Source organism: Pseudomonas sp. R37(2017), assembly GCF_002113375.1.
Taxonomy (GTDB): domain Bacteria; phylum Pseudomonadota; class Gammaproteobacteria; order Pseudomonadales; family Pseudomonadaceae; genus Aquipseudomonas.
This window is the reverse complement of sequence record NZ_NEHO01000006.1, coordinates 172,223-229,893: the sequence shown is the minus strand read 5'-3', so window position 1 is coordinate 229,893 and position 57,671 is coordinate 172,223. Positions and strand designations below refer to the sequence as shown.

The following is a 57,671-nucleotide window of genomic DNA, read 5'->3' as shown; positions in this document are numbered from 1 at the left end:
TGCGGGGGTTGATGCAGGGACTTTGGTTGCTGACCCCGAGCCTGCTGATCGTGACACTGCTGGTCATACGGCAGACATTTCCCGAGGAAGTGGCTCGCCTCACCTCTTTGTTCATCATCCTCGGGTTGCTGCAAGCGGTCGCCCTGGCAGCGTTCAAGCAATCCCGCTGGCGCGCGCAGGCACTGGCTGCCTGCGCGGTTCTGGCCCTTTGGTCGTTCTATATCCTGCAATTCGAACCCGTCCAGCGACAGCTCTACGACACCCGAACCTTCAGCCGCGAGGCTTTTGAGCTCGTGCAAAAAGACCCGGCTCCGCTGGTCATGCACGGGATGGGCAAAGACGCCAAGGCCATCAAGTTCATGGTCAACATCCCGCAGGACCTGCATCCGGTTTTCACCGACACCCCACCGGAACTCGAAACCCTCAGAGGCCCGGCGTGGCTGATGATGGACCTGAACGCCTACAAGGCACTACACGGCACGGCTGTTGGTGCATTGCCGCCAGTGCTGAGCGGGCGGTTCGACAACAATGATTTCGTGCTGCTGCACCTCAAGTAAATCCCGTAGCAACGACCGAGTGTCCAACTGCTAGAGTAGCGCTCACGGTCAGGCCGATGCCGGCCTGATCGAATAAGGACATTCACTCCGTGACCATCACCACCTATTCCCCCATCATCCGCCGCCTGCTGGCCTGCTCGCTGACCATCGTCGTCAGCCGTGCCATCACCAGCCCTTTGCTCACCCTGTTCGTCAGCGACAAGCTTGGCCTCAACCAGCAGGACGTTGGCCTGCTGCTGGGCATTGCGGTGTTCGTCGCCACCCTGCTCTCGCTGTATGGCGGCTACATCATTGATCGCTTCGAAAAACGCCGGCTGCTGATCCTCGCCATGCTCTCCAGTGCCATCGGTCTGGTGCTGCTGACATTCGCCGACAACCTCTACCTGACCACGATGACCCTGATCGTCACTGAAACCGCGTCGGCGCTGTTCCTGATTGGCTCCAAAGCGATACTCAGTGAAAACCTGCCCATGGGTCAGCGTGCCAAAGCGTTTTCCTTGAGCTATACCCTGACCAACATTGGCTACGCTGTCGGGCCGATGCTTGGCGTGCTGATTGCCGGTGCTTTTGCCAGTGCGCCATTCCTGGTAGCCGCAACCATCGCTTTTTTCAGCATTTTCCTGATGACCGGGATCGCGACGGATCCGGCGCGTGGGTCTGTCGGCGGTCAGGCACAGAGCTTTCTGAAAACCCTGATCACCCTGAAAAACGACCGCACCCTGATCATGTTCACCGCCGGTTGCCTGCTGAGTACCGTGGTGCACGGTCGCTTCACGTTTTACCTGTCGCAGTATTTGCTGGTGACCAGTGACTCCAAACACACCATGGATGTCATGGCCGCCCTGCTGGCCTGCAATGCCCTCAGCGTGATCCTTCTGCAATATCAGGTCGGACGCTTTCTCAAACGCGAGCAGCTGCGTCAATGGATAGTGGCCGGCACAGGTCTGTTCATCCTTGGCCTGATCGGCTTCAGCCTGGCCGATAGCCTGGTGAGCTGGTGCGTGGCGATGTTTGTGTTCACCCTCGGTGAAATCATCATTTACCCGGCCGAGTTCCTGTTCGTCGACACCCTGGCCCCCGAAGAACTGCGCGGCAGTTACTACGGCGCACAGAACCTTGCCGCGCTGGGTGGCGCCCTGAGCCCGGTAATCAGCGGCTTTTTGCTGATGCACACACCCGCCCCGACGATGTTTTATGCCTTGAGTGCCCTCGCTGGATTGGGTGGGTTACTGTGCTTCATGAGTGGCCGTCGACCGGGTTTAAAGCAACATTAATGCACTAAATGCTCATTAATATGAATTTGTCAGCGCATTGATTGACCGGCACACTGTGTGCGTTCCTGCCCCAACAGTTGGAACACCTTCAAGGGCTTTCTGGGTTTACCAGCCAAGCCCTTTTTTTTGACTCGTTTTTTCTGTGCTGGAGTTTTGTTCAGAATGCTTGCTCGCTGGTTGCCCGCCGCCATCAATACCCGCCCCACCGAATGGAGCCGCGCCGCCATCGGCATGGCCCTGGGCACGCTGCTCAGCGTATGGCTCTGTAGCCAGGTGTTTGGCATTGAGGTGGCCCAGCACCTGATCGGTCCGCTGGGGGCATCGGCAGTGCTGTTGTTTGCCGTGTCTTCGGGCGCGCTCGCCCAACCCTGGTCGATTGTCGGCGGTTACTTGTGCGCCGGAGTGATCGCCTTGCTGGTGGCCCATGTGCTGGGCCGAACCCTCGGTAGCGCATGCCTGGCGGCGGGCATGGCGTTGATCCTGATGTGCTGGTTGCGGTGCCTGCATCCACCGGCCGGTGCGTTGGCCCTGACCCTGGTGCTGGCGGATCCGGCGACCATTGCCATGGACTGGAGGGCCATTGAACCGGTGATGCTCAGCGCGGCGACGATGCTGCTCTGCGCCCTGGCCTACAACAACCTGACCCGCGTTCGTTACCCCAAGAGTACCAGCGAGCCGGTGGCCAGGATTCCTGCCGATCACCCGCCGGTGGACAGTCAGGCCATCACCGCCGACGACCTGAAACTGGCGCTGGCTGACATGGAGGCGTTCTACGACGTCACGCCCGAGGACCTCGAACAGTTGATCCAGGCCAGCCAATTGCACGCCAAACGCCGCAGCGTCGGCGAAGTGTTCGCTCCACGCCTGTAAATCACTGTTTTGGTGGATCTTTTGCCGTGGCCGGGCGGTTCTGGCATTCTGCGCCTCCATTTTCCGACCCGGCCCGCCTCCTGGCACGCAAACCACCATGACCGCCTCCGAAAAATCCCTCGCGCCACACAACAATGACCTGATCTACGGCCTCAACGACCGCCCGCACCTGACCGCCACCGTCTTCGCCGCCCTGCAACATGTGCTGGCGAGTTTTGTCGGCATCATCACCCCGACGCTGATCATGGGCAGCGCGCTGGGCCTGCAAAGCGAAATTCCTTACCTGATCAGCATGGCGCTGTTCGTCTCCGGCCTGGGGACTTTCGTGCAAGCGCGGCGTTTTGGCCCTGTGGGCTCAGGCCTGTTGTGCCTGCAAGGCACCAGTTTTTCGTTCATCAGCGTGATTCTAAGCGCCGGTTTCATGGTCAAGGCGCGAGGTGGCGGCACCGATGAAATTCTCTCGACCATCTTCGGCGTGTGTTTTTTCGCCGCGTTCATCGAAGTGGTGTTGAGCCAGTTCATTGGCAAACTGCGCATGTTGATCACCCCGGTGGTGACCGGAACGATCATCACGCTGATGGGTTTGTCGCTGATCAAGGTGGCGATGACCGACATCGCCGGGGGCTTCGGCGCCCAGGACCTGGGGGCTGCCAGTCACGTGGCCCTGGCGGCGCTGGTACTGGGGACCATCGTGGTGTTGAACCGGGTCGACGTGCCGTTTCTGCGCCTGGGGGCGATTGTCATCGGCCTGACCCTGGGCTACATGGTGGCATGGCTCACGGGCCAGGTGGATTTCGGCAGCCTGCCCGAGGTGCCGCTGGTCAGCGTACCGGTGCCGTTCAAATACGGGTTCTCCTTCGATTGGGTGGCCTTCATTCCGGTGGCGGTGATCTTCCTCGTTTCGCCGCTGGAAGCCGCCGGTGACCTCACGGCCAACTCGATGATCTCCCGGCAACCGGTCAAAGGCCCGGTGTACATCCGCCGGATCAAGTCCGGCCTGCTCGCCGATGGCCTCAACTCCGCCATGGCCGCGGTGTTCAACAGCATGCCGATGGTGACCTTCGCCCAGAACAACGGGGTGATCCAACTCACGGGCGTGGCCAGTCGCTACGTGGCGTACTTCATTGCCGGCTTGCTGGTGGTGCTCGGACTGTTCCCGATGATCGGCGCGGTACTGCAACTGATGCCGAAGCCGGTGCTCGGTGGCGCGGAGCTGGTAATGTTCGGCACCGTCGCCGTGGCCGGGATCAAGATTCTCGCCGAGGCCGGCCTGCATCGGCGCAACATGCTGATCGTGGCAATTTCACTCGGCATGGGCCTGGGCGTGGCCGCCGTGCCGGAAGTCTTGCGTGAGCTGCCCAAGGCACTGCATAACATTTTCGAATCGCCCATTACCGTCGGCGCGCTGTGCGCTATCGTTCTTAATATCTTCCTGCCCGAGGAGTTCATCGAGCTGGAAGAGGACGAATTCGATCCGGAGGCCTCCGTGCTTCAGGTGATGCAGAACCCCGATGTGACCGCCAGGGATGAGCCCGCAAAGGCTGCGGTGGTCGCACCGTCAAACCGCTAGACGGGCTCAAGGGCTGAGTCGCTGGCGGTTCAGCCCTTTTTCAGATGAGAGCACGTCCATGCGCAGCATCCACGCGGTCCTGATTTCCCTCCTGCTCTGCTTGAGCGCCTGTTCCTCGCTGCCCAATCGAGACCCGTTGAAAATCAACGTCGTGGGTATAGAGCCCCTGCGAGGCGAAGGCATGGAAGTGCGCTTTTCCGTGAGCATCCGCGTGCAGAACCCCAATGACACCGACCTCACCTATAGCGGCGTCGCTTTGGATCTGGATATCAACGGCCAGCCATTCGCCTCCGGCGTCACCAACGAGAGGGGCTCGATCGGGCGCTTCTCCGACGTCGTCGTGAGCGTGCCGGTCAGCGTTTCGGCGTTTTCGGTGGTCCGCCAGACCTATGGCATCAGCCAGATGAGAACGCTCAACAACATGCCATATGTCCTGCGCGGCAAGCTCTCGGGTGGGATATTCAACACCATGCGTTTCGTCGACAGTGGCACGCTCAATCTGCCGGGACCGATCACTGGCAGCCGCTGAACGACTGCGAAGAATGGGCTGTAGCGCCGCTGAACCTACTCGGTGTCATCGAGAATCAGGCTACGGTAATGCCCCGGATTCGACCCCGACCACTTGCGAAACGCCTTGTAGAACGAACTGACGTCGGCAAACCCCAGCCGCGTGGCGATTTCACTGAAGCTGATCGCGGGTTCGGCCAACCAGACGATCGCCAGTTCCTTGCGCACGCCGTCCTTGAGACCTTGATAGGTTTGCCCTTCTTCGGCCAGTCGCCGGCGCAAGGTTGAAGCCGACATGCACAGGCGTTGCGCCAGGGCTTCGGTTTCCGGCCAGTGTTCGGCCGGCAGGTGGCGCAGATCGTGTTTGATGCGAACGGCCAGGCTCTCGGGATCGCGGTATTTCACCAGAATGTTCGCCGGCGCATGGGCCAGGAATCGCTTGAGCTCCTCGGGGCTGCGCTTGATCGGCAAATCGAGGTAATCGGCGGAGAAAATCATCCGCGTGCGCGGGCGGTCGAAACGCAGGTTCTCGGAAAACATCACCTGATAGTCATCGCAGAAATCCGGCTGCGCACAACGCAGTTCAATCGCCAGGATCGGAATCCGCCGTCCTGCCAGCCAGCAGGCAACGCCGTGGACGATCATCCAGTAGGTGAAATAGGTGAAAGCCCGGCGCGGATCGTTGTCGTCCTCCAACAGGACGATTTCCGCCAGGCTTTGCTGACGCACCAATTGCGCCGGCAGGTGTTCGAGGATCAACGACAGAAAGCCCAGGCCGCTGGCCACACCCGCCGCCACGTTGGGCTGGAGCATGGCGCTGCGACACAGGAACGCGAAGCTGCCGGATTTGAGTTTACGTGGGTCCATGCCAAAGAACTCATCATCCCCACGCCGAGCCAACAACCGCCACAGGCGCGCATAAGCCGTGGCGGGAACACGGGCGTCGGTGCTGCCCAATAGCATCGGGTCGATACCGACCTTGCTCAACACCTCATTCGTGGCGATTCCTGGCGCGCAGCTTTGCAACAGTGCTTCGCGCACCAGTTGAATGGAGATGGTGTCTTTTTCCGACATGGATCGCGGCAAGCCCTGTTCTTGTTCGAGTGGGGGGGATATTAGCTGAAACCGCCCGCCTGACGCTGATTCCTGTAGGAGCGAGCACGCTCGCGATGGTCGTTAACGATAACGCGGGCTTACTGGTTGAACGCGGCGCTCTCGAGTCCATCGCGAGCATGCCGCAAGCGGGCACCCGCTCCGACAGGGAGCTGGCTTCAGAGGATGCGGTAAAGCAATCGCTCGATTCGCACACCACTCACGCGCTTGAGGAACTTGGCCACGCCCAACGGGTATTCGGCAAGGGTTTCCAGGTTCTGGAAGTGCTCGATACGACGGGTGTGCTGGAAGATCTCTGCAAGCTCATGGCGACGCGGCTCCAGCAGTTCGCCATGGGGATCATCGATCAACAAGGCGTTTTCAAGATCGAGTCGAAACGCCCGCGGGTTGAGGTTGTTGCCGGTCAGCAAGGTATAGCGCCGGTCGATCCACATGCCCTTGAGGTGATAGGTATTGTCGCCGTCACGCCACAAATGCAGGTTCAACTGGCCGCTGTCGATGTTGTGCTGATGGCGCTTGGCGAACCGGCGCAAGCTGATTTCGTACAGGTATGGCAACGCCGAAATAACCCGGAACGGTTCGCTCGGTGGAATGTAGAAGTCGTTGGCCGTCTTGTCACCGACCACAATGTCGATCTTCACCCCACGGGCCAGTGCGCGGTTGATCTCGCGGATGATCGCCAGCGGCAAGTTGAAGTACGGTGTGCAAATGGTCAGTTGCTGCTGGGCGCTGGCGATCAGTTCGCAAATCACCCGGTTCAGCGGATTGTTCTTGCCGACGCCGAGCAACGGGCTGACTGACAACCCCGCCCTGTCGGTGGAGCCCAGTGTGGTGTCGTACGCCGCGTGCTTGAGGCGGCTGCGCAGGTCGCCGATGTCATTGCGCAGGCTGCGGGTGGTCGGCAGGTTCGGCAGGTCGAGGCGATGCACTGCCTTGGAAGCCACCAGGCCGTGCTGCACCAGGTGCTGCATCGAATCGGCCAGTTCGCCATTGTGCAGCAGGTGATAGCGGTCGTAGCGGTACTTGTCGAACTTGTGCAGATAGACGTTGTTCAGGCTCGCGCCGCTGTAGATCACGCAGTCATCGATCACAAAGCCTTTGAGGTGCAACACGCCAAACAGTTCGCGGGTCTGTACCGGTACGCCATAGATCGGCACGACACTTTCGTGGGTACGGGTCATTTCCTGATACCAGGCCGAGTTGCCCGGTTGCTTGCCGGCACCGATCAGGCCGCGCTGGGCGCGCAACCAATCGACGACGACCACCACGTCCAGTTCCGGACGCGCCAGCTTGGCCGCGTGCAAGGCATCGAGGATTTCCTGGCCGGCTTCATCCTGTTGCAGGTACAGCGCAACGATGTAGATGCGCCGGGTCGCGCTGGCGATTTTCTCCAGCAGGCAACGACGGAATTCGGCAGCGCCAGAGAGGATGCTGAAGGCATCGGCCTTCAGCGGGAAACTGCGCAGTTTGGGCAGCAGGGAGCGTTTGAAAAGCGACGGCATAGGGCTCGCAATGGGTCGAATCCGAAGAACCCGAGAGCTTACACCATCGAATGCTTTGGGTCTTGTTACTGTCTGTAATGTCCCCTTCGCGAGCAGGCTCGCTCCCACATAGAACTGCATTCCCCTGTGGGAGCGAGCCTGCTCGCGAAGACCATTTGTCAAACACCACAAAAACCGATTGACCATGGAGAACGATCATTCTACTGTGAAAAGCATGAACGAAATTACTAACAGTGAAACACGCGACATCATTCTGGATGTCACCGAAAAGTTGATCTACAAAAGTGGCATAGCCGCCACTGGCATGGATCTTCTGGTGAAGACCGCCGGCGTCTCCAGAAAAAGCGTCTACCGCTACTTCGCCAACAAGGACGAACTGGTCGTGGCCGCCCTGCAACGCCGCGACCAGCGCTGGATGCACTGGTACAAGGGCGCAGTCGACCAGGCACAAACCCCGGCCGAACGCCTGCTCAACCTGTTTACCGTGCTCAAGTCGTGGTTCGCCAGCGAAGGCTTTCGCGGCTGCGCCTTCATCAATACCAGTGGCGAAACCGGCGACCCGCAAGACCCGGTGCGCCTGGTCGCCAAAGACCATAAACAGAAACTGCTCGACTACCTGTGCGAGCTGTGTACCGAACATGGCGCCGAGGATCCGCAGATGCTGGCCAGACAGCTGCTGATCCTGATCGATGGTGCCATTACCGTGGCGCTTGTAATGGGTGATCACAGTGCCGCCGATAATGCGCAATGCATGGCGCGAAAGTTATTGGACCTGTAGCAACTTAATCAAGCTCGACTGTTGTTTGACTTTAACTTGATACGGAGACTTGAAATGTCTAATCCCGAAGTTCGTCCACCATTGCCTCCCTTCACCCGTGAATCGGCCATTGAAAAAATTCGCCTGGCTGAAGACGGCTGGAACTCCCGCGACCCCGAGCGCGTGTCCCTGGCCTACACCCTGGACACCCAATGGCGCAATCGCGCCGAGTTCGCCCACAACCGCGAAGAAGCCAAGGCTTTCCTGACCCGCAAATGGGCCAAGGAGCTGGATTATCGACTGATCAAGGAACTCTGGGCCTTTACCGACAACCGCATCGCCGTGCGGTATGCCTATGAATGGCACGACGACTCGGGCAACTGGTTCCGCTCCTACGGCAACGAAAACTGGGAGTTCAACGAGGACGGCCTGATGGCCCGCCGCTTCGCCAGCATCAACGACATGCCGATCAAGGAAAGCGAGCGCAAGTACCGCTGGCCGCTGGGGCGTCGTCCCGACGATCATCCGGGGTTGTCGGATCTTGGCCTGTAATCTGACCTGACGCTGATCCCTGTGGGAGCGAGCTTGCTCGCTCCCACAATGGTTTTGTGGTGTTCAGGCCGGTAATATGTCGCCCCTTCCCCGCAGCCTCTTTCTACACCCGCCGAATAAGCCGATCCCATGCCTTTCGAACTCAGCGTTGACCTCTCCACCCTGGCCATCCTGGCCCTTGTCGCTTTTGTTGCCGGTTTCATCGACGCCATCGCCGGTGGCGGTGGACTGTTGACCACGCCGGCCCTGCTGACTGCCGGCCTGCCACCGCACCTGGTGCTGGGCACCAACAAGCTCAGTTCGACCTTCGGTTCGGCCGTCGCCAGCTTCACCTTCTACCGACGCAAGCTGTTCCATCCCGCGCAATGGGTGCACGCCATCGTCGGCACCCTGGTTGGCGCGCTGACCGGCGCCGTTGTCGCCCACTATCTGCCGGCGGAATGGCTGAACAAAATGCTGCCGGTGATCGTCTTCGCCTGTGGCGTTTACCTGTTGTTTGGCGGCACACCCAAAGCGCCGCTGGACATCGAGGCACCGATCAAGAAAACGTGGCAGTCGACCCAAGGCTTCAGCCTCGGTTTTTATGACGGCGTGGCCGGTCCCGGTACGGGCGCATTCTGGACCGTGAGCAGCCTGCTGCTGTACCCCATCGACCTGGTCAAGGCCAGCGGTGTGGCGCGCAGCATGAACTTCGTCAGCAACGTGGCGGCGCTGTCGATCTTCATCTTTTCCGGTCAGGTGGACTGGATCATCGGCCTGTGCATGGGCTCGTCGTTGATGGTCGGCGCATTCTTCGGCGCCCGCACCGCCATCAGCGGCGGCGCGAAATTCATTCGTCCGGTGTTCATCACCGTGGTGTTGGGCCTGACCGTGCGTCTAGCCTGGCAGCACTGGTTCAGCGTGGCCTAAGCGCCGCGCCACGTAGACGTCGATGAGGTAACGGGCAATCGAGCGGGACGCCGGCAACGGCGGCAGCTCGTGCACGTTGAACCACTGGGCGTCCTCGATCTCGTCTTCCTGACAGACGATCTCGCCTCCAGCATATTCGGCATGAAAGCCGAGCATCATCGAGTGCGGGAACGGCCAGCACTGACTGCCCATGTACTGGATGTTCCGGACCTCGATGCTCACCTCTTCGCGCACCTCGCGGATCAGGCAGTCCTCGGCCGATTCGCCCGGTTCGGCAAACCCGGCCAGGGTGCTGTAGACCCCAGGCACAAAACGCGGCGAACGCCCCAGCAGAATCTCGTCGCCGCGGGTGACCAGCACGATCATGCTCGGGGAAATGCGCGGGTAATAACGCAAGTCGCACGGCTCGCAGTACATCGCCCGCTCACGCACCACCTGGTGGGTCGCCTGCCCGCAATTGCCGCAAAAGCGGTGCTCGCGGGCCCAGGTGCCGATCTGCGCGGCGTAACCGAGCACCTTGTAGACCGTGTGATCGCCCTCCAGCATGAACGCCCGCAGGCCTTTCCAGTTGCAGCCCGGCACCTCGCTTTGGCTGCGCAGCTCCAGCAGGTAGACCGGTTCGCCATCGAGATGACCGATGCCATGCTCGGCGAGAATCGGCAGGTCCTGGCGCTTGAGCCATTCCCGCGCAAACAGCGCGCCATTGTCATCGAACAGAAAGCCCTCGGGGCTGCGTGCAACGGCCCAGCCGCCGGGTTGATCGGTGTCCAGTACTGCAGTGGTCCAGCGAGGAATCATGGGTAATCAATCCAGAAATTCGGGTTTCTGTTTGCTCATATGGGCAGCCATGGCCACGCGCAAATCGGTGGATTGCAGCATGGCGGCGTTCCAGGTGGCGATGTATTCGAGGCCGTCATCAATGCGATGGTCACGCATGTAGCTGATCATCTCTTTGGTACCGGTGACGGCAATCGGCGACTTGCCGGCGATTTCCCGGGCAATGCCCATGACGCCGTCAATCAGGCTGGCGTTATCGCTGTAGACGCGATTGACCAGGCCCATGCCCCGCGCTTCGTCGGCGCCGAAGGTGCGACCAGTGTAAGCCAGTTCACGCAGCATGCCGTCACCAATGATCCGCGGCAAGCGTTGCAACGTGCCGACGTCGGCGGCCATGCCGATGTCGATTTCCTTGATCGAAAACTGTGCGTCCTCGGCGGCATAACGCATGTCGCACGCGGCAATCAGGTCGATGGCGCCACCCAGGCAGTATCCCTGAATGGCCGCCAGCACCGGTTTGCGGCAGTTATCGACGGCATTGAACGACGCTTGCAGGGTGAGGATCTTGCGCCGCAACAGGCGCGCATTGCGCCCCACGTCCTTGCCCAGTTCATTGGCCACGCCGGCCAGCATCATCAGGTCGATGCCCGAGGAGAAATGCTTGCCGGCCCCGCTCAGGACCACCACGCGCACTTCATCGGTCTCGTCGATCCACTGGAAAATCTCGACGATCTCGCTCCAGAACGCGGCGTTCATCGAGTTGATCTTCTCCGGGCGGTTGATCTGCACATGGGCGATTTTATCGACCAGTTCGACGTTGAACGCGCTGTACCGAGACATGCCAGTGATCCTTTTGCGGGCAATAAATGAGGCCCGAACTATAACAAGGCATCAAGGCGGGCAGTAAGGCAGTGGTTCAGCCAAATCCGGGACTGTCCAGGCATGCACCGCAATAGTGCATCAGCGCCAGAACACGTCGCACATTTATGTGACTGCCCCGTGACTTTTTGAGGCCGAAACGCAAAAAAACCTGCACTTCGTCGGGGCGTTCGCACCCCGATCAGGCACGTCCGTACCGCTACAAACCGATTGTCGAACAATTTTGCCATCCGGCCTTTACCGCTCTAAGTTCTGGCCTAGACTCATTTTCTCGAAGCGAAACCGGTCAGTCACAAAGTGGAAAAACAGTCGAAACTTTTTCCAATCCCGATCGGTCCTCTGAGAAGAAGGTGCGTTACGACTGGTGCAATCTTTGCAACGGCTCATTCACCCATTCTGCTTCAGCGCATTGGGCAGCGCTTGCTCACTGATGCGTAGCGCGATTGCGCGCGGCCACATGTATTGGCCATGGAACACCGTTTGCCAGACCTGAGAATTAGATCAACAACACGGGAGATTCATATGATCAGTACGGCTTTGGAAATACAGGGAGAGCGTGCTCATCAGCTCGGCGAATCGAGCGCCGTAACTGCCGCCAACACCCACCCCGTCAACGTTCCAGGCACCAGGATGCAGACCCCGGCAGCCAACCGGAATCCAAACCGCAAGAAAGTCTTGTTCGTCACTTCGGAATTGGCCGACCTGGTGAAAACCGGTGGCCTGGGCGACGTTTCCGCGGCGCTGCCACGGGCCATGGCTCATCTGCACGATGTGCGGGTGTTGATCCCGGGTTACCCGCAGGTGCTGCACAGCGAAAATCCAATCCATATCATCGGCGAACTCGGCGGCCATGCCGCGCTGCCACCGTGCAAGATCGGGCGCATGGACATGCCCGATGGCCTGGTCATTTATGTGTTGATCTGCCCCGAACTCTACGAGCGTGAAGGTTCGCCCTACGGCGCCAACAACGGCCGCGACTGGCCGGACAACCACATCCGTTTCGCCCGCCTGGGCCTGGCGGCTGCCGATATAGCCGCCAATCTTGCGCAAATCCACTGGTGCCCGGACCTGGTGCATGCCCACGACTGGCCAGCCGGCCTGGCCCCGGCCTATATGCACTGGCGCGGGCAGCGCACGCCGACGCTGTTCACCATTCACAACCTGGCTTATCAAGGCGTGACCAGCCTGGGCTCGTGCCCCGAACTGGGCATCCCCCATCACGCGCTGCAACAGGAAGGCATGGAATTCTACGGCAAGATGTCGTTCCTCAAGGCCGGCATGGCCTATTCGAGCCACATCACCACGGTCAGCGCGACCTACGCCCAGGAAATCACCACCCCGGACTTTGGCTGCGGTCTCGACGGTTTTCTTGCCGCCAAGACTCAGCAAGGCCTGCTCAGCGGGATCCCCAACGGTATCGATGAAAGCTGGGATGCGGCGACCGACCCGCACCTGTTCTGCCCGTTCGACATCGGCGACTGGGATGGCAAGGCGGTCAACGCCGCCCATGTCCGCGAGCTGTTTGGCCTGGAGGATTCCGAGGGCCCGCTGTTTGCGGTCGTTTCGCGACTGGTTTATCAGAAAGGCCTGGACCTCACCGAGGCGGTCTCCGAGTTCATCGTCAAATCCGGTGGCCAGATCGCGATCATTGGCCGTGGCGAGCCGGAAGAAGAACAGTCGATGCGCGAACTGGCCCTGCGCTTCCCCGGGCAGATCGGCGCGCGCATTGGCTTCAACGAAACCGACGCCCGGCGCATGTTCGCCGGCAGCGATTTCCTGCTGATGCCTTCGCGTTACGAGCCATGCGGCCTGAGCCAGATGTACGCCCAGCGCTTCGGTTCGTTGCCGGTGGCACGCAACACCGGTGGCCTGGCCGACACCATCGAAAACGGCGTGACCGGCTTCCTCTTCGATGAATCCACGGTGCAGAGCTATCAAGAGGCCCTGAGCCGCGCGTTCAAGGTGTTCGCCTACCCCGACCTGCTGCACGCCATGCGCTGCCGGGCCATGGCAGCACCGTTCAACTGGTGCAAGGCGGTCGAACCCTACGCCGAACTCTACGAACAGCTTGTGGCGAGAGCGTTGGGGAAATCGAACAAACAGTAAGAGGCTTTCAAGATGCCGTTACGGACCCTTGAGACCTGGCCCCACGGCGCAATCATGCTGGACGCAGAGCACACGCGATTCGCGTTGTGGGCGCCAGATGCGTTTTACGTCAGTGTCGAACTGGAAAATGGACAGTCCTTGCCCTTACTGCCCCAGGCCGACGGCTGGTTCGTGATCAGCACCCGATGCCCGGCAGGTACGCGTTACCGCTACAGCATCGACGGCGAACTGGAAGTCCCCGACCCGGCATCCCGCGCCCAGGCAGGCGATATTGACCGGCACAGCGTGGTGGTCGATCCGCTGGCCTATGCGTGGCAACACAGTACCTGGCTGGGACGGCCATGGAACGAGGCGGTGATCTACGAGTTGCATGTCGGTGCGCTCGGCGGCTTCAGTGCCGTCGAGCGGCATCTGGCGCGGCTGGTCGAATTGGGCGTCAGTGCGATCGAGCTGATGCCCATCGCGCAGTTTCCCGGTGAGCGCAATTGGGGTTACGACGGCGCCCTGCCCTACGCGCCCCAGGCTTCATATGGCTCCCCCGAGCAGCTCAAGCACTTGATCGATACCGCCCACGGCCATGGGCTGGCGGTGATTCTCGACGTGGTCTACAACCACTTCGGTCCGCACGGCAATTACCTGCATCGTTATGCCAAAGGTTTTTTTCGCAAAGACAAACACACGCCATGGGGCGCGGCCATCGATTTCCGACGTCGCGAAGTACGGGACTTTTTCATCGAAAACGCCTTGATGTGGCTGCTGGAGTACCGTTTCGACGGTTTGCGCCTGGACGCGGTACACGCCATCGAAGACCCGGATTTCCTCCAGGAACTGGCCCGGCGGGTACGCCAGCAGACGGGACCGGCGCGTCACGTCTGGCTGATGGTAGAGAACGAACACAACCGCGCCAGCCTGCTCGAACACGATTACGACGCGCAATGGAATGACGACGGCCACAACGCCCTGCATGTATTGCTCACCGGTGAAACCGAGGCCTATTACGCCGACTACGCGCAAAACCCTACCGAACAGCTTGCACGCTGCCTGAGCCAGGGTTTCGTCTTCCAGGGCCATATCAACCGCCATGGCGTGGCGCGTGGCGAACCCAGCGGGCATCTGCCGCCCACAGCCTTCATCCTGTTTTTGCAGAACCATGACCAGATCGGCAACCGGGCCTTCGGCGAGCGCCTGCACCAACTTGCCCACCCGCAAGCATTGCGGGCCGCCACGGTGTTGCTGCTGTTGTCGCCGATGATCCCGCTGCTGTTCATGGGCGACGAGTTTGCCGCCCCGCAGCCCTTCCTGTTTTTCACCAGCCATCACAGTGAATTGGCCAAACAGGTTCGTGACGGCCGGCGCAACGAGTTCGCGGCGTTCAGCGCCTTTGCCGACCCGGACCGGCGCGATCGCATTCCGGACCCGAACGATCCGCAGACGTTTGCAGCGTCCCGCCCTGTCCTGCCGCCGACCGGCCACTGCGAGTTGCATGACCTGTATTGGCGACTGTTGCAGATCCGTCACCGACGCCTCATCCCGCACCTGCCCGGCGCCCAGGCATTGGGCGCCGACGTGCTGGGCGCAGGCGCGATCAGTGCGGCCTGGCGCCTGGGCGACGGCAGTCAACTGCGCATTGACTTGAACCTCAGCGCCAGTCCCGTAGCCCACGCCTCACAGTCCGCTGCCACGTTGTTGTTCGAATATCCGCCACAGAGTGCCGGGCTGCTGGAACAAGGCACCCTCGCCCCCTATTGCGCGCTCGTCAGCCTCACCGCCGCAGCCCTTTTGCAACCCCATGTGGAGAGCGTCCATGAGTGATGCGCAACTGGAAATCCTGGCCAGCCGTGCCGGTCTCGCGGTCGACTGGATCGACGCCAACGGCCGTGCGCAAAAAGTTGCGCCTTCGGTGTTGCGCAACGTGCTGACCAGCCTTGGCCACCCGGCCGGCAGTGCCCAGGAAATCGATGCCAGCCTGTTGGAATTGCAGGCGGCGCAACAGACCTCGCACCTGCCACCATTGATGACCGTCGATGTGGGTGCAGGCCTGGACCTGGTGCGCTATTTCGAGCCCCAAACCCCTTGCGAAATCCACCTCGAGGACGGTTCGCGGCTCGCCCTGAAACTGGACGCCAACTCAGTGCTGCCAGGACTGGTGCCAGTCGGCTATCAACAGGTCAGCATCGAAGGGCAAACGTTCACCCTGGCGGTGGCCCCGCCTCGTTGCTACAGCGTGGCCGACGCCGTGGACAACCCGATCCCGCGTGCCTGGGGCCTGAGCGTGCAGCTCTATGGATTGCGCCGCCCCGGCGATGGCGGATTTGGTGACACCCAGGCGCTGGAGGACCTCGCCCGGGTCGCCGGTGAGCGTGGCGCCGAGGCGCTGGCGATCAGCCCGTTGCATGCGATGTTTTCCAGTGACACCCAACGCTACAGCCCGTATTCGCCGTCCAGCCGTTTGTTTCTCAACTGCCTTTATTGCGCCCCCGGCACCATTCTCGGCGAACGCGCATTGCGAACCGCCATTGACGCCACCGGCCTGGCCATTGAACTCAAGGCACTGGAAGAGCGCCCGTTGATCGACTGGCCGGCCGCCGCCGAAGCCAAGTACCGGTTACTGCAGTCGCTGTACGAAGGCTTCGTCCAGGGTGAACATCCGCTGCACGAAGATTTCAGCAGTTTTCGTCACGCCGCTGGCGAAGCGCTGGAAAATCACTGTCGCTTCGAAGCCATCCAGGAAGCTCGCGCCGCCCGCGGCGAAGACCTCGATTGGCGGCAGTGGCCCGAACCCTGGCGCGACCCGCGCAGTGCCGAACTGGCGGCATTCGCCGAAGAAAACGCCGGGCGCATCGGTTTCTTTGCCTTCTGTCAGTGGCTGATCACACGCTGCCTGGAGCGCGCGCAAACCACTGCCCGTGCCAGCGGCATGAGCATCGGCCTGATCGCCGATCTGGCCGTTGGCGCCGATGGCGGTGGCAGCCAGGCCTGGAGTCGCCAGGACGAACTGCTCGCCTCCCTCACCGTCGGTGCGCCGCCGGACATTCTCAACCGCAGCGGTCAGGGCTGGGGGATTTCCGCGTTTTCCCCCGAAGGCCTGGTGCGCAATGGTTTCCGTGCCTTCATCGAAATGCTGCGGGCCAATTTCGCCCATTGCGGTGGCTTGCGCATCGATCACGTCATGGGTTTGCAGCGTTTGTGGGTGATCCCCAACGGCTCGCCGCCGACCGATGGCGCCTATCTGTATTACCCAGTGGACGATCTGCTGCGCCTGTTGACCCTGGAATCCCATCGTCACCAGGCCATCGTCCTCGGCGAAGACCTCGGCACCGTGCCGGACGGCCTGCGGGAAAAACTCATCGCCCGCTCGATGCTAGGCATGCGGGTATTGCTGTTCGAACAGGACAACACGTACTTCAAGCCGATCCTCGACTGGCCCGACAACGCCCTGGCGACCACCAGCACCCATGACCTGCCCACCCTCAACGGCTGGTGGCATGGTCGTGATATCGACTGGAACGCCCGGCTCGGCATGGTCGATGCCAGCGGTGAAATCGAATGGCGCCAACACCGTGAACGTGAGCGCGAAGGCCTGCGCCGGGCGTTGAGTCAGGACCCGCAGAACTTTCGCGAAGAGTCCCACGAAACCGACCAGGTACTCGACGCCAGCGTGCGTTTTCTCGGTCATACCCGGGCACCCCTGGTGCTGTTGCCGCTGGAAGATGCCCTTGGCGTGGAGCAACAGGCCAACCTGCCCGGCACCCTTGACACCCACCCCAACTGGTCGCGGCGCTTGCCCGGTTACAGCGAAGTCCTGCTCGATGGCGCGGATGCCGCACGACGCCTGGAGCTGCTCGCCTGCGCGCGACTCCAGGCGGCCGAGCGTGATCGATGACCCAGGTGCCGACCCGACCACTGCGCGCCACCTTGCGCCTGCAATTTCACAAAGGCTTCACGCTCGAAGATGCCGTGCCGCTGGTGCCGTATTTCGCCCGCCTCGGCATCAGCCATATCTATGCCTCGCCGCTGCTTCGTGCTCGCGCCGGGTCGATGCATGGCTACGACGTGGTGGACCCGACCCGGGTCAACCCGGAACTGGGCGGCGAGGTTGCGCTGCGCGGCCTGGTCAGCGCGTTGCGTGCGCAGAACATGGGCTTGATCCTCGACATCGTCTCCAACCACATGGCGGTCGGCGGCAGTGACAATCCCTGGTGGCTGGATTTGCTGGAGTGGGGACGCCTGAGCCCCTACGGTGAGTTTTTCGATATCCAGTGGCACTCACCCGACCCGTTGATGGAGGGCCAGTTACTCCTGCCGTTTCTCGGCAGTGACTACGGCGTCGCGTTGCAGGACGGCACCCTGCCCCTGCGCTTCGATGCCTGGCACGGCAGCTTTCATGTCGAGCACTACGAACACCGCTTCCCCATTTGCCCCCGGGATTACAGCGAATTGCTCAAGGTCGATGCGCCTCTGCAGACGCAACAGGCCGAACAGCTCAAGTCCCTGGCCGATCGTTTCAGCACCCTGAGCTACCAGACCGATGCCCACGGCCTGGCCATGCCACTGAAGGCAGAACTACGCGACCTCATCAACGACCCGGCCATTGCCCAAGCGATTGAGCGGCACCTGAAAAACTACGACTCACTGACCGACGAAGGCTTCCAGCGCCTGCACAACCTGCTGGAACGCCAGAGCTATCGCCTGGCCAGTTGGCGCACTGCCGCCGATGACATCAACTGGCGGCGCTTCTTCGATATCAATGAGCTCGGTGGACTGCGCGTCGAGCGTCCCGCGGTGTTCGAAGCCACCCACGGGAAAATCTTTCAACTGGTGGCTGAAGGGCTGATCGACGGGTTGCGCATCGACCATATCGACGGGCTTGCCGACCCGCGGGGCTACTGTCGAAAACTGCGACGCCGGGTCGACAGTCTGTCCAGGGGGCGCCACCTGCCCATCTATGTCGAAAAGATCCTTGGCGAAAACGAAACCCTCCATCGCGATTGGTCGGTGGATGGCACCACCGGCTACGAGTTCATGAACCAGTTGTCACTGCTGCAACACGATCCCCGGGGTGCGCAGGCACTGGCCGAACGCTGGCAACGTCACAGTGAACGCACCGCCGACTTCACCCTCGAGGCGCAACTGGCGCGCCAGCAGATCCTCAATGGTTCCCTGGCCGGGGATTTCGAAAGCGTCGCCCAGGCCTTGCTGCAAGTGGCACGGGACAACCTCATGAGCCGCGACCTGACCCTCGGCGCCATTCGCCGGGCCTTGCAGGCGTTGATCGTGCATTTCCCGGTGTACCGCACCTACATCAGCCCCCGTGGCCGTTCAGCCCAGGACGAGGTGTTTTTCCAGCAGGCCGTGGACGGCGCCCGCCAGACCCTGGGCGAGGCAGACTGGCCGGTGCTCGACTGCCTGGCCGGCTGGCTCGGCGGTGAACCCTGGCGACAACGCCCGGCCGGTCGCACGCGCAAACGTCTCAAGCATGCCTGCGTACGTTTCCAGCAACTGACCTCGCCAGCCGCGGCGAAAGCGGTGGAAGACACCGCGCTCTATCGTTCGGCCGTCCTGCTCTCGCGCAATGACGTAGGGTTCAACACCGGGCAGTTCAGTGCGCCGGTTGCCGACTTTCATCGCGCCTGCATCGAGCGTCTGCACAGCTTCCCGGACAATCTGCTGGCCAGCGCCACCCATGACCACAAGCGTGGCGAAGATACGCGGGCGCGGCTGGCGGTCTTGAGCGAACGCAATAGCTGGTATGCCGACCAGGTCAGCCTGTGGCGCGCCCTCGCCCGGCCATTGCGCAGTGACGATCAAGCGCCTTCGGCCGGTGATGAGTTGATCCTGTATCAAGCGATTCTCGGCAGTTGGCCGCTGGAATTGGGTAGCGATCATCCATCGTCGCTGGAGGACTACGCAAAACGCCTCTGGCAGTGGCAGCGCAAAGCCTTGCGCGAAGCCAAACTGCAAAGCAGCTGGAGCGCGCCGAATGACGCTTATGAGCAAGCGACCGAGGATTTCATCCAACGCCTGCTGCTTGGCCCCGAAGCTGTGCTGTTGCGTACGGCTCTGGCCAAGGCTGCCCGGTCGATCGCCGCCCCCGGCGCGCTCAATGGCTTGGCGCAAACCTTGCTGCGCATGACCGTGCCCGGCGTGCCGGACCTTTATCAGGGCAATGAGTTCTGGGACTTCAGCCTGGTCGATCCGGACAACCGTCGACCGGTGGATTACGCCAGTCGCCAGCAGGCGATGCAGCAACCTGCGGATCTGCCCGATCTACTGGCGAACTGGCGTGACGGGCGCATCAAGCAGGCCTTGATTGTGCGCACCCTGGGTTTGCGTGCCGAGCACGCCGAGCTGTTTCGGCGTGGCACCTACCAGGCCCTTGAAGTGGTGGGCAGCCAGGCCCATCGAGTGCTGGGTTTTATCCGTGAACGGGAGGGAAAACGCGCCATCGTGATTGTGCCGATACGTTGTGCCGAACTGCTGGAAAACAGTGCCGAGCCACGGGTCCACGCGCCGCAGTGGGGCGATACCCGGGTCAAGTTGCCGTTCACCGTCCCTGGCGAGAATCTGAAGGGACTTTTTTCCGGCGTCACAGTCACAAATCACAGGGAGCTGCTGGTCAGCGCCGCGCTGGGGGATTTCCCGGTCAATCTCATTTTTCAAACTACCCACACTTGAGTCAGTTCAGGAGCAGTGCGATGAGTAACGACGATAAACGCATCCGCGAATTCGCCTATCAGATCTGGGAGTCCGAAGGAAAACCCGAAGGCCAGGAAGCCCGTCACTGGGAGATGGCGTGCAAACTGGCAGAAGCCGAAGCCCTGGCCCCGAAAAAGTCACCGAAGGCGGCCGCCATCAAGGCAGCGCCGAAGAAAACCGGCGACGCAAAACCTGGCCCCGACAAGAAGCTCAACGGCAAGACCGCCGCGCCCAAGACCAAGACCAAACCGGCGGCGGCGTCGAAAGTGCTCCCGCCCGGGGAAAAGGCCATCGAGAAAAAGCCCCGAGCGCCGCGAAAACCGCCAGCGGTTTGAATATGTCTGAGGCCTCTTCGCGGGCAAGCCCGCTCCCACAGTGTGTGTTGGTGTGACTGCAATCTGTGGCAACTCACAGGTCCCTGTGGGAGCGGGCTTGCCCGCGAAGAGGCCATCACATCCAGCATTGATGCTGCCTGACACACCGCCATCGCGAGCGGGCTCGCTCCTACAGGTGGCCCGCGTTTACAGGAGTACCCATGACCACCCCAAAGAAACCCGCCACCCCAGCCCAGCGCGCTGAAGCCACGCGAATCCGTGAAGGCCTGCCCTTCCCGCTGGGTGCCACCTGGGATGGCCTGGGCGTCAACTTCGCTCTGTTTTCCGCCCACGCCACCCGGGTTGAACTGTGCCTGTTCGACGACACCGGCGAGGTGGAACTCGAACGCATCGAACTGCCCGAATACACCGACGAGATCTATCACGGCTACTTGCCCGACGCCCATCCGGGGCTGATCTACGGCTATCGCGTCTACGGCCCGTACGACCCGGCCAACGGCCATCGCTTCAACCCCAACAAACTGCTGATCGACCCCTACGCCAAACAGCTGGTCGGCAAGCTGAAATGGTCCGAAGCGTTATTCGGCTACACCATTGGCCATCCCGACGCCGACCTCAGTTTCGATGAACGGGACAGCGCGCCCTTCGTGCCCAAGTGCCGGGTCATCGACCCCGCGCACACCTGGGGCCACGATCATCGAGTCAGTGTGCCCTGGGACAAGACGATCATTTACGAAACCCATGTCCGCGGTTTCAGCATGCGCCACCCATCGGTTCCCGAAAACCTGCGCGGCACCTTTGCCGGGTTGATGGTCGATGATGTGCTGGAACACATCCGCAAGCTCGGTGTGTCGACCGTGGAGTTGCTGCCCATCCACGCGTTCGTCAACGACCAGCATTTGCTGCACAAGGGCATGACCAACTATTGGGGCTACAACAGCATTGCCTTTTTCGCCCCCGACCCGCGCTACCTGGCCAGCGGCAAGATTGCCGAATTCAAGGAAATGGTCGCGCACCTGCACGAAGCCAATCTGGAAGTGATCCTCGACGTGGTCTACAACCACACCGCCGAAGGCAACGAACAAGGCCCGACCCTGTCGATGCGTGGTATCGACAACGCGTCCTACTACCGCCTGGTGCCGGAGGACAAGCGCTTCTATATCAACGATTCCGGCACCGGCAACACCCTGGACCTGAGCCACCCCTGTGTGCTGCAAATGGTCACCGACTCCCTGCGCTACTGGGCCTCGGAAATGCACGTGGACGGTTTCCGCTTCGACCTGGCGACCATTCTCGGGCGTTATCACGACGGTTTCGACGAGCGCCACAGTTTCCTCGTCGCTTGCCGCCAGGACCCGGTGCTGCGCCAGGTCAAACTGATTGCCGAGGCATGGGACTGCGGCCCCGGCGGTTATCAGGTCGGCAATTTTCCGCCGGGCTGGGTCGAATGGAACGACAAGTTCCGCGACACCGTACGGGCCTTCTGGAAAGGCGACGAGGGGCAATTGGCGGACTTTGCCAGCCGCGTCACAGCCTCGGGCGAGATGTTCAACCAGCGTGGTCGGCGGCCCTACTCATCCGTTAACTTCGTCACCGCCCACGACGGTTTCACGCTCAATGACCTGGTGTCGTACAACGACAAGCACAACGAAGCCAACGACGAAAACAATCAGGACGGCAGCGACAACAACCTGTCGTGGAACCACGGCGTCGAAGGCCCCACCGACGACGCCGAGATCAACGCGCTGCGCCATCGGCAGATGCGCAATTTCTTCGCCACCCTGCTGTTGGCCCAGGGCACGCCGATGCTGGTGGCCGGCGACGAGTTCGCCCGCACCCAGGACGGCAACAATAATGCCTATTGCCAGGACAGCGAGGTCGGCTGGGTCAACTGGGACCTCAGCGAAGACGGCAAGGCCCTGCTCAAGTTCGTCAAACGCCTGATCAAGTTGCGCCTGACTTACCCGATCCTGCGCCGTGGGCGTTTTCTGGTGGGTAATTACAACGAAGACATCGGCGTCAAGGACGTGACCTGGCTGGCGCCGGACGGTACGCAAATGACCACCAGGCAATGGCACGATGTATACAATCGCTGCCTGGGCATGTTGCTCGATGGCCGAGCCCAGGAAACCGGCATTCGCCGCAAAGGCGTCGACGCGACGTTGTTGCTGGTGTTCAACGCCCATCACGACATCGTCAATTTCCGCCTGCCGGAAGTACCTGACGGTGGTTTCTGGACGTGCATGGTCGACACCAACCAGCCGTCGATCCGTGGCCAGGAGCGCTTCGAGTTCGGCCACGAGTACTCGGTCACCGGCCGCTCGTTGCTGCTGTTCGAGTTACAGCATGAGGAAGAGGAGTAACGACCCGCTTCAGGCATTCACCCTACCCCTGCCGCCGAGCGGCAAAAGTCATTTTGGTTGAGTTCGCGACGCGACGAATTGTGTTACATGAGCAATACTCGATTCGCGGCCATCCAGGGTTGGGCGTGTCGCACCATGCTATCCACCCGCCCTCACAGGTCGGCCGGGCCGGGCTCGCGCACGACTGAAGGCGAAGCAGAACAAGGACGTAATACCCATGAAATCCATTTTCGTCAGCGAAGCCAGCCTGCCATCGCAGATCTGGAACACTGCCCCTCAACTGGACAGCATTCCGGTCATCGACATCCAATCCCTGGTGCACGATGGCGCACGCGTGGTGCTCATTGCCCCGCACCCCGGCGACGAAGTCGTGACCTGTGGCGGCATCCTGCAATTGCTCAGCAACCTGGGCCACCCGCTGCAATTGATCTCGATCACCGACGGCAGCGCCAGCCATCCGGGCTCGCGCCAGTGGTCGGAAAAACGCCTCAGCGTGTTTCGTCCCCAGGAAAGCGTCGAAGCCATCCGCCGACTCGGCTTGCCGATGCACAGCCTGAAGTGGATTCGTGGCGGGTTTACCGACAACGCGCTGGTGGAGCACGAAGATCGGATCGCCCAGTTCATCACGCGTTACCTGCGCCCCAGCGATGTGGTGTTCAGCACCTGGCGCCAGGACGGCAACGTCGACCACGACACTGTTGGCCGTGCCAGCGCCAGGGCGGCAGCCAATGCCGGGGCCCTCTATAGCGACGTACCGTTCTGGGCCTGGCACTGGCCGGCACGGGACCGGGAGCTGATTCCCTGGCACCGCGCACGCAAGGTACGCCTCGATACCTGGACCGTCGCCCGCAAGAGCCACGCCACCCATGCCTACGCCAGTCAACTGGACGGCGAACCGGCCATCGGCCTTGCGCCGTCGCTGCCGCGAACGCTGCTGGAGCGTATCCGTTTGCCTTATGAAATCGTGTTGGTCTGAAAGCGCAACCCATCGGACTGAACTGCATGCTGTCTCATCAGTCGCATACATAGGCAAACCTGTATCAGAGGAGTGCATGTGGCCAGTCAATCCAAACGGCAGGACGCCGACTCAATGTCATTGAACACACCAGCGGCCATTCATCGGCTTCGCGTGCTGACGGTCAATACCCACAAGGGATTTACCGCGCTCAACCGGCGCTTCATCCTCCCCGAGCTGCGTGAAGCGGTGCGCAGTACCTCGGCAGACCTGGTGTTTCTGCAAGAAGTCCTCGGCGAACACGACCGCCATTCTTCCCGCTACAACGATTGGCCACAAACCTCGCAATATGAATTTCTCGCCGACAGCATGTGGAGCGACTTCGCCTACGGGCGCAATGCCGTCTATCCCGACGGTCATCATGGCAATGCCCTGCTGTCGAAATACCCGATCCGCGAGTACCGCAACCTGGACGTTTCCATCACCGGCCCGGAACGCCGCGGCTTGCTGCACTGCGTGCTGGACGTGCCGGGGCACAGCGAAGTCCACGCCATCTGCGTGCACCTCAGCCTGCTGGAAAGTCATCGTCAACTGCAATTGCAGTTGCTCTGTCAGCTTCTTGAGTCCCTGCCCGAGCAGTCGCCGGTGATCATTGCCGGCGACTTCAACGACTGGCAGATGCAAGGCAACGCCGCCCTGGCCCGCCGCGATTACTTGCACGAAGCCTTCGAACGCCACCATGGCCGCCCGGCCAAAACCTACCCCGCGCGGTTTCCCTTGTTGCGCCTGGATCGCGTCTACCTGCGCAATGCCAGCAGCCACGAGCCGAAAATACTCGGGCACAAGCCTTGGACGCACCTGTCGGATCATTTGCCGCTGGCGGTGGAAGTGCATCTTTAGGTCATCAAGAGCTCTTCCCCATAATGCGATTTTTACGGCAACCAGGAATGGCTTCATAAGTAAATCCATGCACATACCTGTCATTTATGACAGTAGAAACCTCAGAAAAGTACTGTTACGGTCCCTGCATCCGTATCGCTCCTGTTACGGACATGCGACCAAACAGTAGCCGTCGTTGCCGAAGGTTCTCGATCACGGGAATTTGCCTTACTGACGCTGTCTCGCAACCGCGCTGCCGAAGCTGACTGATGCGTCGCCACTCTTGATAAGTGGCCGCTCAGTCGCCGATCCACATGCGGGAGACGTGTATGCCGTTTTCAACTGACCTGACCAGGTACCGTTACAGCGCCTGCGCCTTTTCCATCTGCCTGTGCATGGGGTGGCCTCAATCCGCACAGGCAGCCTGTACCTTCACCCCTACCGTCAGTAACGATGCACACGTATGCGACAGCGGCAGCAGCGGGCCGCTGACCGATCTGGCGGGCAACAACACGCTCAACCTCCCCGCCAATGGCACCGGCACAATCAATGGCAACGTAACCTTCGGTGCCGGCAGCGACAGGGTCAACGTGAACTCCGGTCGTATCCTGGGCATCGTCGATCAGGGCGATGGCGCCGATGTCTTCACCATCGGTGCAGGCCAGGTGACCGGGGCGGTCGAACAAGGCAATGGCGTCGACAATTTCACCATGACTGGCGGCACCCTTGCGTCCCTTGCCCAGGGCGACGGCCATGACTTCTTCCAGATGAGCGGCGGTACGATCACCGGTGCCTTCGAGGACGGTGACAATGCCCGCATGAGCGGCGGCACTATCGGCCGGGTCAACATGAAGCTCGATAACAATCTGTTCGACATGTCCGGTGGGCAGATCCTCGGCAATCTGGTGACGGGCTTGGGCACCGACACCATCATCGTTTCCGCTGGCCGTATCGACGGCAATATCAGTGTCAGCAATGGCAACGACAGCATCACGATCACGGGTGGGGAGATCGTTGGCGAGATCCGCGCCGGCAACGGCGATGACTCAGTGGTGTGGGACGGCGGCGGGATCATTCGCTCGCCAATCCTCATGGAGGCAGGCAACGACCGCGCCACCTTGCGCAACCTGGCCGAAAGCACCCTCACGCTGACCCCAAGTATCAATGGCGGTATCGGCAATGACCTGCTGACCTTCGATCACACCACCTCCTCGGGCGCCGCCCGATATATCAACTGGGAAACCGTCAACCTGGACAACGGCTCGCGCTTCGACCTGGATGGCAATTTTCAACTGGGAGACAGCACCAGCGGCACGGGCGTGTTCACTATCGACGGCAGCAGTACGCTGACGTCGGTGAAAGGCAGCATCACACCATTGACCGCGGGCCGGCTCGCTACCTTGAACAACAGTGGGGTCATCGATCTCACCCACGGCAACTCGCGCACCAATGACACCCTGACGGTTGAGGGCAACTACGTGGGTAATGGCGGTCAGTTGCTCTTGCAAAGTGCACTGGGCGATGACAGCTCCACCAGCGACAAACTGGTCGTCAATAATGGGACGCTGACCGGCAATACCTTGATTACGGTCAGCAACATTGGTGGCGCAGGCGCGCTGACGCAGCAGAATGGCATCCAGTTGGTTCAGGCCCAAGGCACGGCGGTCAGCGACAACACTGCATTCGCCCTTAAAGCCCCGGTGTCGGTCGGTGCCTTCGATTACCGTCTGTTCAAAGGCGGTATTACACCGGGTAGCGAAAACAGCTGGTACTTGCGCTCCTCGGTGGTGGCACCGCCATTGGTCGCCGTCGCCAACCCTGATCCTGCCTTGCCGCCGACTCAGGTGCCATTGGTGGCTGTACCAGTGGCGGCCCCGGTTGTCACGGCTACCGGGGTTGATGGCGTCGTAACCGTCGAAGCGCCGGTATTACCCGCCGCTGTACCAGGCGCGGCACCGATCCCCCTGTACCGCGAGGCCGTTCCCACCTGGTCGGTAGTGCCACCCGCCGCCGCACAATTGAGCCTGACGGCATTGGGCACCTTCCATGACCGTCAAGGCGATCAGCGCCTGCTGGCAGAAACCGGGACTTTCGGCGCAGGTTGGGGCCGGGTCTACGGCAAGAACCTCGAGCAGACCTGGGCCGGTACCGTCACGCCAAGACTGGACGGTTCGCTCAATGGCTTCCAGGTCGGCAATGACCTGTTCAGCTCGCAGTTGGCAAGTGGACAGACCCAGCGCAGTGGTTTCTTTATCGGCCACAGCCGCCTGCAAGGCGATGTCGACGGTTTCAATGAGGGCTTCGAAGGCAAACGCTCCGGCAATGTGGAACTGCAAGGCGACAGTCTTGGCCTTTACTGGACCCTGACCGATCCTGCCGGCGCCTATCTCGATACCGTGGCCATGTACACCTGGCTCAACGGAGACAACCATTCGCAAAGCGGCCTGAAGATCGACAATGATGGTCATGTCACGACGTTATCGGCAGAAGTCGGCTACCCGATCGCAGTGGCCGGAAACTGGGTGGTCGAACCCCAGGCCCAGGGGATTTACCAGAAGGTCGGACTCGATAGTCAGGATGACGGCATCGCCCATGTCTCGTTCGACTCCGACAGCGCCTGGACCGGCCGCGTCGGCGCTCGCCTCAAGGGGCGCTACGAGGTCAGTGGCCGGCCGTTGGAACCGTATCTGCGGGCCAATATCTGGCACACCTTCAGCGCTACCGACACGGTCACCTTCGACCATGTCGATCAAATCGAAACCCAGCAACGAACCTCGTCCGCCGACCTCGGTGTCGGCATGGTGCTGAGTATCGCGACATCCGTCAGTGTGTATGCCGGTGTCGACTACAGCAGCAATATCGACAGCACCCAGCAAAGGGGAACATTCGGTAATGTGGGGGTTCGGGTGAAGTGGTGAGGGTTGAAACCGCTCTGGACAGGCTCAACCTCCTGGGGCAAAGCCTCGGCGGACTGCTCCAGCAAATCCATGCCCTGGGAATCGTCAACACCGTTGCCGGCAAATTGAACGACAGAAACAATCGCTCACCGCACTACCTACGCAGAACTCCCCCCCATTCAACAGCGCTTGACGGTGCTCAGCTATTAATTATGATTAATGTTTAATCGTTTCTAATCGAGTTGGCATAAAACGAATCAGCAATGACAATGGCCAACTCCGCGCCGACTTGGCCTCTCCCCCTGATTCGCAACGTAGGAGTACACCATCATGGCCGCTACCGCCAGAACCCGATCCGTTACCGCTCACGTCCCTATAGAGCTGGCCGAGCGAGTCGATGAAGTTGCCGAGCGCCTTGAGCGCTCCAGGAACTGGATCGTCAAGCAAGCTCTGTGCGCGTGGCTCGACCAGGAGGAAGAGCGCAGCCGCCTGACCCGCGAGGCTCTGGCCGATGTGGATGCCGGCCGCGTGATCGACCATCAGGCCGTCCAGGCCTGGGCCGAAAGTCTGAGCACTGACACCCCGCTACCAGTGCCGCGCTGATGGACTTGAAGTGGACGAGCAAGGCCCTGTCCGATCTGGCCCGCCTCTACGAGTTCCTGGCGACGGTGAACCGACCCGCTGCAGCCCGCACGGTGCAGCAGCTCACGACAGCACCGACCACCCTATTGACAAACCCGCGCCTCGGAGAACGGCTTGAAGAGTTCGAGCCCCGCGATGTGCGGCGGATTCTGGTCGGACACTACGAGATGCGCTACGAGATCGCAGACTCCACCATTTACCTGCTGCGCCTGTGGCACAGCCGCGAAGATCGCTGATAGACGGAATGCCGTTGTCATTAGTCCAGCTTGATTGGCAGTGCGGCTGTACGAATGCACTGGTGAAAACTGGTATTTCTTACAGTTTCCAAGGCGCTGACGGTGACGCATGGTAATGGCAGTTCACTCTGATCGGGATCAGCACGGATGTCATTGGATCATGCGCATCGCGGTACTCCGGCCCTTTCGGTTGCAGATTCCCGTGGCCTGGCGATCAGGGCAATTCAATACCATCGGCGGCTAGCGGCCGATCCGGTTGAGGCGCGGGTCACGCATCAACGGTTCGACATCGCCGGCCGGCCGGTGGCCAGCCGTGATCCGTATCTGTTTGCCTTGGCGCAGAACGATGCATCGGTACCGGCGAACCTGTCTCAGGTCATGAGCCTGTCCGGCGCAGTGTTGTCGACCGATAGCGTGGATGCCGGGTGGCGAGTGGCATTGCCGGGGGCCGCCGGGCAGACTGTCGAGCGTTGGGACGGACGTGGCAGCCACGCATTGACTGAGTTCGATGAACTGTTACGCCCGATAGCCGTGCGAGAACGTGGAACCGGGCTTGCAGCCCATGCGCTTGAGCGCTTCACCTATGCGCGGGCGGATCCCGAAGCAGTTGCCCATAACCTCTGCGGTCAGTTGATTCGCCATGACGATCCGGCGGGAACCTTGCACCTGCTCGATTCAGCAATGAGTGGCACTACGCTTCGACAGGCTCGGCATTTTTTGCGTGACACCGCTCCCCCGAACTGGCCGCTCAGCATGACGGCCCGGGATGCCTTGCTCGAACCAGGCGACGGCGCTGTCACCTCGCAGCACTACACCGCCACTGGCGAGTTGCTGCGTCAAATCGATGCGTTCGGCAACCGACAATCCTTCGCCCATGCCGTGGCCGGTGAACTGAAAACCACCCGATTGACCCTGGCCGGAAACGGGCAAGTCGAAAAAGTGCTGGTCAACGATATTCACTACAACGCCACAGGCCAGATCGAAACGGAAACCGCCGGCAATGGCGTCGTCACCCGCCACCGCTACGATCTTGCGGACGGTCGGCTCATCGGCCTGAGCGCCCACAAAGCCAACGGCACGCCGCTACAAGACCTGAAATACCGTTACGACGCGAGCGGCAATGTGCAGAGCATCGAAGACGCCGCCCAGCCGATCCGCTACTTCAACAACCAGCGCATCGAACCCATCAGAACCTACCTTTACGACACCCTCGATCAACTGATCGAAGCCACCGGATGGGAGGCAAAGACCGGCCACGGTGGCCCCGCCCTGCCCGACCTGCAGCCCCTGCCAATCGATCCCAACCAGGTCGCCAACTACACCCAGACCTACCATTACGACGCCGGTGGCAACCTGCTGGACCTGGTCCACGTCGGAGTTCAGGCCCATGGCCGCACATTGACCCGCGCCCGCTACAGCAACCGTTGCCTGCCCGAACGCAACGGCCGCCCACCCAGCGAAGCCGAACTGGCCGCCGGTTTCGACGCCAACGGCAACCTGCGTGAACTGCAAGCCGGCCAGTCGATGGACTGGGATCTGCGCAACCAGTTGACCGCTGTGCGCCCGGTGGTCCGCGATGACGGCAACGATGATTACGAACGCTACCTCTATGACGGCGGTGGCCAACGCCTGCGCAAGTTACGCGCAACCCAGACCAACGCCCGCACCCTGGTCAGCGAAGTGCGTTACCTGCCCGGCGTGGAAATCCGCAGCCATGGCGGCACCGGGGAAGTCCTCCACGTGATCACCGCCAGCGCCGGCAGCAACAGCGTGCAGGTACTGCATTGGGTCTCGCAAAAGCCTGGCGACATTGCCAATGATCAGGTGCGCTACAGCCTCAACGATCATCTGCAATCCAGCACCCTGGAACTGGACCAGAATGCCGACCTGATCAGCCAGGAATGGTATTACCCGTTTGGGGGCACGGCGTGTTGGGCAGCGCGGTCGACCACGCAAGCCAAGTACAAGATCGTGCGCTATTCGGGCAAGGAGCGGGATGCGACTGGGCTTTATTATTATGGGTTCAGGTATTACGTGCCGTGGTTGCAGCGGTGGATTAATCCGGATCCCGCGGGGTATGTGGATGGGATGAATCTGTTCATCGCGATGAAGAACGCGCCTACGGTTTTTTTTGATCCAGATGGTCGAATGACGCGACGTCCTACGTCACCTCCGGAGCGTGAAGAAGCTTCTGGGCTCTACGTTCCAGCAAGAAGGAACAATCTCCACCAGCAGGAGAACAGGACAACTGTTGACGTATTGGATCTGAATAATAATCATGCTTCAATTAGCGTTGAAAATACCGCCACTAAACGAAAACCAGACATAGCCAAAGAAACAATCTCACTAAACAACATAAAATCAGAAGGTGAAAGACTGGGTGCAGGAGGATTTGGTGAAGTATGGAAAGTTGGTCGAACAGCCTACAAAATCTACAAGACCGTCCCCACAGATATCGCAACTGCACACTCCATTAAAAACAACACAACCTCCAATATCAATCACGCAGTGGAAGGATGGAATTACTTTTTCCAGAAAGCTTACAATGGCATTTACAAAAAATATGCTACGGCATCTGCAATCCGGACACTGGAAGGCATTTTGATTATGAAGACACCTTTTATTGAGGGGATCACTATGAACGAATCACAATATCGAACCAGCAAACAAAAAGAAAAGCTACTTGCTGAACTTGAAAGCATGGACAGAGAACTTGGTGACAACAAAGCTGACAATGTAAAAATAATTAATGATAGAGCACTCATTATTGATTTCGACTTATTTAAATTCAAGCCGAATCAAAACAAGCAAAATGCTCTGTCAATGTTCGGCTTCGCCTAGGAACTCTCTATGCACTAGAAAACCATTCCCCTCTCAGGCACCTCTCCATTATCGATAGATAACTAATGGAGAAGCACCCGCTTAGACTCTGCTAGCTAACCTAAATCGCTCGGCCTCAACACCAACACCGCCAACGGCGGCAAATTCAGCACCAACGACAACGCCTGCCCATGGCTCGGCGTCTCCTCGGCCAGCGCCCCACCGCTGTTCCCATAATTGGACCCCGCATAAATCGACGAATCGCTGTTGAGCACCTCACTCCATTGCCCGGCAAACGGCACCCCAACCCGATACGCCTCCCGCGGCACCGGCGTGAAGTTGGCCACCACCAGCAGCGGCTTGCCGTCCTTGCTCCAGCGCAGCCACGCATAAACGCTGTTCATCGCATCGTCGCCAATCAGCCATTGGAAACCCTGGGGCACGTCATCCTGTTCATGCAGCGCGGGCTCTTCGCGGTACAGGCGGTTGAGGTCACTGACCAGTTTCTGCACGCCCTGGTGCTCCGAGTATTGCAGCAGGTACCAATCCAGTTGCTGATCGTGATTCCACTCGCGCCATTGGCCGAATTCGCAGCCCATGAACAGCAGTTTCTTGCCCGGATGCGCCCACATGAAACTCAGGTACGCCCGTAGGTTGGCGAATTTCTGCCAGCGGTCGCCGGGCATCTTGTCGATCAGCGAGCGCTTGCCATGTACCACCTCGTCGTGGGAGATCGGCAGGATGAAGCGCTCGGACCACGCATACACCAGGCCGAAACTCAGTTCGTTGTGGTGATGGGCGCGGTACACCGGGTCCTGCTGGATGTAATGCAGCGAATCGTGCATCCAGCCCATGTTCCATTTGTAGGCAAAGCCCAGGCCGCCCTGTTGCGTGCCCTGGCTGACACCCGGCCATGCCGTGGATTCTTCGGCGATCACCAACGCACCGGGCGCTTCCAGGGCTACCACGTCGTTGAGGTGGCGCAGGAAGTCGATGGCTTCCAGGTTCTCCCGCCCGCCATGGCGGTTCGGCACCCACTCGCCGGCCTTGCGCGAGTAGTCGCGGTACAGCATCGAGGCCACCGCATCGACCCGCAGGCCGTCGACGTGGAAATGCTTGAGCCAGTGCAGCGCCGAGGCCAGCATGTAGCCGTGCACTTCGGTGCGACCAAGGTTATAGATCAGCGTGTCCCAGTCCTGATGGAACCCTTCCTGCGGGTTGCCGTACTCGTACAGCGCAGTACCGTCGAACTGGGCCAGGCCGTGGGTATCGGTGGGAAAATGCGCCGGCACCCAATCGAGGATCACGCCGATTTCGGCCTGGTGACAGGCATTGACGAACGCTGCGAACTCATCCCCCGCGCCATACCGGGCGCTGGTGGCGAACTGCGAGAGCAACTGATAACCCCATGAACCTCCGAACGGATGTTCCATGATCGGCATCAGTTCGATGTGGGTGAAACCCAGATCCTTCACATAGGGGATCAACCGCTCGGCCAGTTCGGGCCAGGTGTACTGGCGGGCCACTTCGCCCAGGTCGTCCAGCTCGCATTGCCACGAGCCGGCGTGCAATTCGTAGATCGACAGCGGTGCGCTCTGACGCTGACGGTCCACGCGTGACAGCATCCAGTCCTGGTCCTGCCAGTCGATTCTCAGGGGGGATGCAACTCTTGAAGCGGTGTCCGGTGGCAAGCTGGTGGCCAAGGCCATGGGGTCGGCCTTCAGCGGCAGAATCCCGTGCTTGCCAAGGATTTCGTACTTGTACGTATCCCCCGCCTGCAGGCGCGGGATGAACAACTCCCAGACGCCGCTGGGATGGCGCAGGCGCATGGGATGCCGGCGGCCGTCCCAGACGTTGAAATCGCCGACCACCGAGACCCTTCTGGCATTCGGCGCCCATACGGCGAAACGTACGCCGTCGACGCCGTCCACGGTCGTCAATTGCGCGCCCAAGGCGCTGCTCAAGTCGCGGTGATTGCCTTCGGCGAACAGGTACAAATCCATTTCGCCCAACAACGGACCGAAGCTGTAAGGATCTTCGGCCGTTTGCTCGCCGCCGGCCCAATGGGTGCGCAGCAGATACGCTTGTGCACGCTGGAAATGCCCCACAAACAACCCCGGCGTTTCTGTGGCTTGAAGATTGCCAAGTGCTTCGCCCGAATCCCTGGCGAGTACTTCCACACTCAGGGCGCCCGGCAGATAAGCGCGAATGAACTGCCCGCCAACGTCATCGGCGTGAGGGCCGAGAATCGCAAACGGATCGATATGTTCGGCGCGCACCAGCGCATCGATATCCCGCGCGCCGGGAAGCAGCGCTGCCTTGTGATGACCCTGTTCCTTGTTCGAGACACTCATGACTACTCTCCACCAAGACCGGAAAAGGGTTTTAGCCCACTCAATAATCCATACAAACCGTGCAACGGCACGGGCAACCAGGTGGGGCGGTTTTCCGCCTCATAGGCCACTTCATACGCCGCCTTCTCCAGACCGAACAGCGCCAGCGCGGCATCCTCGCCTTCGGGATCCTGCCATGCATGGGCAAGACTAGCCGCCGCCAGCCGATAAGCGTCGACAAATGCTTGCCGTGCCTCGCTCAAGTAGCGCTCGGTCACCCGCAAGCGCGCGGCATCGGCCGCCTCCGTGTTATCGACGCTTTGCACATTGATCGCCATCGCCGCCGCATAGTCGAAGGAACGCAGCACACCGCTGACATCCTTGTACGGGCTGTGCTTGCCCCGTCGTTCATGCAATGGCCGCGCCGGTTCTCCTTCAAAATCGATCAGGTAGGCATCGCCCTTGATCACCAGCACCTGCCCCAGGTGCAAATCGCCATGCACACGAATGCGCAATCCGCCCGCAGTCTTTTTACCCAACGCTTGTACATGAGCGAGGATGGCTTTTTTGTTGCCCAGTAGATGGCTCACCAGATTCCGGTCCGCCGGGTTCAGTTGATTTTCATGCTGTTTGAGCAAGTTCAGCGCATGCTCGATCTGTACCGCCACATCCCTGGCCGTGGCCTGGGCTTCTTTCTGCGTGGTGACCTGTGGCAAGAAGTCCGGGTTCGCACTTGGTGCAGCCAGTACCTGATGCATTTCCCCCAGGCGCCGCCCCAGCATAGCGGCGAAATCTTTCAGTTCGCCGAGGGCGTTGTAGTGTTGTTCCTGCTCGGACACGGCATCGGCCAGCTCATCGCGAAGCGCCCGTTCGAGGTTGTTCTGCGTCCACTCCCAGGCGTCGCCCTGGTTGCTCAGGTAGCCTTGGGCGATCATCAGCAGGTTGTCTTCACCCGCCGCATTGCGCCGCACAACCGCACCGAGCAATGGCGAGACATTGCTGAACCCGGCTTCAGTCAGGTAGGCGCTCATTTCAAGTTCCGGGTGCACTCCGGACGCGACCTTGCGGATCAGCTTCAACACCAGGCTGTTGCCAATCACCACCGAGCTGTTGGACTGTTCAGCGGACAGGTAACGCACCGGCGACTGTGCATCGAGGCCGAGTTTTTCAAGCTCCGCAGTGGATTCGAAGCGGATGTCGCCCTCGCTTGAGGCCAATACGGTACCGGCCTGGATCCCCTGCAATACGGCATGCACAAAGGTTTCCAGGCTGAAGGCATCGGTGATCAGGCCGACCTGGCGGCCACGCCGTACCCGCGACAATGCCAGTTGCTGGGGCAACGGAGTACCCACCTGATCTTCCGGGATAAAGCCGAACGGCAACTGGTAACGACTGCTCTGGTCGCCGCTGGTGACATTGATCTCGCTGAACAGCACCGGATGCTGCGGATCGCCGAAGCGCACGCCATAGGCCAGATCGACCTGTTCGATGGCTGCGTCCTTGCCGGCGAACCAGCGGCGGTTCTGCAGCCAGCTCGGCAGGATGCTTTGCTCCAGCGTGGTGCGTGACGGCGTTTCGAGCAGCTCCTCCATGCGCTTTTTCAGCACCAGCGTGGTGAAGTCCGGCAGGCTTTGCGCGGGCTCCACGTGCCAGCTCGGCATCTGGTTTTCCGCGGCGAGGCCAAACCAGTAAAAGCCATAGGGCGCCAGCGTCAGGAGAAAATTCAGCTGGCCTATGGGTGGGAACGCGTTACCCCCGAGCATTTCCACCGGCACCATGCCGACATAGGCCGACAAATCCAGCTCGGCGGCCTGGGCGCTGCGCGACACGTTGGCCACGCACAGAATGACTTCGTGCTTGCCGTCCACCCCGGCGTATTCACGGGTGTAGGCCAGAATCCGCCGATTGCTCGGCGAAAGCATCTTCAACGTGCCGCGTCCAAACGCCTTGGACTGCTTGCGCACGGCCAGCAGGCGCCGGGTCCAGTTCAACAGCGAATGCGGGTCGCCGGCCTGGGTTTCGACGTTGACCGACAGGTAGCCGTACTGTGGGTCCATGATCGGCGGCAGCACCAGGCTGGCCGGGTCGGCTCGGGAAAAACCGCCGTTGCGGTCGATGGACCATTGCATCGGCGTGCGCACGCCGTCGCGGTCGCCGAGGTAGATGTTGTCGCCCATGCCGATTTCGTCGCCGTAATACAAGGTCGGTGTGCCGGGCATGGACAGCAGCAGGCTGTTGAGCAACTCGACCCGACGGCGATCGCGCTCGACCAAGGGCGCCAGACGGCGACGAATGCCCAGGTTGATCCGGGCCCGACGGTCGGCTGCGTAGTAATTCCACAGGTAGTCGCGCTCCTTGTCGGTGACCATTTCCAGGGTCAGTTCATCGTGGTTGCGCAGGAAAATCGCCCACTGGCAATTGGCGGGAATGTCCGGAGTCTGGCGCAGAATATCGGTGATCGGGAAGCGATCTTCCTGGGCCAGCGCCATGTACATGCGCGGCATCAACGGGAAGTGAAAGGCCATGTGGCATTCGTCGCCATTGAGGCCTTTTTTGTCGGTGTCGCCGAAGTACAGCTGGGTATCCTCCGGCCATTGATTGGCTTCGGCCAACAGCATGCGGTCTGGGTAGTTGGCGTCGATTTCGGCGCGGATCCGTTTCAGGACGTCATGGGTTTCCGGCAGGTTCTCGTTGTTGGTGCCGTCGCGCTCGATCAGGTAGGGAATGGCATCCAGGCGCAAGCCGTCGATGCCCATGTCGAGCCAGTAACGCATCACCGACAGCACCGCTTTCATCACTTGCGGGTTATCGAAATTCAGGTCCGGCTGGTGGGAGTAGAAACGGTGCCAGAAGTACTGTCCGGCGACCGGGTCCCAGGTCCAGTTGGACTTCTCGGTGTCGAGGAAAATGATGCGGGTGCCGTCGTACTTTTGATCGTCATCGGACCATACGTAGAAGTCCCGGGCGGCTGAGCCTTTTTTGGCTTTGCGTGCGCGCTGGAACCACGGGTGCTGGTCGGAAGTGTGATTGATGACCAGTTCGGTAATCACCCGCAGGCCGCGTTTGTGTGCCTCGGCAATGAAACGCCGGGCATCGGCCAGGGTGCCGTAGTCGCTGTGCACGCCGCGGTATTCGGCGATGTCGTAACCGTCGTCGCGCCGTGGCGAGGGATAGAACGGCAACAGCCAGATGGTGTTGACGCCCAGGTCGGCGATGTAGTCGAGCTTGGCGATCAAGCCAGGAAAATCACCAATACCGTCGTTATTTGAGTCGAAAAACGATTTGACGTGAACTTGATAGATCACCGCGTCCTTGTACCAGAGCGGGTCCTTGATGAACGTGGCTGCCTTGGGTTTCTTCGCCATGTGAAACTCCTGGTGAGTTCGATGCCGATTTCCCTGTGGGAGCGAGCCTGCTCGCGATGGCGATTGAACATTCAACGCATGTGTTGCCCGTCAAATGGCTATCGCGAGCAGGCTCGCTCCCACAGGTTTTGCGTCTTAGGGGGTAATCCTCCAAATCCCGAACGGCTGGTACGCCGGATCTATCCGCATGAACTGCTGCTTGCCGTGCCAGGTCCAGCGATGGCCGTTCATCAGGTCTTCGCCGTGGGTACTGGCGTCGTCGGGCAAGCCCATTTCCCACAACGGCAGCTCGAAATTCGCCTCCTGCACGTTGTGCGGATCGAGACTGACCGCCACCAGAATGAAATTGCTGCCGTCAATGCTGCGTTTGCCGAAGTACAGGATGTTGTCGTTCCAGGCGTTGTAGACCTTCAGCCCCAGATGCGTGTGCAGCGCCGGATTCTGTCGGCGGATGCGGTTGAGTTGGGCGATCTCGGCAATGATGTTGCCCGGTGCGTTGAAGTCCCGCGGGCGGATCTCGTACTTCTCGGAGTCGAGGTATTCCTCCTTGCCTGGCAGTGGCGCCGACTCGCACAACTCGAACCCCGAATACATGCCCCACAGGCCTGACCCCATGGTCGCCAGCACGGCGCGGATGAGAAACCCGGGGCGCCCGGAATCGTGGAGGAATGCCGGGTTGATGTCCGGCGTATTGACGAAAAAATTCGGCCGGTAGCATTCGCGCCACGGCGATTCATTGAGTTCCGTGAAGTAACTCGCCAGTTCGGCCTTGGTGTTGCGCCAGGTGAAATAGGTGTAGCTCTGGGAATATCCGACCTTGCCCAGGCGCGCCATCATGGCCGGGGTGGTGAAGGCTTCGGCGAGGAAGATCACCTCGGGGTACAACGCCCGTACATCGGCAATCAGCCATTGCCAGAACGGCAACGGCTTGGTGTGCGGATTATCGACACGAAAGATCTTCACACCCTCCTCGACCCAGCCCGCCACGATGTCACGCAGTTCCACCCACAGACTGGGGATTGCCTCGGGGGCATAGAAGTCGACGTTGACGATGTCCTGGTATTTCTTTGGCGGGTTCTCGGCGTACTTGATCGTGCCGTCGGGCCGCCAGTTGAACCAGCCCGGGTGCTGCTTGAGCCACGGATGGTCCTGGGAGCACTGGATGGCAAAATCCAGGGCGATTTCCAGGCCATGGGCAGCAGCGGCCGCCACCAGTCGCCTGAAGTCTTCGCGGGTCCCCAACTGCTTGTGAATCGCCTCGTGCCCACCTTCTTCGCTACCGATTGCATAGGGACTGCCTGGATCATCGGGCCCCGCCGTCAACGAGTTGTTCGGGCCTTTGCGATAACTGCGTCCGATCGGGTGGATCGGCGGGAAATACAGCACGTCGAAACCCATGTCCTGGATCATCGCCAGCCGCGAATGCACGTCATTGAACGTACCGTGGCGTTCCGGGCGGTCGGTGATCGAACGCGGAAACAACTCATACCAACTGGCGAACTGCGCCAGTTCGCGCTCCACATCCACCGGGTACTCCGGGCTCAGGCTCAGATAGGCGCGATGATCGACGCGGGCCATGAGGTCGGCACTACGCTGGTGCAAAAACAGTGCGACCTGCTCGGCTTCGAGCAGTCCTGACAGTTCATGGTGCAAGGCCGCCAGTTGCTCGCTGAGTTGCCCTTCACTACGCTCGGCGGCTTGCTGCACATGAATCCGCCCTTCCTGTAGCTCCAGGCTGACGGGCACCGCCGCCGCATGTTTCTTTTCCAGCTCGTAGCGAAAACTGGCGAACTGATCGATCCAGGCTTCGATACAGAACAGATAACGGCCCTGGCTGTGGACACGGAACTGCCCTTGCCAGCCGTTGTTGCCCAGATCGTTCATGACCGCGCTTTGCCAGACATCCTCATCCTCCGCCCGCCAGCGCACGCGAACCGCCAGCTTGTCATGCCCGTCGGCGAACACCTTGGCCGTCACCAGCACATCCTGCCCCACCACGGCCTTGACCGCGAACTGCCCGCCTTCAAGGGTCGGCATGATGTTTTCCATGACAATTCGCGGCAGCAGCAACGCCTGCGACAGCGGCATGTGCGGGTTGTAGCTCAACTCAGTCGGTTTATCAGCCGTCATCGAGCCTCTCTCCTTACGCCCCATGGACGCGCTTGTATCTGGTCGCCATCCCGTCGGGCCGTCCGCCCCGGGATGGACTCACTTAGGTTCCGAGCGACAGTCGGCCGAAAAAGTTCATCGGCAGTTTGCGGAATCAAATCCTTCGCGCCGCAGTCCACCTACTTAAGCACGACTCACGCCATGTGCCACCGGAGACCTCAACCATGAACAATCCATTCCCAGCTGAAACCCCCGATCCAAACATCGACGATCCGGTGATTCCCCCAAGCGATCCGCAACCGGAGCCCGAACAGGATCCGCCCGGCACGACTCCGCCACCCAAGGAAGAACCGCCAACGACGATGCCGCCGGTGATTGTGAATCCGCAATGAAGACAGTTGATCGTTCCTGCCTCAACGCCAGGGACGATCATGAAAAATGAACGACCCTTCCCAAGAACCTGTAGTACCGATCCGAGAACGCCAGTTCTACCCATTCGACACTTTACGAAACTTACATCCAGCACCTTATATAGCCACCACCCCATCATTCTGAGCGTGGCCAGCCATGAACACGTTTTTTCCCAGCGTCAGCGAACTCACAGACAACGCTAGCGCACAGCACCGCGCGCTCAACCGTGAACGACCCATCGACGGCTGGCCTTCCCTTGAAAATATTCAATTACGAACTTCTTTACTTCGAAGCCTTATGCGATCCCTCTGAACCATCAACCAAAAGCTCAATCATCAGCGATCTGGAGAATCATCTGCTGCACGGTGATACTGACTACAGCCGACATGAACTCTCGGCAAAGCCGAGCAATGAGCAGGAATCCCCCGCCGTGCCTACGGCCGGTGATCCTTGTCGATCAGCTTGACGATCCTCGGCATCACACTGAACACCCCCAGCGCCAACAACGTGCTGAGCACCGCCGTCGCCTCCCGCCCCAACCCGGTCGCGACGCCGATGGCGGCGGTCATCCACAGGCCTGCGGCGGTGGTCAGGCCTTTGACGTGGCCTTCGTCGCCCTCATGGTTTTTCAGGATCGTGCCGGCCCCCAGAAAGCCGACGCCGGCGATAACGCCCTGCACCACCCGGCTCATCGCATCGGCCTGTGAGCCGGACATCTGTGGCACCAGCACGAACAGCGCCGCCCCCATCGCCACCAGCATATGGGTGCGCACCCCTGCGGCCTTGCCCTGGTGTTCTCGTTCGAACCCGAGAATCCCGCCCAGCACGGCGGCCATCAACAGGCGCACGGTCATCCGTGTCAGTTGCGAGGCATCGGTGATGTCGGCGAACTCGCCTTGCAGGGTCACCCAGACTTCGTGCCACCAGGCGCTCATGGGGGTTGTCCTTGTGAGGGGCCATGGAGGGTGGACCGCAACGACCATTAATCGGTTGCACAGAACGATGACCAGCGGTTGCGGCCTGAAATTCCAGGTTCCACTGAAAAAGGATTCCGCCATGACTGTGCGCATCGAGAACCAGACCGGTTTTTCACTGCCGAAAATGGCGAATACATTCGTCTGTGTCCCGACGTGACCATCGTCACCGACGGCAGCAAGGCCATGTCGGCAGTGGACATCGAAGGTCATCGCATTTACATCACCGAAGCTGAGGCTGACGCCTTGACCGTCGCTGGCGCAGTGGATGGACGCCGGCACTTGAAAGCCACCGACAGTCGTTCGGTGATTTGACCGGCGTTGATCCACCTAATCCGCCGCTGTTGTGGCCAGGTGCTTGCGCCCCTGCGCGGCGGGTGCTTCAAGATGTCGCAGGCTGGGTGCCCGGCACCATCTGATCCGCTTTTTAATGCAATACCTGAGTCTGTTATGCAAACAGATCGCCGCTCATAGTACTCATGCCTGATGGAGGCTGATGAGCGAAAGACCATGAGCGAGAGAATCCCCGTCCGAACCGTAGAAACATTCGAGCCTTCACGTCCAAAGATGAAGGCCAAGTCCAGCGACAACCTGATCCACACCCGCAGCTTCACCGGGTTGTTTCGCAACCTGCGCATCAGTGGCGCGGGTTTTCTGTTTTTGCTGTTCTTCGGCACCGTGTGGTTGAACTGGGGCGGCCGCCAAGCGGTGCTCTGGGACCTTTCCGAAAGCAAATTCCACATCTTCGGCGCCACTTTCTGGCCCCAGGATTTCATCCTGCTCTCGGCGCTGCTGATCATTGCCGCGTTCGGCCTGTTTGCGATCACCGTGTTCGCGGGAAGGGTCTGGTGCGGCTACACCTGCCCGCAAAGCTCCTGGACCTGGCTTTTCATGTGGTGCGAAAAGATCACCGAAGGCGAACGCAACCAACGGATCAAATTGCACGCCGCACCGTGGAGCGTGAACAAACTGATGCGTCGCGCGGCCAAGCACACCTTGTGGCTGCTCATCAGCCTGCTGACCGGCCTGACCTTCGTCGGTTACTTCACGCCGATCCGGCCATTGGCCGAAGAGCTGCTGAGTTTTCAACTGAGCGGCGTCAGTCTGTTCTGGGTGCTGTTTTTCACCGGTGCCACCTACATCAATGCCGGATGGCTGCGTGAAGCCGTGTGCATGCACATGTGCCCCTATGCGCGGTTCCAGAGCGTGATGTTCGACAAGGACACCCTGACCATTTCCTACGACGTGGCCCGAGGTGAAAACCGTGGCCCGCGCAAACGCGAGGCCAAGCCCGCTGAAGTAGGCCTGGGCGATTGCATCGATTGTCAGCTTTGCGTACAGGTCTGCCCGACCGGCATCGACATTCGTGATGGCTTGCAGATGGAGTGCATCGGTTGCGCCGCCTGTATCGATGCCTGTGATTCGATCATGGACAAGATGGGTTACGCCCGGGGATTGATCAGCTATACCTCCGAGCACCAGTTGCAGGGTGGCAAGACACGCCTGTTGCGCCCGCGCCTGATCGGCTACACCGCCGTACTGCTGGTGATGATCGCAGCCCTGGTGGTGGCGCTGGTGGAACGGCCAATGGTGTCCCTTGACGTCAGCAAGGACCGGGGCCTGTTCCGCGAGAACAGCCAGGGGCAGATCGAAAACATCTACAGTCTGAAAGTGATCAACAAGACCCAGCAACGCCAGGACTACCAATTGCACCTGGTCGATGCCGATGATTTCGAACTGCAGGGCAAGACCTTGTTGAGTCTGGCACCGGGGGAGATCGTCGACGTGCCAGTGTCGGTGGTGATGCTCACGGAGCGTCCGGCCAGCAGTTCCCGGAGCCTGGGCTTCAAGGTGGTCGACAGCGATGAGCCGGGTGTCTACAGCGTGGCCAAGAGCCGGTTTGTTGCGCCGATGAACCGCTGAGCCTTTAAGATGCTGACCTTGCTCAAGCGCAGTCCTGTTTTGGCAATGCAATTCCCTGTGGCGAGGGGGCTTGCCCCCGTTGGACTGCGCAGCAGTCCCATCTTGGAGCCGCTTTGCGACCCAACGGGGGCAAGCCCCCTCGCCACAAAAGCTGATTGAATGAGTTCCATGACGGGATATCGATGAAACGCTACGAAAAATTCGCCGACGACATCGCAGAACTGATCCGCTCCGGCGTCCTCGGCCCAGGCCAGCGCGTGCCGTCGGTGCGCTACGCCAGCCAGACCTACGGCGTCAGCCCGTCCACGGTGTTCCAGGCCTACTACCTGCTGGAACGTCGCGGTCTGATCCGCGCTCGCCCGCGCTCCGGTTACTTCGTCAACGCCCATGCGCCACGACCGTTCTCCGAGCCGGTGATCAGCAGCCAGGTCAATGAATCCACCGAAGTCGACGTCAGCGAACTGGTGTTTTCAGTGCTCGACTCGATCAAGGACCCGAACACCGTGGCCTTCGGTTCGGCGTTTCCCAGCCCGACGCTGTTTCCCCTGCAACGCTTGTCCCGCTCCCTGGCCAGTGCCAGCCGCGAGATGGACCCGCGCATGGTCGTCACCGACATGTCGCCGGGCAACCCGCAACTGCGCCGGCAAATCGCCCTGCGCTACATGGTCGGCGGGCTGATGCTGCCCATGGAAGAGCTGCTGATCACCAACGGCGCACTGGAAGCCCTCAACCTGTGCCTGCAAGCGGTGACAGAGCCCGGCGATCTGGTGGCCATCGAAGCCCCGGCGTTCTATGCCTGCCTGCAGGTGCTCGAACGCCTGAAACTCAAAGCCGTGGAAATCCCCGTGCATCCGCGCGACGGCATTGACCTCGGCGTACTCGAACAAACCCTGGAGCGCCACCCGATCAAGGCCTGCTGGTGCATGACCAGCTTCCAGAACCCCATGGGCGCGACCGTACCCGAGGCCAGGAAACAACAGTTGGTGGAACTGCTGCGGCGCCACCAGGTGCCGTTGATCGAAGACGATGTCTACGCCGAACTGTATTACGGCCAGCAGGCACCGAAACCGGCCAAGGTCTTTGATACCGAAGGGCTGGTGATGCATTGCGGCTCGTTCGCCAAGAGCCTGGCCCCCGGTTACCGCATCGGCTGGGTCGCCGCCGGGCGCTATGCGCAGAAAATCGAACGACTGAAACTCATGACCTCGCTGTGCGCATCGATGCCGGCCCAGGCCGCCATCGCCGATTACCTGCAACACGGTGGCTACGACCGACATCTGCGCAAACTGCGTCACGCCCTGGAAGACCAGCAAAGCGCCATGCTCGCCGCCATCGCCCGCTATTTCCCCGCCGACACTCGCGTCAGCCAGCCTGCCGGAGGGTACTTCCTGTGGCTGGAATTGCCGGCGCAGATGGATTCGTTGAAGTTGTTTCAGATGGCGTTGGCGCAAGGCATCAGCATTGCACCAGGGCCGATATTTTCGCCGGCGCAGCGCTTCAGGAATTGTATTCGGTTGAATTATGGGAGCCCGTGGACCGAGGACTCGGAGAAGGCGATGGAGACGTTGGGGCGGATTGTGCGGTCGTTTTGAGGGTTGGAGGTTGCCTGCACTATCGCCTTCGCGGGCAAGCCCGCTCCCACAGGAATTCTCTGGTGTTCACAGTCTTGCGTACACCAGGGAACCCTGTGGGAGCGGGCTTGCTCCGGGCGGCGATCCGACGAAGAGGCCAGCACCGACAACGCAAACCTCAGATCAACGCCCACCGCCGAGATCGACAAAAGTCCCCGTCGCATAAGAAGCCTTGTCCGAGAGCAACCAGACAATCGCCTCCGCCACTTCGTCCGGGCGTCCGCCACGTGCCATGGGAATCGCCGATTCCAGTTTGCTGACCCGATCCGGGTCGCCGCTCAGTGCATGGAAGTCGGTGTAGATGTAGCCGGGGCGCACCGCGTTGACCCGTATGCCCTCGCCCGCCACTTCCTTGGACAGGCCGATGGTGAAGGTGTCCAGCGCGCCTTTGGAGGCCGCGTAGTCGACATATTCGTTGGGTGAGCCCAGACGTGCGGCCACCGACGACACGTTGACGATGCTGCCGCCCTGCCCGCCATGCCTGGGCGACATGCGCAGGATCGCGTGCTTGGCGCAGAGGATCGGCGCCAGGACGTTGGTCTTCATGATCTTGAGAATGCGGAACTCGGACATCTCGTCGACCCGGGACTTTTGCCCGACCGTGCCGGCGTTGTTCACCAACGCGGTGACCCGGCCCAGTTCATTGTCTACACGATGGAACAGCGCGATGACTTCGTCTTCGATGCTGACGTCGGCACGTACCGCAATGGCTTGCGCGCCGAGGGCACGTACTTGCTCCAGCACCCCGAGCGCAGCATGTTCGTCGGCCTGGTAGTTGATACAGATCCGGTAGCCCTGCGCGGCGGCCAACAAGGCGGTGGCGGCCCCGATGCCGCGGCTCCCGCCGGTGATGACGATGACTTTGTCCATGCGAGCGTTCCCCCGATCGAAGCTTAAGCGGTCGGGGCCAAGAATAACCGCCATTGGCGGTTTTTGCATGGATTCGGATCAGCTGTCATGTCATCGACAGCTCGCGCTCGGCACTGGCCTTCAATTGCTTGAGCAATTGCTCGCCGCGATGGATTTCCACCATGAAACCTGCGGCCGGCAGCGGATGCCCCAGCAGGTAGCCCTGCAATGAATCGCAACCGAGTTGCGTCAGGAAGTCCTGTTGCACACCCGTCTCCACGCCTTCGGCGACGATACGCAGCCCCAGCGCCTGGCCGAGGGCGACGATGGCCGAAACGATGGCGGCGTCATCGCTGTCACGCTCCAGGTCGCGGACAAAACCACGGTCGATCTTCAGCTCATTGGCCGGCAGGCGCTTGAGGTACATCAGGCTCGAGTAACCGGTGCCGAAATCGTCGATAGACAGGTCAACTCCCATTTCCGACAGTTCCTGAAGCACCGTCATGCTCGCATCGGCATCGCTCATGGCGGTGGTTTCAGTGATCTCCAGGGTCAGGCTGTTGGCCGGCAGATGGTGAGTCGCCAACGCCTTGGCGACGCTCTGGACCAGCCCGGCATGGCAAAACTGAATGGCCGAAAGGTTCACCGCGATGCGCCAATCGGTGTAGCCCAGCACGTACCACTCGCGCATCTGGCGGCAGGCCTCGTTGAGCACCCACTCGCCGATCGGAATGATCAGTCCGGTCTTTTCCGCCAGTTCGATGAATTTGTCCGGCAACAGCATCCCTTGCATCGGGTGCTCCCAGCGCAACAAGGCTTCGGCGCCCACTGGCCGGCCATTGGCGGCATCGAACTTGGGCTGGTAATGCAGGCTGAATTCCTGATTTTCCACGGCATTGCGCAGGTCCTGCAGCAATTGCAGCTGTTTGCGCGCGTTGCTGTTCATCGACGCATCGAAAAAGCTGTGGCCGTTTTTACCCGCACCCTTGGCGTGATACATCGCCGCGTCGGCGTTCATCAGCAACTCATGGGCAGACAGCCCGTTACCCGGGTACAGCGCGATGCCGACACTGGCGGAAATATGCAGTTCATGTTCGGCAACCCGAAACGCCTGCGCGATCAACCCGACCTGACGGGCCGCGAGGCTCAAGGCGTCGTTCTGTTCGCTCAATTGCACCAGCAATACAAACTCATCGCCGCCAATCCGCGCCAGGGTGTCCTGGCTGCGCAAGTCCTCGCGCAGGCGCAAGGCCACTTCGCGCAACAGCAAGTCCCCCATGTGGTGGCCGAAGGCATCGTTGACCGGTTTGAAGCCGTCCAGATCGATGAACATCAGGGCAAAACAGCCTCCCTCTTCCCGAACCCGCGACATCGCCTGTTCGATCCGGTCGGCGAGCAACGTCCGGTTCGGCAACCCGGTGAGGGTGTCATGCAGGGCCAGTTGGGTCAGTTCACGGTTGGCCTCGGTCAGCGATTGGGCCAGGCTTGCCGTGCGAGCCTCCATGCGTGCATCGAGGACCGAGGTCAGCAAGGCGATGCTCAGCACCGCCAGCGTAGTGATCAACACCAGGTTGTCCAGGCCATTGCCGCTCAGGCCATTGACCGCCGCCCCGCAAAAACTGCCATCGGCAAAACGTGCGGCGGCCATGCCGGTGTAGTGCATGCCGACGATGGCGATCCCCATGATCACGGCGGCACCGCTGCGGATCAGGCGGACATGAGGCGTCTGCTGGCGCAAATGGAAAGCGATCCACAATGCCGCGCCCGATGCACCGACAGCGATCATCAGCGAAGCGCCGAACAGCGTCGGGTCATAATCGATGCCCGGTTGCATGCGCATGGCTGCCATGCCGGTGTAGTGCATCGCGCTGATGCCGGCGCCCATGACCAACGCGCCAAAAGCCAGTTGCCAGGCCGGCAAATGCGGCTGGCTGACCAGCCATAGCGCAAAGCCGCTGGAGAGCACGCCAATCAGCAGCGACAACAGGGTGATCGTGCCGTCGTACCCCAGGTCGATCGGCAACTTGAACGCGAGCATGCCGATGAAGTGCATCGACCAGATGCCGATGCCCATGGCAAAGGCCCCGCCCGCGGTCCAGAAATGCACGGCGCGGCCTTTGGCGGTGGCAATGCGTCCGGTGAGGTCGAGTGCGGTATATGAGGCGAGAATCGCTACACAGAGCGAAATGATAACCAGGGTGGGGGAATAACTGCCGATGAGCATGGGGACTTCTCGCACATGCCCCCATTAATGGTATTGATTCTCGCTGGGGGGCAAATGGAGCGATTGTACTGATTCCAAATGAGAACGCACTCACAAAATAAGCAAAAGGCCATCAGTCCGATGAAACGCTTGTTTTAAGGTTGAACATTAACTCGCGGCAACGCAAAAACCCTGTAGGAGCGAGCATGCTCGCGATGGTCGTCAACGATAACGCTGGTAGCCTGATTCCCCGCGGTGGCCTGACCTCCATCGCGAGCGTGCTCGCTCCTACAGGAATTGCAGCGTTCAGTCGTTTCGGCTATCGCTGACTTCGAGCTGCCCATCCCAGCCACCACCCAACGCGGCAATCAACTGCACGCTGGCGATCAGTCGGCTCTGCAACAGGTCCAGGTTGCTGCGCTCATTGCTCAGTGCCGCGGCCTGGGTCACGACCACATCGATATAGGCGATCAATCCGGCCTTGTACTGGTTCTGGGTCAGGCGCAGCGATTCACGGGCGGCATCCAGTGCCTGTTGGCGCACGACCGCTTCGTCTTCAAGCACCTTGAGCTGCACCAGGAAGTTTTCCACCTCGCGGAATCCGTCCAGCACGGTCTGGCGGTACTTGGCCACCGTTTCGTCGTAGGCCGCCTCACTGCGGTCAACTTCCGCCGAGCGCTGGCCGCCGTCGAACAGGGTCATGGCCAATTGTGGTCCGACCGACCAGAAGCGGTTCGGCAGGCTGAACAAGTCTTTCGAGGTACTGCTGCTGTAACCACCGTTCATACTCAGGGTCAGGTCCGGGTAATAGGCAGCCTTGGCCACGCCGATGTTGGCGTTGGCGGCGATCACCGAGCGTTCCGCCGAAGCGATGTCCGGGCGACGCTCCAGCAACTGCGACGGCAGTGCCAACGGGACTTGCGGCAACTGCGGAATGTCTGTGCTTGGCGCCAGGCTGAATTCGGCCGGCGGCAGGCCGATCAGCACGGCAATGGCGTTCTCGAACTGGGCACGCTGCCAGATCAGGTCGACCATGTCCGCTTCAGTGCTTTTGAGTTGGGTCTGCGCCTGCGCCACGGCGTCCTTTCCGGAAACCCCGGCGCGATACTGGTTTTCAGTCATTTTCAGCGAACGCTGGTAGGCCTCGACCGTGGCTTCAAGCAGGCGTTTCTGTTCGTCGATCACACGCAATTGCAGGTAGTTCTGCACCAGCTCCGACTGTTGGCTCAGGCGCATGGCCGCCAGGTCGGCAAAGCTGGCCTGGGCATTGGCCGTATCGGCTTCGAGGCCACGCCGCAATTTGCCCCAGATGTCAGCCTCCCAACTGACTCCGGCCTGGGCGGTATAAGTGTTGCGGATACCGCTGGAGGAGCTGCTGAGACTGGAGTTACTGCTGCCGGTGCCCTGGCTGGAGCGGTTCTTGCCGGTAGTCAGGTCGACCGTAGGAAAGAACGCACCACGGGCACTGCGCACCAGCGCCTGGGCCTGACGGTACTGCGCTTCGGACTGCGCCACGGTCTGGTTCGAGCTGTTGAGTTTTTCGATCAGATCGTTGAGCTGCCGGTCGCCGTACAACTCCCACCACGCACCACGCGCCAGGGCATCGCTCGGATTGGCCTGGCGCCAGCCCTCGGCAGCCTTGTACTGCGCCGGTTCGGCGGTTTGCGGGCGCTGGTAATCCGGGCCGACGGCGCAGGCACTGAGCATCGCCACGCACAGTGACAGGCTCAACAGGCGTGAGCCCCGAGCCGTGATCAGCGGTGCAGCCAGGTTGAAAAGCGAACGTTCAGTCATAGCGGAGTTTCCAGAGCAGCATCGGTACGCACCCCACGCCATTTATTGAAGCGATGGCGCAGTTGGTCGAGGTAGAGGTAAACCACCGGAGTGGTGTATAGCGTCAGCACCTGGCTGAAGATCAGCCCGCCGATGATCGTCAGGCCCAGTGGCTGACGCATTTCCGCCCCTTCGGCGCGGCTGAGCAGCAACGGCAAGGCCCCGAGAATCGCCGCCAGGGTGGTCATCAGGATCGGTCGCAAACGTTGCAGGCAGGCACTGCGAATCGATTCCAGCGGTGCCATGCCCTGATGTCGCTCCAGTTGCAATGCCAGGTCGATCATCAGAATGGCGTTTTTCTTCACCACGCCGATCAGCAGAAACAGCCCCAGCAACGAAATCAGGCTGAATTCGCCGCCCAGCGCATAGATCGACAGCAACGCGCCGACCCCGGCCGACGGCAGCGTCGACAGAATGGTCAGCGGGTGAATGTAGCTTTCGTACAACACCCCGAGCACCAGATACACCGCCACCAAGGCGCCGAGGATCATGAACGGCTGGCTTTTTTGCGTGGCGGCAAAGGCATCGGCGGTGCCGGCCATTTTCACGATCACTTCTTCCGGCAAGCCCAGCTTGGCAATCGCCCGCTCGATGGCGGCGCTACCCTGCTCCACGGTTACGCCTTCGGCCATGTCGAAGGAAATGCTCTCCGAGGCAAACTGGCCTTCATGGCTGACCCGGTCGTCTTCCAGGCTGTTTTCATAATGGGCGATGGTCGACAACGGAATCCGCGCGCCATCGGCGGTAATGACCTGGACCTGCTTGAGGGTGATCGGGTCCTGGGCGTACTTCGGATTGACCTCCATCACCACCTGATATTGGTTGAGGCTGTCATAGATGGTTGAAATCTGCCGCTGGCTGTAGGCGTTGTTGAGCACCGCCGTGACCATCTCCATATCGACACCCAGGCGCTTGGCCTGGTCGCGGTCGACGATCAGGGTCACTTGCCGGGCACCTCGGCCTTCGCGCGCGTCGATCGCTGTCAGCTCCGGCAAGGCCCTGAGCGCGGTGACGACTTTCGGATACCATTCGCGCAACGCCCCCAGGTCGCCGCTTTGCAGGATGTAGGAGTATTGCGAGGTGGTCTGTTCGCGGCCGCCACCGAATTGCAGGTCCTGGTCCGCCATGAGCATCAGTTGCGCGCCGGGAACCTTGGGCATTTCCTTGCGCAGGCGCTCGATGACTTTCTGCGCGGAAATGTTGCGCTCCTTGATTGGCTTGAGGCGCACCAGCATGAAGGCGTTGTTGGTGCCGTTGTTGCCGCCAATGAACCCGGCAACGCTTTCCACCGCCTCGTCCTTCAACACAGCCCGACGGAAAATTTCCATCTTCGGCTGCATCACACTGAACGACAGGCCATCGTCGCCGCGTACGAAACCGATCAGTTGCCCCGTATCTTGTTGAGGCATAAATGTTTTAGGAACAACAACATACAGCACAATGTTCACGCCAATTGTCACAAACAGACTGAGCAACGTCAGGCGTTTGTGGCGCAATACCCAGTCGAGGCTGGCGGCGTATTTGCCAACCATCCATTCGTTGACCCGCTGGCTCCAGCGTTGCAGACGGTTCTCCTGCCCCGGCGTATGAGGCTTGAGCCAGCGGGCACAGAGCATTGGCGTCAGGGTCAGCGACACCAGCAGCGAGACCACGATGGCCGCCGCCAGGGTAATCGAGAATTCACGGAACAGGCTTTCGATGATCCCGCCCATGAACAGGATCGACAGGAACACAGCCACCAGCGACACGTTCATCGACAGCAAGGTAAAGCCGACTTCCTGGGCGCCGAGGTACGCAGCCCTCATCGGCCGCACGCCTTCGTCGATATGCCGGGAAATGTTCTCCAGCACCACGATGGCATCGTCCACCACCAGCCCGGTGGCCAGGATCAGCGCCATCAGCGACAGGTTGTTCAGCGAAAAGCCGTAGAGGTACATCACGGCAAAGGTGCCGACCAGTGACACCGGCACCGCCAGGGTCGGGATCAGCGAAGCGCGCAAGTTACCAAGGAACAGGAACACCACCAGAATCACCAGCGCCACGGCGATCAGCAGGGTCATTTCCGCTTCGTGCAGCGTCGCCTTGATGACCGGCGAGCGATCCATGGCCAGGTTCAGCTTGACGCTGGCCGGCAGCACCGCCTGCAACGCCGGCAACTGTGCCTTGATCTCGTTGACCGTCTCGATGATGTTGGCACCGGCCTGGCGGTTGATCACCAGCAGCACCGCCGCGTCGTCGTTGAAGAAACCGCTGTTGTAGCGGTCTTCGACGCCGTCGCTGACCTTGGCCACATCCTTCAGGCGCAGGGCCGCGCCGCCGTTGTAGTGGATGATCAGCGACTCGTAGTCCCTGGCTTTTTCCAACTGGTCGTTGGCCTGGACCTGCCACAGCCGCTGGTCATCTTCCACCGAGCCTTTGGGCCGGCGCACGTTGGCATTGGCGATGGTGTTGCGCACATCGTCCAGGGCCACGCCGTACTGGTTCAGGGACTGTGGTTCGAGTTCGATACGTACCGCTGGCAGGGAGCTGCCGCCGATCTGTACCTCACCCACGCCCTGCACCTGGGACAGGCTCTGGGACAGGATCGTCGAGGCCAGGTCATAGAGCTGGCCTTTTTCCAGCACATCCGATGTCAGCGACAGCACCATGATCGGCGCCTGGGACGGGTTGACCTTCTTGTAGGTCGGCATGCTGCGCATCCCGCTCGGCAACAGGGTACGCGAGGCATTGATGGCCGCCTGCACTTCCCGCGCCGCACCGTTGATGTCGCGGTCGAGGTCGAATTGCAGGATCACCCGGGTCGAACCCTGGCTGGAGCGGCTGCTCATGGTGTTGACCCCGGCGATGCTGCCGAAGGAGCGTTCCAGCGGCGTGGCCACGGTCGACGCCATCACCTCGGGGCTGGCCCCGGGCAGACTGGCCTGGACCACGATCACCGGAAAATCCATTTGCGGCAATGGCGAGACGGGCAGCAAACCGAAGCTCACACCGCCCAGCAGCATGATGGCCAATGAAAGCAGCATGGTTGCCACGGGGCGTTTGATGAAAGGTCCCGAGAGATTCATAGGTGGCAACCACTAGCGGCAAGCTGCAAGCTGCAAGTGAAGAGCAACGTATGCGCAGGCTTTAACTTGCGGCTTGAAGCTTGGAGCTTGTAGCTCGCCGTCATACCACCACCTCTTTCGAGCCAGTCTTGCCAAAGCGGCGTCCCAACCGATCGAAATACAGGTAGATCACCGGCGTGGTAAACAGCGTCAGAATCTGACTGAGCAACAGGCCACCGACCATCACCAGGCCCAGCGGCTGGCGCAGCTCTGCGCCGGAACCGGTGGCGAGCATCAACGGCACGGCACCGAACAACGCCGCCAGGGTGGTCATCAGGATCGGCCGGAAACGCAGCAATGCGGCTTGATAGATCGCCGTTTGCGGGTCCATGCCTTGATTGCGTTCGGCGTCGAGGGCGAAGTCGATCATCATGATCGCGTTTTTCTTCACGATACCGATCAGCAGGATGATGCCGATGATCGCGATCATGCCCAGGTCATTGCCGCTCAGGATCAACGCCAGCAAGGCGCCGACCGCCGCCGAAGGCAAGGTGGACAGAATGGTGATCGGATGGATGTAGCTCTCGTAGAGTACGCCCAGCACGATATACATGGTCACCACCGCCGCCAGAATCAGCAGCAAGGTGCTCGACAGCGAAGCCTGGAAGGCCTCGGCCGCGCCCTGGAACTGGGTCTGCACGCCAATCGGCATGCCGATGTCCTTCTGCACCTGCTCGATAATCTGCACCGCGTGCCCAAGCGCGACGCCGGGTGCCAGGTTGAAGGACATCATCACCGCAGGGAACTGACCGATATGGGTGATCGCCAGTTGTGCCTGGCGTTCCTCCATATGCGCCAGGCTGGACAAGCGTACCTGCCCGCCATCGGTGGTCTTGACGTGAATCTGCTCCAGCGCCTGCGGGCCGATCTTCTCGCCGGACTGCGATTGCAGCACCACGCGGTACTGACTCGCCTGGGTGTAGATCGTGGAGATCTGCCGCTGACCAAAGGCGTCGTACAGGGCATCGGTGATGTTCGACACCGATACACCGACCCGCGACGCTGCATCGCGGTCGATCACCAGGTAGACCTGCAAGCCCTTGTCCTGCAAATCGCTGGCAACGTCAGTCAATTCCGGTCGGTCGGCCAAGGCCTCGACCAGCCGCCCGCTCCACAGGCTCAGCAGCTCCGCGTCCGGCGAGGACATGCTGAACTGGTACTGCGTACGGCTGACCCGGTCTTCAATGGTCAAATCCTGTACCGGCTGCATGAACAGGCGGATGCCGACCAGTTTGTCCAGTTCCGGTTGCAGGCGAGCGATCACTTGCGCAGCGCTCAGGTCACGGTCGTGGTGAGACTTGAGGTTGATCAGCAAGCGACCACTGTTGAGGGTCGAGTTGTCGCCATCCACGCCAATGTAGGAAGACAGGCTCTCGACGGCCGGGTCGGCCAGGATGACCTTGGCCAGCTCCTGCTGGCGCTCGCTCATGGCGGCGAAGGAAATCGATTGCGGCGCTTCGGAAATGCCCTGGATGACGCCGGTGTCCTGCACCGGGAAGAAGCCCTTGGGCACCACCATGTACAGGAACACCGTCAGTGCCAGAGTACCGATAGCCACCATCAGGGTCAGTGGCTGGTGCTTGAGCACCCACTGCAACTTGCGCCCGTAGGCGGCAATCATCCAGTCGATGAATGCACCGCTGGCGCGGTAGAAACGGCCCTGCTCTGCTTCCTTGGGTTCACGCTTGAGCAACCGCGCGCACATCATCGGCGTCAGGGTCAGGGAAACGACCAGGGAAATCAGGATCGCTACTGCCAGGGTAATGGCGAACTCGCGGAACAGGCGCCCGACCACGTCCGCCATGAACAGCAGCGGGATCAGCACCGCGATCAACGACAGCGTCAGGGAAATCAGGGTGAAACCGATCTGTTTGGCGCCCTTGAGCGCCGCGTTCAACGGGCTGTCACCCTCCTCGATGAAGCGCGCGATGTTCTCCAGCATGACGATCGCATCGTCCACCACGAAACCGGTGGCGATGGTCAGGGCCATCAGGGTCAGGTTGTTGACCGAGAACCCGGCCAGGTACATCACGCCGAACGTACCGATCAGCGACAGCGGCACAGCCACCGAAGGGATGATCGTGGCGCTGGCGCGACGCAGGAACAGGAAGGTGACCATGACCACCAGGGCGATGGCGATCAGCAATTCATGCTGCACGTCCTTGACCGAGGCGCGAATGGTCTGGGTGCGGTCGGTCAGCACCACCACGTCGAGGCCAGCCGGCAGGTTGTCGGTAATGCTCGGCAACAGGGCCTTGATCCGGTCCACCACCTCGATCACGTTGGCACCCGGCTGACGCTGGATGTTCAGCAGCACGGCCTGGTTCTCGTTGGCCCACGCCGCGAGTCGCTCGTTCTCGGCGCCGTCGACGATTTCCGCCACGTCCTTGAGCCGCAACGGCGCGCCATTGGCGTAGGCGAGGATCAGGTTGGCGTAGTCCTTGGGCGAGGTCAGTTGATCGTTGGCATCGAGCATCGAGACCCGGGTCGGGCCGTCGAAGTTGCCCTTGGGCTGGTTGACGTTGGAGGCGCTGATCAGCGTGCGCACATCCGACAGGTTCAAGCCATTGGCCGCCAGGGCCTCGGGGTTGACCTTGATCCGCACGGCCTGGCGTTGACCGCCGGCGATGCTGACCATGCCCACACCGCTGATCTGGGCGATTTTCTGCGCCATGCGCGTATCGACCAGATCGTTGAGCTTGGGCAGCAGCATGGTCCTGGAGGTGATGGCCAGGGTCAGCACCGGCGTGTCTGCCGGGTTGACCTTGTTGTACACCGGCGGTGCCGGCAGGTCCTTGGGCAACAGGTTGGTCGCGGCATTGATCGCCGCCTGCACCTGTTGCTCGGCCACGTCCATGTTGATGTCGAGGCTGAAGCGCAGGGTCAGCACCGACGCACCGCCGGAACTGGTGGAAGCCATTTGCGTCAGGCCGGGCATTTGCCCGAATTGTCGCTCCAGCGGTGCGGTCACCGCACTGGTCATGACATCCGGGCTGGCGCCGGGATACAGGGTCATGACGCGAATGGTCGGGTAATCGACCTGAGGCAGCGCCGAAACCGGCAGCAACCGATAGGCGATCACACCGGCCAGAATAATGGCCAGCATGCTCAGCGTGGTGGCTACAGGGCGAAGGATGAACAGCCGCGAGAGATTCATGCGCCGCCCTTTTTCGCCTTGCCAGTGGTCGCAGGCTCTGCCGCGTTGGCCGCCGACTTGCCCTGCAGGTGTTCGGTCGGCGTGGTGGGCACGTCCTGGCTGTCGTTGACCACCTCCACGTCACTGCCGTCCTTCAGGCGATCGGTGCCTTCCAGGACAACCCGTTCACCCGCCGACAGACCCTCGGTGACCACAGTGTTCAGACCATCGCTGGCGCCGACTTTCAACTGACGGATCCTGACTTTCTTGTCACCGTCCATGGCATAGACGAACGTGCCGTTGGTGCCGAACTGGATCGCGGCGGAAGGCGCGAGCACCACGCCTTTGAGGGTGTCGGCCAGCAGGCGCACATTGACGAACTGGTTGGGGAACAGCGACTGATCGCGGTTCTCGTAACGGGCCTTGAATTTCAGGGTGCCGGTAGTGACGTCGATCTGGTTGTCCAGGCTTTGCAATACACCGGTGGCCTGGAGTCTGGTGTCACCACGATCCCAGGCTTCGGCCAGCAATGTGGCACCGCTGCGATAACGGGCGAGCACGGTGTCGAGGCTGTTTTCCGGCAGGGTGAACGCCACGCTGATCGGTTGGGTCTGGGTGATGATCGCCAGTGCCGTCGTGTCGTTGGCCGCTACCAGGTTGCCGACATCCAATTGGCGCAGGCCGACGCGACCGGTGATCGGCGCGCGGATCTTGGTGAACTCAAGGTTGAGTCTGGCATCGTTGACCGCCGCCTGATTGGTCTTGACCGTGCCCTGGAATTGACCGACCAGCGCTTCGGCGGTGTCCAGGGTCTGTTTGGCAATGCTGTCTTCGCGGTACAGACCGCGATAGCGCTCGACGTCGACCTGGGCGTTTTTCAGCTGCGCCTGATTCTGCAGCAAGGTGCCTTCAGCCTGAAGCAAGGCATTCTGGTAAGGACGCGGATCGATTTCGGCCAGCAGGTCGCCAGCCTTGACCATCTGCCCTTCATCGAAATGGATCTTGATCAGCTCACCGCCGACACGGCTGCGGACATTGATGGTGTTCAGCGCCGTTACCGTGCCCAACGCCTTGAAATACAGCGGGAAGTCACCGGTGACCGCCGGCGCCACTCGCACCGGCACCGGACCGGACGCGCCACCGAAACCCGGACGCATCCCCCCCGATCGGCCGGTATGCCCGGCAACGGCTTTTTGCCCCGCGGCCTCTTTGGGTGCAGCGCCGCCGGGCCAGAATTTCCAGCACAGGGCGGCGATGACCAGCAGGACAAGCAGGCCGAACAGCCAGCGACGAGGACTACGGGAAGCGGAGGATTGCATTGAGTGATCAACCATTGGGCGCGTGGGCTTTTTACATGAGGCTGAACGATAAGCACTGGCGTGTCTTAAGCAAAGCGCCTTTACCGGCAATTTACCTTTGGCTTACGTAGCAGGAGATTTATCCAAGGCACTGAAACACAAATGAAAACGGCCTGGACAGGGCCAGGCCGTTAATAAGTGTAAAGCCAGGCTTATTTCAGAACAGCAAGCGCCGCGTCGTAGTTCGGTTCGTCGGCGATTTCGCCAACCAGTTCGCTGTGCAGCACGTTGTCGTTCTCGTCCAGTACCACCACGGCACGGGCGGTCAGGCCTTTCAACGGGCCTTCGGCGATGGCGACGCCGTAGTTCTGGATGAACTCGGCACCGCGCAGGGTCGACAGGTTCTTGACGTTTTCCAGGCCTTCGGCGCCGCAGAAACGCGCCTGGGCGAACGGCAGGTCAGCGGAGATGCACAGCACGACAGTGTTGTCGACGCTGCCGGCCTTGGCGTTGAACTGGCGCACGGAGGTGGCGCAGGTCGGGGTATCGATGCTTGGGAAGATGTTCAGCACTTTGCGCTTGCCGGCGAAGTTCGCCAGGGTGACGTCGGACAGATCGCCGGCAACCAGGGAAAAGGCTGGCGCCTTGGAACCGGCTTGAGGCAGTTGACCGTTGACTTGAACCGGGTTGCCTTTGAGAGTGACTTGAGCCATGAACGGAGTCCTTCTGAACGTTGTGGTGGAGAATTTTGAGGAGGCCGAAGTTAACCACGAAATTGTCCGACGACCTACGGTCAAACATAAATTGTCATGTATGAGCGCACAAAACTGGATACAACCCCCCTTACTCCTGTAGGAGCGAGCCTGCTCGCGATAGCGCAATGTCATTCAACATCCCGGGGACTGATCTGACGCCATTGCGAGCAGACTCGCCCACAAGGCCTCGCGCTAGCCAAGCAGTTGCAGCATATTCCGGTGCCGCGCCTGGAAAATCCGTCGCATGTAGCCATCGACCAGCAACCACTCCAGTGGCGCGCCGCCTATCGCTGAATACGTCACCCGGTCGGTATATAGCGTACCGCCCTCTCCCGCCTCTACCCGATGTTCATGACGAAAGGCGCGCATTGGCCCGCTGAGCATCTCGTCGATGAAATGCCTTTCGCCGACTTCACGGATCACCACCGTCCAGTTCGATGGAATCACGTTGAACATCCAGTGGCGAAAGCGGAATTGCCGCCCGGCTTCGATCCGCAGATCGTGCAGATCGATATCGCCCAGCGGGGTAACGCGTTCAGGGAAAATCTTCG

Annotated in this window: 39 protein-coding genes and 1 pseudogene (2 of these 40 running past the window's edge); 24 read left to right on the top strand and 16 right to left on the bottom strand. The window is 60.8% G+C overall.

Annotated features, from left to right (window positions below):
* From CAG47_RS12935 to CAG47_RS12915, 5 genes are all read left to right on the top strand, one after another.
* A protein-coding gene (locus tag CAG47_RS12935; RefSeq protein ID WP_256577415.1) for a glycosyltransferase family 39 protein crosses the window boundary here: on the top strand, nt 1–557 show its 3' end. 1,027 nt of this gene lie to the left of the window's left edge; 557 of the gene's 1,584 nt are visible here — the last part of the coding sequence; its start codon lies beyond the left edge, outside the window; the stop codon is at nt 555–557.
* A gap of 95 nt (nt 558–652) precedes the next feature.
* Nucleotides 653–1,831: an MFS transporter gene (locus CAG47_RS12930; RefSeq protein WP_085725324.1), complete on the top strand. Its 1,179-nt coding sequence runs from the start codon at nt 653–655 to the stop codon at nt 1,829–1,831.
* 162 nt (nt 1,832–1,993) lie between these two features.
* Entirely contained in the window at nt 1,994–2,701 is a 708-nt protein-coding gene (locus CAG47_RS12925) for an HPP family protein (RefSeq protein ID WP_085725245.1), read from the top strand.
* Between the two features lie 97 nt (nt 2,702–2,798).
* A complete protein-coding gene (locus CAG47_RS12920) occupies nt 2,799–4,271 on the top strand; it encodes a nucleobase:cation symporter-2 family protein (protein ID WP_085725244.1) in 1,473 nt (490 codons plus the stop codon).
* Nucleotides 4,272–4,329: 58 nt separating this feature from the next.
* A complete protein-coding gene (locus CAG47_RS12915; RefSeq protein WP_085725243.1) occupies nt 4,330–4,800 on the top strand; it encodes an LEA type 2 family protein in 471 nt (156 codons plus the stop codon).
* Nucleotides 4,801–4,835: 35 nt separating this feature from the next.
* On the opposite strand, the gene CAG47_RS12910 is transcribed toward CAG47_RS12915, so the two are convergent.
* Together CAG47_RS12910 and pssA are read right to left on the bottom strand one after the other, a co-directional pair.
* Nucleotides 4,836–5,852 (bottom strand): AraC family transcriptional regulator, encoded by a 1,017-nt coding sequence (locus CAG47_RS12910; RefSeq protein ID WP_085725242.1) that lies wholly within the window; start codon nt 5,850–5,852, stop codon nt 4,836–4,838.
* 197 nt (nt 5,853–6,049) lie between these two features.
* Nucleotides 6,050–7,393: a CDP-diacylglycerol--serine O-phosphatidyltransferase gene (gene pssA, locus CAG47_RS12905; protein ID WP_085725241.1), complete on the bottom strand. Its 1,344-nt coding sequence runs from the start codon at nt 7,391–7,393 to the stop codon at nt 6,050–6,052.
* 214 nt (nt 7,394–7,607) lie between these two features.
* Here pssA and CAG47_RS12900 point away from each other — a divergent pair, with 214 nt between their 5' ends.
* From CAG47_RS12900 to CAG47_RS12890, 3 genes are all read left to right on the top strand, one after another.
* Entirely contained in the window at nt 7,608–8,171 is a 564-nt protein-coding gene (locus CAG47_RS12900; RefSeq protein WP_085725240.1) for a TetR/AcrR family transcriptional regulator, read from the top strand.
* Nucleotides 8,172–8,225: 54 nt separating this feature from the next.
* Nucleotides 8,226–8,702 (top strand): nuclear transport factor 2 family protein, encoded by a 477-nt coding sequence (locus CAG47_RS12895; protein ID WP_085725239.1) that lies wholly within the window; start codon nt 8,226–8,228, stop codon nt 8,700–8,702.
* 129 nt (nt 8,703–8,831) lie between these two features.
* Nucleotides 8,832–9,611, top strand: coding sequence for a TSUP family transporter (locus CAG47_RS12890; protein ID WP_085725238.1), 780 nt, complete (start codon nt 8,832–8,834; stop codon nt 9,609–9,611).
* On the opposite strand, the gene nudC is transcribed toward CAG47_RS12890, so the two are convergent.
* Together nudC and CAG47_RS12880 are read right to left on the bottom strand one after the other, a co-directional pair.
* On the bottom strand, nt 9,579–10,409 hold the full coding sequence (nudC, locus tag CAG47_RS12885; protein ID WP_085725237.1) for an NAD(+) diphosphatase: 831 nt from the start codon (nt 10,407–10,409) through the stop codon (nt 9,579–9,581). The two genes, CAG47_RS12890 and nudC, sit on opposite strands and share 33 nt — an antisense overlap.
* A 6-nt stretch (nt 10,410–10,415) precedes the next feature.
* Nucleotides 10,416–11,228, bottom strand: a complete 813-nt coding sequence (locus tag CAG47_RS12880; RefSeq protein WP_085725236.1) for a crotonase/enoyl-CoA hydratase family protein — start codon at nt 11,226–11,228, stop codon at nt 10,416–10,418.
* Between the two features lie 561 nt (nt 11,229–11,789).
* Here CAG47_RS12880 and glgA point away from each other — a divergent pair.
* The 12 genes from glgA (at nt 11,790) to CAG47_RS12820 (ending at nt 31,217) form a co-directional block, all read left to right on the top strand.
* Nucleotides 11,790–13,373 (top strand): glycogen synthase GlgA, encoded by a 1,584-nt coding sequence (gene glgA / locus CAG47_RS12875; RefSeq protein WP_085725235.1) that lies wholly within the window; start codon nt 11,790–11,792, stop codon nt 13,371–13,373.
* 12 nt (nt 13,374–13,385) lie between these two features.
* Entirely contained in the window at nt 13,386–15,185 is a 1,800-nt protein-coding gene (treZ, locus tag CAG47_RS12870; RefSeq protein ID WP_085725234.1) for a malto-oligosyltrehalose trehalohydrolase, read from the top strand.
* Complete coding sequence (malQ, locus tag CAG47_RS12865) at nt 15,178–17,256, top strand: 4-alpha-glucanotransferase (RefSeq protein ID WP_085725233.1); 2,079 nt, start codon at nt 15,178–15,180, stop codon at nt 17,254–17,256. The genes treZ and malQ overlap by 8 nt, the downstream gene beginning before the upstream one ends.
* Nucleotides 17,253–20,048 carry a malto-oligosyltrehalose synthase gene (locus CAG47_RS12860; protein WP_085725232.1) on the top strand — a complete coding sequence of 932 codons (2,796 nt, stop codon included), beginning with the start codon at nt 17,253–17,255 and terminating at the stop codon, nt 20,046–20,048. The genes malQ and CAG47_RS12860 overlap by 4 nt, the downstream gene beginning before the upstream one ends.
* Before the next feature lie 20 nt (nt 20,049–20,068).
* A complete protein-coding gene (locus CAG47_RS12855) occupies nt 20,069–20,404 on the top strand; it encodes a DUF2934 domain-containing protein (RefSeq protein WP_085725231.1) in 336 nt (111 codons plus the stop codon).
* 200 nt (nt 20,405–20,604) lie between these two features.
* Nucleotides 20,605–22,767 (top strand): glycogen debranching protein GlgX, encoded by a 2,163-nt coding sequence (glgX, locus tag CAG47_RS12850; RefSeq protein WP_085725230.1) that lies wholly within the window; start codon nt 20,605–20,607, stop codon nt 22,765–22,767.
* A 217-nt stretch (nt 22,768–22,984) separates the two neighbouring features.
* Entirely contained in the window at nt 22,985–23,743 is a 759-nt protein-coding gene (locus CAG47_RS12845) for a PIG-L deacetylase family protein (protein WP_085725229.1), read from the top strand.
* Nucleotides 23,744–23,857: 114 nt separating this feature from the next.
* Nucleotides 23,858–24,622: an endonuclease/exonuclease/phosphatase family protein gene (locus CAG47_RS12840; RefSeq protein WP_085725228.1), complete on the top strand. Its 765-nt coding sequence runs from the start codon at nt 23,858–23,860 to the stop codon at nt 24,620–24,622.
* Between the two features lie 308 nt (nt 24,623–24,930).
* A complete protein-coding gene (locus tag CAG47_RS12835; RefSeq protein WP_085725227.1) occupies nt 24,931–27,519 on the top strand; it encodes an autotransporter outer membrane beta-barrel domain-containing protein in 2,589 nt (862 codons plus the stop codon).
* Between the two features lie 309 nt (nt 27,520–27,828).
* Nucleotides 27,829–28,101, top strand: coding sequence for a CopG family ribbon-helix-helix protein (locus CAG47_RS12830; protein ID WP_085725226.1), 273 nt, complete (start codon nt 27,829–27,831; stop codon nt 28,099–28,101).
* Entirely contained in the window at nt 28,101–28,376 is a 276-nt protein-coding gene (locus tag CAG47_RS12825) for a type II toxin-antitoxin system RelE/ParE family toxin (RefSeq protein ID WP_085725225.1), read from the top strand. Before CAG47_RS12830 ends, CAG47_RS12825 begins: the two co-directional genes overlap by 1 nt.
* Before the next feature lie 147 nt (nt 28,377–28,523).
* Nucleotides 28,524–31,217 carry an RHS repeat domain-containing protein gene (locus CAG47_RS12820; RefSeq protein WP_085725224.1) on the top strand — a complete coding sequence of 898 codons (2,694 nt, stop codon included), beginning with the start codon at nt 28,524–28,526 and terminating at the stop codon, nt 31,215–31,217.
* 95 nt (nt 31,218–31,312) lie between these two features.
* Here CAG47_RS12820 and glgB read toward each other — a convergent pair whose 3' ends face one another.
* The 3 genes from glgB to CAG47_RS12805 all read right to left on the bottom strand — a co-directional run bounded on the left by glgB (nt 31,313) and on the right by CAG47_RS12805 (nt 39,024).
* The gene (gene glgB / locus CAG47_RS12815; RefSeq protein ID WP_085725223.1) at nt 31,313–33,550 is read right to left on the bottom strand and encodes a 1,4-alpha-glucan branching protein GlgB; all 2,238 of its coding nucleotides are present in this window, start codon (nt 33,548–33,550) and stop codon (nt 31,313–31,315) included.
* A gap of 2 nt (nt 33,551–33,552) precedes the next feature.
* Nucleotides 33,553–36,894, bottom strand: a complete 3,342-nt coding sequence (treS, locus tag CAG47_RS12810; protein WP_085725222.1) for a maltose alpha-D-glucosyltransferase — start codon at nt 36,892–36,894, stop codon at nt 33,553–33,555.
* 135 nt (nt 36,895–37,029) lie between these two features.
* The gene (locus CAG47_RS12805) at nt 37,030–39,024 is read right to left on the bottom strand and encodes an alpha-1,4-glucan--maltose-1-phosphate maltosyltransferase (protein ID WP_085725221.1); all 1,995 of its coding nucleotides are present in this window, start codon (nt 39,022–39,024) and stop codon (nt 37,030–37,032) included.
* A 203-nt stretch (nt 39,025–39,227) separates the two neighbouring features.
* Between CAG47_RS12805 and CAG47_RS28700 the strand changes: the two genes are divergently transcribed.
* On the top strand, nt 39,228–39,395 hold the full coding sequence (locus CAG47_RS28700) for a hypothetical protein (protein ID WP_177408977.1): 168 nt from the start codon (nt 39,228–39,230) through the stop codon (nt 39,393–39,395).
* A gap of 453 nt (nt 39,396–39,848) precedes the next feature.
* Here CAG47_RS28700 and CAG47_RS12800 read toward each other — a convergent pair whose 3' ends face one another.
* Nucleotides 39,849–40,349 (bottom strand): MgtC/SapB family protein, encoded by a 501-nt coding sequence (locus CAG47_RS12800; protein WP_085725220.1) that lies wholly within the window; start codon nt 40,347–40,349, stop codon nt 39,849–39,851.
* A gap of 121 nt (nt 40,350–40,470) precedes the next feature.
* Between CAG47_RS12800 and CAG47_RS12795 the strand changes: the two are divergent.
* From CAG47_RS12795 to mapR, 3 genes and pseudogenes are all read left to right on the top strand, one after another.
* Nucleotides 40,471–40,703: pseudogene (locus tag CAG47_RS12795) on the top strand (DUF3203 family protein).
* Nucleotides 40,704–40,898: 195 nt separating this feature from the next.
* A complete protein-coding gene (gene ccoG / locus CAG47_RS12790) occupies nt 40,899–42,311 on the top strand; it encodes a cytochrome c oxidase accessory protein CcoG (RefSeq protein ID WP_085725219.1) in 1,413 nt (470 codons plus the stop codon).
* Between the two features lie 182 nt (nt 42,312–42,493).
* Complete coding sequence (gene mapR / locus CAG47_RS12780) at nt 42,494–43,903, top strand: GntR family transcriptional regulator MpaR (protein WP_085725217.1); 1,410 nt, start codon at nt 42,494–42,496, stop codon at nt 43,901–43,903.
* Between the two features lie 162 nt (nt 43,904–44,065).
* Here mapR and CAG47_RS12775 read toward each other — a convergent pair whose 3' ends face one another.
* The 8 genes from CAG47_RS12775 to CAG47_RS12740 form a co-directional block, all read right to left on the bottom strand.
* Nucleotides 44,066–44,812 (bottom strand): SDR family oxidoreductase, encoded by a 747-nt coding sequence (locus tag CAG47_RS12775; protein ID WP_085725216.1) that lies wholly within the window; start codon nt 44,810–44,812, stop codon nt 44,066–44,068.
* An 85-nt stretch (nt 44,813–44,897) separates the two neighbouring features.
* Complete coding sequence (locus CAG47_RS12770; protein ID WP_085725215.1) at nt 44,898–47,015, bottom strand: bifunctional diguanylate cyclase/phosphodiesterase; 2,118 nt, start codon at nt 47,013–47,015, stop codon at nt 44,898–44,900.
* A 285-nt stretch (nt 47,016–47,300) separates the two neighbouring features.
* On the bottom strand, nt 47,301–48,788 hold the full coding sequence (locus tag CAG47_RS12765; RefSeq protein ID WP_085725214.1) for an efflux transporter outer membrane subunit: 1,488 nt from the start codon (nt 48,786–48,788) through the stop codon (nt 47,301–47,303).
* On the bottom strand, nt 48,785–51,892 hold the full coding sequence (locus CAG47_RS12760) for an efflux RND transporter permease subunit (RefSeq protein ID WP_085725213.1): 3,108 nt from the start codon (nt 51,890–51,892) through the stop codon (nt 48,785–48,787). Before CAG47_RS12760 ends, CAG47_RS12765 begins: the two co-directional genes overlap by 4 nt.
* A gap of 100 nt (nt 51,893–51,992) precedes the next feature.
* The gene (locus CAG47_RS12755) at nt 51,993–55,088 is read right to left on the bottom strand and encodes an MdtB/MuxB family multidrug efflux RND transporter permease subunit (protein WP_085725212.1); all 3,096 of its coding nucleotides are present in this window, start codon (nt 55,086–55,088) and stop codon (nt 51,993–51,995) included.
* Nucleotides 55,085–56,401, bottom strand: coding sequence for an MdtA/MuxA family multidrug efflux RND transporter periplasmic adaptor subunit (locus CAG47_RS12750; protein ID WP_085725211.1), 1,317 nt, complete (start codon nt 56,399–56,401; stop codon nt 55,085–55,087). The genes CAG47_RS12755 and CAG47_RS12750 overlap by 4 nt, the downstream gene beginning before the upstream one ends.
* 176 nt (nt 56,402–56,577) lie before the next feature.
* On the bottom strand, nt 56,578–57,078 hold the full coding sequence (tpx, locus tag CAG47_RS12745) for a thiol peroxidase (RefSeq protein ID WP_085725210.1): 501 nt from the start codon (nt 57,076–57,078) through the stop codon (nt 56,578–56,580).
* A 234-nt stretch (nt 57,079–57,312) separates the two neighbouring features.
* Nucleotides 57,313–57,671 carry the 3' portion of a polyketide cyclase gene (locus tag CAG47_RS12740; protein ID WP_085725209.1) on the bottom strand. The gene runs 85 nt beyond the window's last position, so the window shows 359 of its 444 coding nt (coding positions 86–444); its start codon lies beyond the right edge, outside the window — the gene reads right to left on this strand; it ends in the stop codon at nt 57,313–57,315.

What these genes read in the sequence shown, in the direction of transcription:
- CAG47_RS12925 (WP_085725245.1), top strand. Translation starts at nt 1,994, where the DNA reads ATGCTTGCTCGCTGGTTGCCCGCCGCCATCAATACCCGCCCCACCGAA.
- CAG47_RS12920 (WP_085725244.1), top strand. Translation starts at nt 2,799, where the DNA reads ATGACCGCCTCCGAAAAATCCCTCGCGCCACACAACAATGACCTGATC.
- CAG47_RS12915 (WP_085725243.1), top strand. Translation starts at nt 4,330, where the DNA reads ATGCGCAGCATCCACGCGGTCCTGATTTCCCTCCTGCTCTGCTTGAGC.
- CAG47_RS12910 (WP_085725242.1), bottom strand. Translation starts at nt 5,852, where the DNA reads ATGTCGGAAAAAGACACCATCTCCATTCAACTGGTGCGCGAAGCACTG.
- pssA (WP_085725241.1), bottom strand. Translation starts at nt 7,393, where the DNA reads ATGCCGTCGCTTTTCAAACGCTCCCTGCTGCCCAAACTGCGCAGTTTC.
- CAG47_RS12900 (WP_085725240.1), top strand. Translation starts at nt 7,608, where the DNA reads ATGAACGAAATTACTAACAGTGAAACACGCGACATCATTCTGGATGTC.
- CAG47_RS12895 (WP_085725239.1), top strand. Translation starts at nt 8,226, where the DNA reads ATGTCTAATCCCGAAGTTCGTCCACCATTGCCTCCCTTCACCCGTGAA.
- CAG47_RS12890 (WP_085725238.1), top strand. Translation starts at nt 8,832, where the DNA reads ATGCCTTTCGAACTCAGCGTTGACCTCTCCACCCTGGCCATCCTGGCC.
- nudC (WP_085725237.1), bottom strand. Translation starts at nt 10,409, where the DNA reads ATGATTCCTCGCTGGACCACTGCAGTACTGGACACCGATCAACCCGGC.
- CAG47_RS12880 (WP_085725236.1), bottom strand. Translation starts at nt 11,228, where the DNA reads ATGTCTCGGTACAGCGCGTTCAACGTCGAACTGGTCGATAAAATCGCC.
- glgA (WP_085725235.1), top strand. Translation starts at nt 11,790, where the DNA reads ATGATCAGTACGGCTTTGGAAATACAGGGAGAGCGTGCTCATCAGCTC.
- treZ (WP_085725234.1), top strand. Translation starts at nt 13,386, where the DNA reads ATGCCGTTACGGACCCTTGAGACCTGGCCCCACGGCGCAATCATGCTG.
- malQ (WP_085725233.1), top strand. Translation starts at nt 15,178, where the DNA reads ATGAGTGATGCGCAACTGGAAATCCTGGCCAGCCGTGCCGGTCTCGCG.
- CAG47_RS12860 (WP_085725232.1), top strand. Translation starts at nt 17,253, where the DNA reads ATGACCCAGGTGCCGACCCGACCACTGCGCGCCACCTTGCGCCTGCAA.
- CAG47_RS12855 (WP_085725231.1), top strand. Translation starts at nt 20,069, where the DNA reads ATGAGTAACGACGATAAACGCATCCGCGAATTCGCCTATCAGATCTGG.
- glgX (WP_085725230.1), top strand. Translation starts at nt 20,605, where the DNA reads ATGACCACCCCAAAGAAACCCGCCACCCCAGCCCAGCGCGCTGAAGCC.
- CAG47_RS12845 (WP_085725229.1), top strand. Translation starts at nt 22,985, where the DNA reads ATGAAATCCATTTTCGTCAGCGAAGCCAGCCTGCCATCGCAGATCTGG.
- CAG47_RS12840 (WP_085725228.1), top strand. Translation starts at nt 23,858, where the DNA reads ATGTCATTGAACACACCAGCGGCCATTCATCGGCTTCGCGTGCTGACG.
- CAG47_RS12835 (WP_085725227.1), top strand. Translation starts at nt 24,931, where the DNA reads ATGCCGTTTTCAACTGACCTGACCAGGTACCGTTACAGCGCCTGCGCC.
- CAG47_RS12830 (WP_085725226.1), top strand. Translation starts at nt 27,829, where the DNA reads ATGGCCGCTACCGCCAGAACCCGATCCGTTACCGCTCACGTCCCTATA.
- CAG47_RS12825 (WP_085725225.1), top strand. Translation starts at nt 28,101, where the DNA reads ATGGACTTGAAGTGGACGAGCAAGGCCCTGTCCGATCTGGCCCGCCTC.
- CAG47_RS12820 (WP_085725224.1), top strand. Translation starts at nt 28,524, where the DNA reads ATGTCATTGGATCATGCGCATCGCGGTACTCCGGCCCTTTCGGTTGCA.
- glgB (WP_085725223.1), bottom strand. Translation starts at nt 33,550, where the DNA reads ATGAGTGTCTCGAACAAGGAACAGGGTCATCACAAGGCAGCGCTGCTT.
- treS (WP_085725222.1), bottom strand. Translation starts at nt 36,894, where the DNA reads ATGGCGAAGAAACCCAAGGCAGCCACGTTCATCAAGGACCCGCTCTGG.
- CAG47_RS12805 (WP_085725221.1), bottom strand. Translation starts at nt 39,024, where the DNA reads ATGACGGCTGATAAACCGACTGAGTTGAGCTACAACCCGCACATGCCG.
- CAG47_RS28700 (WP_177408977.1), top strand. Translation starts at nt 39,228, where the DNA reads ATGAACAATCCATTCCCAGCTGAAACCCCCGATCCAAACATCGACGAT.
- CAG47_RS12800 (WP_085725220.1), bottom strand. Translation starts at nt 40,349, where the DNA reads ATGAGCGCCTGGTGGCACGAAGTCTGGGTGACCCTGCAAGGCGAGTTC.
- ccoG (WP_085725219.1), top strand. Translation starts at nt 40,899, where the DNA reads ATGAGCGAGAGAATCCCCGTCCGAACCGTAGAAACATTCGAGCCTTCA.
- mapR (WP_085725217.1), top strand. Translation starts at nt 42,494, where the DNA reads ATGAAACGCTACGAAAAATTCGCCGACGACATCGCAGAACTGATCCGC.
- CAG47_RS12775 (WP_085725216.1), bottom strand. Translation starts at nt 44,812, where the DNA reads ATGGACAAAGTCATCGTCATCACCGGCGGGAGCCGCGGCATCGGGGCC.
- CAG47_RS12770 (WP_085725215.1), bottom strand. Translation starts at nt 47,015, where the DNA reads ATGCTCATCGGCAGTTATTCCCCCACCCTGGTTATCATTTCGCTCTGT.
- CAG47_RS12765 (WP_085725214.1), bottom strand. Translation starts at nt 48,788, where the DNA reads ATGACTGAACGTTCGCTTTTCAACCTGGCTGCACCGCTGATCACGGCT.
- CAG47_RS12760 (WP_085725213.1), bottom strand. Translation starts at nt 51,892, where the DNA reads ATGAATCTCTCGGGACCTTTCATCAAACGCCCCGTGGCAACCATGCTG.
- CAG47_RS12755 (WP_085725212.1), bottom strand. Translation starts at nt 55,088, where the DNA reads ATGAATCTCTCGCGGCTGTTCATCCTTCGCCCTGTAGCCACCACGCTG.
- CAG47_RS12750 (WP_085725211.1), bottom strand. Translation starts at nt 56,401, where the DNA reads ATGGTTGATCACTCAATGCAATCCTCCGCTTCCCGTAGTCCTCGTCGC.
- tpx (WP_085725210.1), bottom strand. Translation starts at nt 57,078, where the DNA reads ATGGCTCAAGTCACTCTCAAAGGCAACCCGGTTCAAGTCAACGGTCAA.